Here is a 57,671-nt window from a genome sequence, read left to right as displayed (position 1 = left end):
CAGACAGCAGCCAAGTCACCCGCCCCGGCAAAGGCCGGTTGCGATGACTCCGATACCATCCTCCGAACTGCAGCTTGTTGCGGTACAACATAAACACGATCAGTAGGTTGGCGAAGATTACGGTGCTTACGCTCCCTTCGTTCCATTTGGCGCCAAACAGCGAAAGAAGCAGCAGCTCCGCGCTATGGAGTAACGGCAAACCTATGATGAGGATGAGCAGTATACGGAGCCACTCCGCCACCATCGAGCTGATTCCTTTCATTCGCCTTCACTCCTGTTACAGTATCGCCAACCGAGAAAACAGGCATCATGTTGCCGGACGATCAAATGTATGCACTTTGACCCAGTGGCGGCCGCCGTCGGAAGTGGTATATATAACGGGCGGCTGCTCATGATCGTTGCTGATCAGCCATCCATGCTCGGCATCGCTGATCGCAAGCAGTGCGCCGCCGTAGCCCGGCAGCTGTTCCTTGCCGTTGTTCCACGTTTTTCCGCCGTCCGTTGTCCATCCGACCGTGTTTGGATTATCGCAGGCCGGGCAATAGCCTCCCATGAAAGCAACCTTCGGACTAACGACATATAGCGCCCCCGGTTTTGAACCATCGTTCTTGTGCCCGCTGTTTTCGTTTAACGAGAAGCCTGGCGCCGGTCCGGCGCCCGCCGTAGAATTCGCGATGACCGTCGTCCAATTCGCCCCGCCGTCCGACGTATGGAATAACGAATAGGACGTTTGCGACATTCCCGATCCGCCGATCCATTCCACCCACGCGTCATCTTGGCCAGCGGAGCGAATAACCGCTCCGGTGAGCGAGTCCGCCGATTCTCTCGACATCACCGTTTTCCACGTCGTACCGCCATCGACAGTACGCTGTACCGCGATTTTATTGTTGTCCCCGGTCACGACCCAGCCGTTTTTGCGATCATGAAAATATGCGTCGCCCACCATGTGGTCCGGCACCATTAACGTAATCCAGCTTTTTCCTCCGTCGGACGAGTACGCATTCGCGGCAAACGCCTCTTGCGACGAAACAAAATGAAGAAATCCGCCACCCGGCACCGTTCCGGCATCAGACCACTGCGTTCCGCCATCCTTGGTATGGAGCAGGCGGCGTTCCTTCGCATCAGTTGAAACCGGTCCCAGCACCGCCCAAGCCTCTTGTCCGTTCAAAGCAAACAACTGCTCCACCGTCTGCTTACCTTCATATTGCACTTTCCATTGTTTCCCGCCGTCATCCGTTCGTGCGATCCATCCGCTTCCGCCAATCCAGCCGGACTTCGGATCGATGAGACGGACCGAAGCAATATTGCTCATGACAACCTTATGATCGGACGGATTCGATGGATTCGTTGAACCGCTCGGGCCGTTTTCTTTCGGCGGCACATTATTATTGGCACTGCCCGACGGGACGGGAGCTTCGACCTGTGAACCGGACGATCCTGGACTCGCACCTGCGTTGGGACCCGTGATCCCCGCATTGTCCGGGGCAGAATTACTTCCGCAGCCCGCCGCCGCGGCTAAGGCCAACGTAAGGAGCACAACCCCGGTAATCTTCTTCAGCTTCTTCATCCGCTCTCACTCCTCTAGTTGTTATATATACGAAGACGATGCAGCGAAACAATAAGTTGCAGAAGAACGTCTGATTGTACCCCGTAGCAATTAAATAAGCGGCTGCCGGCGCCCCGCACTTGAGGCAAGAACCAACGCTGCTTATGCATCTCCTGGAGGCTACGTGAATTCAACGGACAGGCGCCGGCTCTGCTGCGTTAGCGATTACCCGCATTTCCCTGTCCTAGAAGAACTCCTCGCTTGTGAACTGTCTAACGCTCCGTTGCGTTACCCGGATACCGGCGGGAGAGCGATTTCGGGATGCTTTTGCAGCAATGCGTTAAGCATTCGAAGCTGCGGGAAAGGCTCCAGCCGAAGATGCCTCGGGATGTCTTCTTTGATGACGGCCTGTCCGCCGGACTCCATAAACTGCTCTAGCGTCGGCGGGCTCCCAACCATTGCCGCAATATCGCCCGGGCTCAACAGCAGCAGCGCTTTGGCTTCCGTGGAAGGGACGGGCTTATCTTCCGAACAGGCCAAGTAAATGGGAGTCAACTGGCGGCTTGTCTGGCGCATACCGACCAGAATCGGTACAACGTCGTCAGACGGCCAGTCCCCTAACGTTAGTTCGGGCTCGGAGGATGCCTCGTACCAATAAGTGGCTGGCGGTTTGATCGGGAACACCCGGACAGCCGCTTCCTCGAACGCTTCGCGCGCGGCGCACTGCCATCCGGTTTCGCCATGCTCTCTGTGTCCTCCGATGCGGACAACGCCAAGCGTCGTCCCTGCTTTCGTCGGACCGACCTGAAACGGAAACAGACCGCGGCATTGAATGAACACACCCGCGGTTACAATCGAATCGCTTGAAATCATGACACCGTCCCCTTTCATTGTTCGACAGCCGTCGAGCGCCGAAACAGCGCAAACAATCAAGCACTCATTTTTTTGCCGGAACCGAAACGATCGGCTTTCATACTGATGATGACGATGCATACGGAGCAAACGATCGCAATCCATCCATTGTAATAAAATACACTGCGCATGCCGAACGCCTCGCTGGCGAATCCGCCGACAAAGCTGCCGATGATCCGCGCAATCCCCAAGCTAAGCAGGCCGTTCAGCGTTTGACCGCTGGCCTTCAGCTCCTTCGGAACTTCCCGGTTAATATACATCGCCATGGTGACGGAGAGCACAATGAAGATCAGCCCGTGAAGCGCTTGAGCAGGAAGCACCCATGCCGGTTGATCGGTAAGAGAGAAAAGGAACCAGCGGAGCGCGGAGGCGATGCTGGATACAAGCAAAATATGCGTCATCCGAAATCGCCGGAAAATCCGGTTTGCAAAAAGCAAAAAAGGAATTTCGCTCAGAGAGGAGATAACCATGGACCAGCCGAGCAGTACGTTGTCTCCCCCTATTTCGCGAAAGTAAACGGGAAAGAACGAGTAGTAATAGCCGAGCGTAATTTGCAAGATCAAATTGATGCCCATATACGTCATCAGCTTGCGGTTTTTAAATAAAACCGACAATTGCATTTTACTGCCCCCGGACTGGTAACCGGAAATCGCCGGAAAACGGGTAAGCAGCAGCAGCGAGACAAACATCACCGCCGCGTAGACGGGAAACAAGTAATGGATGTTATATTTGGCGATAAAACCGAAGGTTACGGACATCGCTGCGAATCCGAACGTTCCGCCCATACGAATCGGGCCGAACGACCATTTCTTATGCTTCTCCAGTTCTTCCAGCGTGATGGCATCGCTAATGGCGAATACCGACGTCTGGAAGAAGGTAAACAAGCAAACCATGAGCAGCAAGTAGTAAAACATATGGGAGAGAGGGAACAACAAGATGGCCGCTCCGCTTCCGATAAGCAGCAACGCCAGTATGGAGTTTTTGGTCTTCGCCCGGTCTGAGACAGCCCCCCATACCGGCTGCGCCAGCACCGCGACCAGCGGCCCCAAGCTCAGCAGCGTCCCGATTTGTGCGGGCGAAGCGCCGATCGATTGGAAATAGACGGGAATATAGGTGCCATAAACGGCGTTTCCCATATAAACGACTGCATAGAACAACAGAAAATACATCATAGCCGGTATCCGCTCTTTCGTTTTAGTATCGTCCGTCCGAATACGAAGCCTATTATCTCACCAGCCCCCTTGAAAGACAACAAGTTTCCAATCGTCGCCAAAAAAAAACAAACCGGCTGCCATGGGCAGCCGGCTTGTTCATGGCGATTCGCGTCATTCGCCGGGATCGCTTGGTTCATTCGGTTCGTCCAGATCGCCGGTCGAAGCCGGGACCGAGAAGCGGACATTGTATCTGACCGAATTGGACGGATTTTTCTTCTCGCGAATAATGATTATCGATGTTCCGTAGACAGTGGACGCATCGACCACCTCCGCGTCATGCCTCATATCGTGCGGTCTCACGGACGGTACGCTCGTAGCACCGGCCGGCAATTGTACATTGTAATCAAACACTTCCGGCGTGAAACCATCCAGCTCTTTGTTGTTTATTTTGATTCCTTTGAGCAACGGAAGGTTTTTCGGCAGCATCGGTACATTCAACATCCCACCGCCCACCGGAGTTTGTGCGATGTTTTGCAGTGCCTGCGGTCCAAGCCGATCCTGCAGCTGCTGCAAATAGAGACTTCTTGGACCTACATGGCTGCCAAGATGCTCCCAATACGCGTCGTTCCGCGGCCGTTTGTCGTCCGCATTCGGCAAATACGGCTTTTTCTTGGCGCCTACATGACCGATCGCATAGTTCTGCGCCGTGATCGGCTGCTGGGAGACCAAATCCCCTTCCGTATTCCAGGTGACGTAGTTGGCGCCCGACCAACCGTGGCCGCTGCCGAGCAGTCCGCGGTCTTGAATGGCGATATCGGCCGATACATTATCGTACAATCCGCCGACGGACCAGCGGTGATGCGGCTCGCTCGTTGCGAATTCGTTCACCGATTGACTGTCGAGGAACACGTTCGGCCCTTGCACGCGGCTGTCTACGACAAACGCATGTCTCGCCGTTTCGGCATAGTTCCGCTGCATCAGCGTGAGCTCGCCGCTCATCTTGTACGGGTACCGGTTGCCACCCGTAATGACGCTGACCATATCGAGCGATTTGTTATCCTGCACCGTGACCCATTTGGAGCCGCGGCTGACATGCGCCAGAGCATGATTCAAATGCAGCCCGGTTATTTCGCGCATCCATGCGTTCTTCACGTTGGTGAAAATAGCGAAGCTGACGGCATGATTTTCGTCGGAGTAATATGTTTTCCCGGCATTCGTAGCCGTTACGCTCGGATCGAACGCAGAGTCGACGCGAAGATTTTCCACTCCGATCTGTTCAATGCGATCCGGGTCCTCGTATTGGATCACTTCGCCTCCGCCCCACCGGCGTTCTATCGAGTTCGCCAGCGGCGCATCGATGGTGATTTGGTTCCTGTTCTGGTCTACCGCTGTAATGACGCGGTCGAAGTCCAGATTGAACGGTGTCCATTGTACAGTACCGTCTCTTTCAAAAATCGTATCCATATGAATTTCATGAATCCATCTGGAATTGCCGTAACGGCGCACTTTCACTTTGTCGCCTGCCTTGAATTTACTTGCATCGTCCACATTGAACGATTTCGCGCCGGATGGAACGAACAAATCCGCAATCTTCGTTGCATTGTCCGTCAGCAGCCTAGGTGCTTTTCCCTGAATCTCGAGAATATTTCGTTTCGCTGTGCCAGTCGCGTACAAGATCGTACCGTCTTCGCCCTGGCCTTCGCCGCGAAGCACGACGCCGCTGGCACGGATATATAACGTTCCGGCCACGCGATATGTCCCTTTTTTCAATAACACGGCGCCTCGAAATCCTTCAGCCGACAGAGGCATCTGCGACACTTGATCGATTGCCGCTTGAATGCGTGCCGTATCATCGGCTTCTCCCGCCATAGGCTCGAGTGCGATTCTCGCTTGCACATCGGGAAGCTTCACGCCGCCGCCCATATACCCTACATTAGAAAAATCGATAATGCGATTGCCCCGGTAATCCGGGACGTACATCATTTTCCCGTCCGGTCCGGTATACGCGATTTTGCTTTCGTCCGGGCCGACGTCAGCCGGATTTTGCGCAGTGAAATACAGCGTATCGTACACCGGCTTTTTGCCCGCGAACTGGAACTGCAAACGAATTTCATACGATCCGTACTTTTGTACGGTTCCGGAGAACGCAAGCGTCTTATTCGTCCCTGCAAGCAGCGGAGATGCAGGCAGCGACTGAATCACTTGCCCGTCCGAAGCCGATACGAGAGAAGCGGTCGCCGTACCGTCGGCATAAGGCTGGAGACGAACTGACGGATACACTTCCCCAATATTCAGCAGCGCCGGCTGGCCGATATCTCTTGCCATCAAAGCATGATCCAGCCCAACATCGACGAGCAGCGTGCCCGGATCATACACGTCCACCCAGACGCTCGATTCTTTCGTCACTTTATCCATCGTCGCCTTGCCGGTGATTTTAACGGCACCCTCACTGACGGCGGTTACATTTCCGCCGGCATCAACGGCGGCGACATCCGCTTTCGCGCTTGCCCAGCTTACGTTTGCGGCGGACAAGTCCGCAGCCTTACCGTCCGTCATCGTTCCGCCGATGGTAAACCGGTAAGACGTTCCTTTGCTCAAAGTCGTCGTGTCGTATTCGCCCAGCTTGCGCCCCTGCACATCCGTTATGTAAACGCTGTCAAGAACGGCCGGAGGCGGGGTCCAATTCGTGCTGTATATCCCGATTTCATTTAATTGAAAATTCACATTGGCCAGTGTCACGAGCAATCTGACATAGCGGGTGTCCACGGCCGGGAAGTTTACCTTCTCCACTTTACCGGAGATCGATCCGGTCACATTTTTCACTATTGCATCGTGCCAAACCGTTTGGTCGGTTGAAGTTTGAATCGCATAGCTGCTGACGCTTCCCGTTCGGAAGTCAAGCTTCACCTCATCGACGGCGTAGGAAGCGCCCAAGTCTACGGCAATCCACACGGTGCCGTCTGCCCTGTCTGCGGCCAGCGGCTGCCAGAAGGTCGCCGTATTGCCGTCGACGGCTTCCGCTGCTCGTCCGCAGGAGCAATCGGAGCTTTTCGTTACTTTCTGGTTCAATGCCAGGTTCGCCAGTTCATCCGCCGCATGTACGGGCAGAACGCCTCCCGGCATCGCCGGCAGCAGTACGGACAGAAGCAGCATGGAAGCCATCCAGCGGCTGATCGTTTTTTTCAATGAAAACAAACCGTTCTCCACCTTTCGGTATCATTGGTTTACATCGTGCTTAAACGCCTTCCCCCTTCCATACGTAGTCGAAGCGAGTACCATTTTAGTATATAATTTCCACAGCTTGTCTTACATAGCGGATTCTCGCACGAATTTGCCGAAAAGTCATCTGCATCTAAAAAAACAGCAGGGGCTTGGCATTACCGGAAGCCCCCGCTCGGATCCATTACCCGGGTTATGGGCACCGGAAACGGAAAATATCGATAATGATTCCTATCGGGATACGGATCGTAATAAAGGTGCGGCCGATTCCGCTGAAAATCCGCAGACGAACCGTATTCGGTCCGACACTAAGCAAACATCCCGTAAAAGTACCAAACAATGTGCGAACGATAACAACCTTGCCTACTAACATTCTGGCCAATCTTCTTATCCTTCGTTGCGTATTCGCGTGCACTCTTCTTGTAGTTGTCATGCCCAGTTCTTTAGACATATTCCAGCTCCTCGTCAGGTTTTGGTTCAAAGCTCGCACTTGAGCATCTACCCACAACAATGTATGGATCACATCCGTCCGAGAAAACGGCTGGTGCCTACTTTCGCAAACAATAACGCCAAAAAAGATACGGCATCGTCCCTTTTAACTGTATTTAATTCAGTGACAGTACTCATATGGAAAAAGGCGACCCGCCGGACAAATTTACGGAAAACGATCGCCTCAGCATATTTTTTTCTATCCGTATGTCAAAAAAAGAACCAACCGCTTAACCTCAAGCGATTGGTTCCGTATGGATTACAGTTTATTAAACGTGTCGGTCAAAACAGGCACAATTTGCGACTTGCGCGAAACGACGCCCTTCAGAACGGCCGTGTTGTTCTCCAGCTTCACGTTGTACGCCTTCTCGACGGCATGAGCCGAGCGGCCAAGGGCCAATCCGACGGAGTCATTGTTCAAAATATCCGTTACAACGAAAAGGAATAAGTCCAGACCTTTTTCCGAAATGATGGCGTTCAGCGCATCTTCCAATTCCGCTTGACGCGCAAGCACGTCATTCGTATCCACCGCGTTGACCTGCGCGATTTCCACTTTGGCGCTACCCATCTGGAATTCTTTGGCGTCGAGGCTGATCAGCTCTTTGATCGTCTTGTCGCTCAAGTCGGCGCCGGCTTTCAGCATTTCAAGACCGTAAGATTCGGCGTTCACCCCGGCGATTTCCGCCAATTCGCGTGCCGCAGCCACATCTTCACTCGTGCATGTAGGCGATTTGAACAGCAGCGTATCGGAAATAATCGCGGATAACATTAAGCCGGCGATTTGTTTGGGGACGGCCACGCCGTTTTCCTTGTACAGCTTGTTCAAGATCGTCGCTGTGCAGCCTACGGGCTCGGCACGGTAATACAGCGGTCCGCTCGTTTCGAAGTTCGCGATACGGTGATGGTCGATCACTTCCGCTACACGTACTTGATCGATGTCGGATACGCTTTGCTGGCGTTCGTTGTGGTCAACCAGAATGACGCTCTTAACTTCGCCTGCGACCGATTCAACAAGACGCGGCGCTTCAGCCTGGAACTGGTTGAGCGCAAATTGCGTTTCTCCGTTAACGCCGCCCAGACGCACCGGCTCAGCATTTACGCCTATGCTTGTCTTCAAGTGAGCGTAAGCAATGGCAGAACAAATCGTATCCGTGTCCGGATTTTTGTGTCCAAAAATAAGTACTTTTTCCATCATCATGCTCCTATTCGTCTTTTGTGAGAAAATTATAACCTAGTCCTTATATACAATCAAGATTATACCTCAAAATAAGAATTATTCCTATGCATTTAATAGGAATAATTGTGAATCGTTTTAAAACTTTTTATTTTGCCTTATTTCCTGCATCATATAATCGACGAAATCCAGCAGATCATGACGGGTTACAACGCAATGATCTTTTTGCCCGTTGTACTCATCCAGACATGACTTAATGATCGGTTTGAACCGCTCCGACAGTTCGCTCAGTCCCCACTCCCCGCCTTCCCGCTTGGAAGATACGACCTCTTTTTTCATAAAATAAAGGACTCTGCAAAGGTTCAAAGCGATGTATACAGGCTCCACATATGACGGCGGATCGTGCAGGATGCTTTGCACGAACCCTTCCACATCGTGAAGAATGGAAGCGGCATACACGCGCTTATCGATTGGGCCGTAAAGCTCGCTTAACGGCTGCCCATACAGCGTCAGTCCCCTCTCATAGGCGACAACGAGATGCGAAGCCAAATCGGCATCCTCGAACCCTCCGCAAATATAATTTTCGTCTGCCCTGTACTTTTCCCTGTGATACTCCGAGTAATGATATTCAAAAGGGGTCGGATACACAAACGGCTCCAGCTGCTTTTCCAGAATGATACTGAATTCAAGTCCGCGGGCAGCGGGCAGTTGTTCTTCAAGCTTCAATGTCATTTTGGTAATTTGCCTCATGGTCTGCGGAGACAGCTTTTCTTTTACCACGACCAACAAATCGATATCGCTTTTGCCCGGATTAAAGCATCCCATCGCCAGTGACCCGTGTACATAGATCCCCAGCACATTGCCCTTGAGCGCTTCTTTAAACGTTGCCGCGATATGGTCCAAAGCATGTGAGATGTTCAAGAAAATCCTCCCTTCGCAAGAAGTATCGTCGTTGGCAGCAGCTCTGCGCTTATTGATTGTTCAGGTGGTTGATCGGTCTTTTACGCCTCTTTTACATATTTTAATGATTCCTTGCCCGAAAAAGACGAATCCGATGACGACCAATATGATTGAAATGAATTGTGGTACGACCATCATTATTCCACTCCCTTGATCCGGTCCTCCGCTATCGTTTAAAAGATGATTCCACCACATATATCCATAAACTCCAAGCGATATGCATACCATCCCGACCAAAATACGTAAAAATGCTAACTTCTTTACCATAATAAACCTCACGTAAATTTTTTTTATAAACGGACTACTCGTTCTTGCTGCACGCAACGCAAGGAGTTCCCTAAGCGGTTTGCTCCGCGTTCGACTCGCTCTCTCCCGCATCCTTGCTTACTTGAACGAACAGCATGCTGTTGTCCTGAAAATACGTTTCTGCGAAACGCATCACATCGTCTGCCTCTACTTCAAGAACTCGATCCGCAAATTCAACGGGGTCAAACGACACGCCGAATATATGCTCGGATGCCAGCCGCGCGTTCAGCGACTCCCGCTGGTCCTCCGCTATGAGGTGCCTGCCGGTTATCGACTTTTTCGCCCGAAACAGCTCATCCTCGGGTACGCTCTCGGTTTTTAACCGGATGAATTCGGCGACAATAATCCGTTTGACCTCATCGATCCTGTCGAGGGCGGCCGCCGCATACCCGGTAATCGCTCCTTCGCTGAACATGGTGTTCATCTCGGCCGTTACCGCATAGGCGAGTCCCCGTTCCGTACGAATTTCTTTGGTCAATCGGGATTGGAGCAGCCGCACCGCGACGTACCCGGCATACCGGTCCGGCGACTCCCTGTCAGGCCCGTACATCCCCCAGTGCAGCTGCGCCTGACGAATGTCGCGTTCGATATATACCGTCCGACCGTCTAGCTTGCTTCGCTTCAGCTTCTCCAGTTTCGGCGGCGCATTATAACCTTCTGCCGGAGGAACGATCGATTCCAAATATGCGACAAGCTTCCCGTGATCGATATGGCCCGTGACAACGAGGACGATATTATGAGGCTGATAATATTCGCGGTTAAAACGGATCAGATCGTCCCGTGTTATGGAAGTAACGGAAGACTCGGTGCCAAGATTGCCGGCACGTTCGGGATGCATCCCGCGAAGCATCCGCAGCAGCAGCCTGCTGCCATACATTTGCGGATTATCCTCGGCTCGTTTGATCTCTTCGATCACGACCGACTTCTCGATGGCGATTTCCTGCTCCGGAAAGATCGAGCCGAAGATGAGATCCGTGAGAAACTCCGTACCGTGCTGCCATTCGTCGTATGGGGTATATATGAAATAACGCGTCCACTCCGGGGAGGTCGATGCATTCAGACGGCCGCCGATTTCCGAAACTTCTTCCATAATTCGTTCTTTCGAGCGCGACGCCGTTCCCTTGAACCTCATGTGTTCGAGGAAATGAGCAATGCCGAACGGATAATTCAATTCATGGTGCCCTCCGGCTTTAACCCAGTAACAAATGAGCGTGGACACCGCTTTTTCCTGATGCTCGGTAATGACCGTTAACCCGTTGCTTAACACCGTTTTGTTCAATTTCAGTCCCCCATTCGAATGGTTTCGAATCTATACAACAACTTTACCATTTTATGTATATTGGGAGAAATGTTTTTTTAGTGCAGCAAAATAGAAACCACTCCGAATGCACGGAGTGGCCGATCGCTATGCTTTTAACGAACAATATGCTCGAATATAAAGTCGGTAATGCGTTTGGAATATTCATCCCATACATAATCCTTGTTCTCAATGATCAGTTTCGGAATGTCCCACGAATCGACAATCGCCCTGACAAACGCCTGGCTTCCGCTCCACAACGTGCCGGCCTCTCTAAAATCATCATCCGTATGCAAAGAAACCGGACCCCATACGTTACCGCGAACGCTGCATATGAACCTCCACTGGCCCTCCACATGAACTTGGTAAAAATAAATCAGTACCGGCTGGAGCGGCGCTACGATACGCTGTAATGTCGACGCAAACTGTAAAAGCTTCGCACGGTTCATCCCCATATGATGTGCGCAATTGATGACGTCTTGAAAAAGCACGCTTTCAATAATCGTCACATTTTGCCCGCTTTGGAGCCGGTCTTGAACGAAGGCTTCAAATCTGATTTGCAGCTGTTGTATGAACACGTCCGCTTGGCCGTCATCTGCCAAGCTAGTGAATTTGTATTCGGGAATCATCAGAGGATGATGTTTTTCTTGCTCCAAGATGCACCGATGCGGTACTTCCCAGGAAGTTAATTTATGTGAAATCATCGTGGCATAGGTCGTTTTTCCGGAACCCGGCATTCCTTCGATAATTACAAGTCTTTTGTTGGACATGGCAAAGCCTCCGTTTCATTGTAGGTCGGGTGAAAGACAACGCAAATAAACCTTTACAGGCGGATCAATTGCGCGTATTACCTCAACTTGTCGATACGGAAGCCTGGTGACATACATAATCCTCTTCTCATAGTAAAATAAATACAAGGAAATATTATCCAACGGAAAATGAACTGTCAATACCTTTTTGTCTTTGCGACGACTAAGACTGGAACACGAGGACGGGTCCATTCCAACGGTCATTGCGAACGATTTCATCCCGGAACGGTTCATCGCCTTTATATTTTTCAATCAGGCGCCTCCAGAACTGGTAAGCATCATGGTTGGATAACGTTTGCCGGATTTCCCAAGTACCCCGGTATTGATCGAATAACCGGAAAGCAGCCTCCCTGCCCAATCCTTTGTGCCTGTACTTCCGCATGATAAAGAAATCACTGATTACATTGGTGCTTGCCGCTGAGCTGAGCTTCATATATTGTGACGGAACGTCGAGCATGACCAGAGCAAATCCCGCATTGTTCCCTTCTGTTACAGAACCGCCTTATCTTCGTATGGGATTAAAGATAGTTAAATGTCCATGCAGCTGCTCTCCTCCCGCAGCGGGTCTACTATAACACCTCGAATTCCACCGGCCAGATGACGGAACCGGGTGCCAGCGAACCGGCTTCTACTTCATTACAATAACTTGCAATGGCTTGATGATCGGATAATATTTTTATCATGCTGGCTTTGCCTGCACGGAATTCAGATTCGTATGGGATCGTGACCAGCTCTTTTACGGCTCTCGAATACGGGTATAAGGGAAGCAGCAGCTCCTGCTTCTCCGGCATTAATCGGGTCTTCATCTCATTTAATATTGCAACAGCGGTATCATGACGATCAGCAAGAAATACAATGATCTTTTGCGGGTCTTTTAGAACATATCGAATATATCCGGAGAGCTTCCCGTCAACTGTAACCGCAGACGCTCTTACGCCGCTCCCGTAACTGATCCAGTCCATAATCGAATCTCCGGGCATGAATGCCAGACTGCCGTCACCATACATTTGCTCCCACATGGAGCATAGCGCAGCTACATCGCCTCTTTCTACTCTCCGCTCGGTAACGGAAAGTGAGGAAGCAGGGAGATCTTCAACTTGAATTCGGATATGCGACTCTCCAAACATACGGGTTCGATAGCCGAACCGCGGGTAATAGGAGGGATGCCCGAGCAGCATCGATAAATGAAATCCCCGCTGCATGGCTCGTTGGTGGCCTTCTTCCATCAGCATTGAACCGACGCCAAGTTTTTGAAAGTCCGGATGTACGGCAATGGGGGCCAGGATCACCGCTTGTAAAGTATCGCCTTTCACGCGCACGGATTGAGGCGTAAAAAGTGCGTGACCGATCACCTCTCCACGGTATTCGGCGACCAATGACAAATCCGGATCGAATGTCGTTCGGTTCCTGAGCACATTAATTAACGGTACTTCTCCCATGCCAAAACTGTAGTCGAACGTTATGGCGTTAACCATGGCGATGGCATGGTAATCGTCAAGCCGTTCCGATCGAATGATTACATTGTCCAAATATAAGTCCCCTTCCTTCCAAAGGTTAGTCGCAACTCGTCGTGCGAGTGCCGGGGTACTGAATCTTTATCAAACTAAGACGAAAAAATCTTAACATAATGAATCCTGTTATATTGTTGCCGAAAACCGTATTTGCCATATAGCGACTTTGCCGCATCGTTGCAGCGTATACAGCGGATTCCCGGCTTATACTTTTGCCGCATCCGTCCAGGCCGAACAAAATTCAGCAACCGTCGCATACCGATCGTTCTTATTGGACTGCACGGCGCGAGCGGCCACTTCGTACAGCTGGCTCCCTGCTTCCCACTTGGCCAAGGAACGGTCACGCTCTCCGCCGACAAGGGCGAATGCGGTCGCCCCCATGGTAAATACATTCGTCCTCGCATCGATCGCCGCGCCCAGTCCGAATTCTTCCGGCGACATAAACCGCGACGAGCCCCACAGCTGGCCCATCGAGTTGACGAACGGCTTAGGCTGGTAGAAATCGATATCGCATATTCGCGTGATGTGCGTTGTAAAATCATATAAGATGCTGCCGTCGTAAAAATCTACAGCGACCATATCCTGCGATTCAACATGCGCATGGAATGAGAATATGGCTTGCAGCGAAGCCAGACGACGCTCCACCGTCAGCTGCCTGTATCGGTAAAAAGGCGAGTCCGGATGCGTATGCTTGGCCGGAGGCGGAAAAGACCAGTGCGCGTGCAAGCATTCTCCGTCAAACCATTCGAAGACGGCGGCATACCCTTGCTCCGTTGCGAAATGATCCGTTAACCGCACGAGGTGTTCATGCCGCAACCGCTCATAGAGAGGAACAGCCTGCTTTAACCGAACGACGGCGTCGGCCGGTTCACCTGAATAATGCGCCGTTTGCGCGCCCGCATACTTTATAAAAGCTTTCCTCCCATTCCGTTCAACGCCGAAACCGATGTTGCCGGAATCTTGCTGGTCGAAGACGCAAAATACGTTTCCGAACGGACGAAGCCATTCAAAGTCGTGGTATTGCCGCAATTGGAAAGACACATTATCATTCCACTTCATCGTAATTACGGGTTTCTCCATCGGCAACCTCCTTCATCATTGCGGTGATTTGAACGCCGCACGCCCTGCGCCCGTCACGCCTTCCTGTTCCGAGCCGCGGTACCATTCGGCTTGCGTGCGGAACATGGCCGCGTACGCGCCGTCCGCCGCCAGCAGCGTCTCGTGCGTGCCTTCCTCGGCGATCCGGCCGTCCTGCAGCACGACGATCCGGTCGGCGAAGCGCGCCCAGCCGAGCCGGTGCGAGACGAACAGCACCGCTTTGCCCTGCGCGAGCGTGCGGAACGACCGGTACAGCTCCGTCTCGTGCTGCGGGTCAAGCGCCGCCGTCGGCTCATCCAGCACGAGCAGCCGCGCATCGCGGAGCGCCGCCCTTGCAATCGCGAGCCGCTGCCATTGTCCGCCGCTCAGCTCGCGGCCTCCTTCCGAGACAAGCCCTAACCGGGCATCGAGCCCGCCGGCGGCCGCCTCCATCCCGGCTGCGCCGCTTCTCACCAGCGCGAGGCGTATCGCATCGTCCGTATGGCTTGCCTCCGGCCGGCCGAAGGCGACATTGTCGCGCATCGTCGTCTCGTACCGGACGAAATCCTGGAATGCCGCCGACATGTTTCCGCGGAGCAGATCCGGGTCGAGGTCATTATAATCGACGCCGTCCCATGTGATCCGCCCGGCCGACGGCCGGTACAAGCCGAGCAATATTTTGACGAGCGTCGATTTCCCGGCTCCGTTCTCGCCAACCAGCGCCACCGTCTCGCCGGGTCTGAGCGTGAGCCGGATATCGCGAAGCACCGGTACGTTCGTGCCGTAATAGGCGTACGCAACGTCTTCAAGCTCGATGCGGCCGGTGTTTCTCGGCTGTTGCCGCTTGCGGCCGGAAGAAGACACAACAGCGCCAACAGGCATACCGGACATACCCGCTTCAGCTCGCTCCGGCGCTTCCTGTAAAAATTCGACCAAATCGTGGATCTTAGCGCTTTGAATATACATTTTGCCGACGGGCCATGCCATCCGGCCCGATATCCCGTGAGCTTGACGCATCGCTTGAAACACGACCACAAACGTACCGGCCGTAATGCCGCCGGACTTCAACTGCAGCGTCATCCACAAGATCGCACCGAGCAGCCCTGCGATTTGCACCGTCGATACGATCATGCCGTGCCGAATTTCCCTGCGGTTCGCATTCATCCTCAGCGATAGCGAGTGCCCCATCACTTCGCTCCATTTGCCGATCAAATAACCGGTCGAACCGGAGAGCCGCATATCCCTTACCGTCCTCGGCTCCATGACCGTATCGCGCAAATAATCGGATTGACGTCCCGACGTTGTCAAATCCCGGTTGAGCCGTCGTTTTACCAGATCGGATTCGAGCCGTATGGCAAACGATACCGTAAATACGACGGCCAATATTGCCCCTACCGCCGGGTGAGCAACGGCGGCAACGGTCATAAGACCGCCCAGCTCGCACAGCATCCGCACGCAGGCGATCGCATTTTGCAGCACGCCGAGCAGCTCTTGCCCGGCCACGCTCTCAGCCCGCTGCAGCCGGTCGTAGTACGCCGGGTCATCCATTCTTGCCAATGGAACGCTGACCGCTCGTTCGTGTACCTCGGATTGGATGTGCATCGACGCCCGGTCACGAAGTTTCGTATCCAGCATATTCTGCCATGCGGCAAGCGCTGCGCGCAGCAGGGCGACACCCGTAAATACGGCAAGCGCCGGGAAAGCCATGCCGAACATCTCCGCCCATTCCCGGTTCGCCGTTCCTTTCACGAATAAGTCGACCAACTGCTTTTGAGCGCCGTAAGCCGGGACGACGAGCGCCCCGAGCAGCAGCGGAACGCCCAGCCAGCCGGTTGTCAGCAGCGGCATGGTGAGCCATACCCGGAAGATCAACCGAGCGACATGCTTTAATTTGATTAAGGAATGATTGCCCATCCTTCACCTCGATCCAAGAATAACAATCTCACGAGAAGCAACGCTCGCTTCATCCACGTCTATACATACCATGATGCCTGCATTTGGAACATCCGGCTGTATTCGCCGCCGCTGTTCATCAGCTCCTGGTGCGTTCCCTGCTCCGCGAGACGACCCTGCTTTAACACAAAAATAACGTCCGCCAGTTTGGCCGCCCCGAGCCGGTGCGTTACGAGCAGCGCCGAACGGCCTTCCGTCACCCGCAGGAACATCTCAAAGGCGTCTTTCTCCGCTTGAGGGTCGAGGGCCGCCGTCGGCTCGTCGAAGAAAACAAACCCCGCATCGCGAAGCAGCGTTCTCGCCGTCACGATCTTCTGCCACTCGCCGCCCGACGGCTCGACGCCTCCGAACGGGGCACCGAGCTGCATTTCCAAATCCCGGAGTCGGCTTCCCGACGCCTGCAGTCTTTGTTGCAGAATCGCATCTTCCTCCCGCAGCGTCATGTTGCCGAGCGCTACGTTTTCCCTTAACGTCAAGTACAGCCGGGTAAAATCCTGAAACACCGCAGAAAGCTTCGCCTGAGCCATATCCGTGGATAGCGGGATTCCATCGCCATCTCCCCATTCGACCGCGCCGTTCGTCGGCTTATACAATCCGGTGAGCAGTTTGACGAGCGTCGATTTCCCGGATCCGTTCTCTCCGACCAGGGCGGCCCGGCAGCCCGGGGGAATGGTCAGATGAAGTCCGTGAAGCGTGTCGTGAGCCACGCCAGGATAGCGATAGCTCAGATCTCGCACTTGCAGACGCAAGCTGTGGAAATTTCCGGCTATAGCGTCGCCATCTTCCGCTTCAGGTAAAAGATTGCTTTCGGAAATCGTACCGCTGCCGTAAGGCGCCGACAAACGGGCCGGTACAGGCGCGGCTTGGGAACCGGCGGCGCTTTCCTTACAGGCGGCCGCAAGCTCCGGGAGCCGCTCGCGATTCGCATCTTCCTCGAGCGTCATATAGGCTCGAAAATCTTCCCAGCGCATATACTGCCGCCGCATGGTTACTGCGTGACCGATCCAGCCGGTTAACTGCGACAACAGCATCGTGAGCGTCATAAACAGCAAGGTGAAGTCCCCTGCGGACAATGCATTCGCTCCGGGCAGCAGTATGAGCAGCGCAAGGAGCAAGCCGCCCAGCAGCGCGAACAGCAGCTCCGGACCGATCTTGCGCAGCTCGGCGGCGCGGACCGCCTCCGCCGTTTCGTGCGCTTGCCGCGCGGACAAAGCACTCCACCGCTCCGACAACAAGCGGCCGAGTCCGAACAAGCGAATCTCTTTGGCGGCGTCCCGCTTCGTCATCAGATCGGCGTAATGCCGCAGCAGCCGGCGATTCGGCACCTGCTTCCGCGACAGCTTCTCCAGCTTATCTTCGGATTTGCCCGATACGAACGTCAGCAGCAGTGCGGACGCGAAAACGGCGATTAGCGGAATCCACTGGCCGTACATAAGCAGTACCAGGCTTAATGCCACAAGCATGAAGCTCGACTGCAGAAGATGTACTCCAGTGCTATAAATGCCGTAAAGCGATACACGCAACGCTCGTTCACGCACGTCTTTGATGCTTGGCGCTTCGACGTCCTTCAGCGGAAGCCGTGTCGTCTTGCGCATGACGAGCCGCTGCTCCTCCAGCGTGCCGATCTCGATCAGCCGCGTCTGCGCCATCGGAATCGGCACCCCGAAGGCGATATTGTTCATCGCCATAAGCAGCGCCAGCCTAACGGCTCCTTCGACAATCGGCCCTATCGGCAGCGGCGGAGTCCATGCCTGAATGCGGTCGACCAGCGTCTTGACAAGCCAAAGCTCCACCGGGGTGAACGGGACGGACAACAGCATGAAGCACGCCATGATAATGACCGGCCTCCGCTCCAACCGATACAGGATACCCATGGCATCCCGGAAACACCGGATATAATTCGTTATGCTCTATCATTCCTCCATAAACAGCGAATCGGGTTTCTTATTATAGCGTTGACGGACGGCGGCAGCTACGGAAAGAACCTTTATAAACCGATCTTTCCGACGGCTATGCTTTGTGCTTGTATTTTTCCCGATTCAGCGCTTCTTTTAGATGCATGCACGTCTGCAGGTCAACGTCGTACACGTTGGCCAGCGCCGCAACATAGTAGAGCACGTCGTAAAGTTCTTCTTCGATCGTTCCTTTAATGGCATCTCCCTGCATCCTGCTGTCTTTGCGGAGCGTTTCGGACAGCTCGCCGACTTCTTCGATCAGCTTTTGAAAATACACATGTTTCAGCTCCGGCTTATAATCATTCGCTTTGATATACTGCTGCAACCCTCTAAGTGTAACGTTATTTTCCATAAGAAAGCTCCCCTTCGAAATCGTGCATGAATCCGTTCAGCTCATATCGCGGTTGCCTGCGTTAGCACAGAACAAAAATGGCATGTCAAATTGATGATCAATTTGCACGCCATTTGATTTGCATATATACGGCTATCGCCTTCTAACCGTGAACCACAGTTAACGTTAAGTCCGCGTCTTCTCCGAGCGCCCCGTCTTTCGGCTTGAAATGCTTCATGTTTTGCCCGATATGGGCGGCAAGCTCGAGAAGCCGTTGATCCTGAATATGTACCGTTTCGACGGATACTTTGCCTCCCTTGATCTCGATCATACGAAATGCCGGAATATCGAGGCAAGCGGCCGTTTGCACGAGATGCCATTGATCTTTTTGCACGATGGAATTCATATGATTATGGCCGCAGAAGTAATATCCGCGCCCGTTTTTCTTCTCCATTAACGGCCAGATGTCATATTCCGGATGAATGTGAAGCATCGGCTTGTCGGAAAGCTTCGTTGTGTTAGGAATCGGATGATGGCCGAATACAAAAACCGGCTTGTCCGACGATTGCTGCAGCACGCTGTCCAGCCATGCGGTTTGCTCCGGGTCTACTTCGCCGCCATAATCTTTCCGGTTCATTTCTTTCGTGGTATCGAGAAAAACAAGAACCACTTCATCGGTCTCGATTTTATGGTAGCGCTGCTGCCCCGAGATGGCCAAAATATCCGACTTCGGGATCGAGTAAGCATCATGATTGCCGAGCACGTGAATGAAATTCCGCTCCGCCCCATAGCTTTTGATGCGATCGAATACGTACTCCAATTCCTCGGTTACGCCCTCATTCGTAAAGTCCCCCAAAGAAACGTGATAATCCGCATCGATTTCCAAAAACGCTTTCAACATCCCGCTGAAAAAATGCTCTCTCGCTTCGCGCAGCTCTTCCGGCCCATCCGCCATTCTCGGATAATGAAAATCCCCCATTACGACCAACTTCATGTTTTTCCCCTCCCAGGTTCCTCTCCCAAATCAAAAGCGACATGCTCCAAAGTCGTCCTTAATGTACCGTCATGATGTGAACATATGCTCGCGTCAGGACATAAATCGAGATGATTATAACATAGGATTTGGCAATTGACGAACAAACTGTCCGCTTGCTTCAGCGACTCATAATGCGATTTTCTTCCGTTTCCTTCGAAACGCGCCCGTTTCCCTTGCCTTCGATTGACGCCGGTCAATCGGCCCGATTCCATTGCTTCAGCGGACACATATACACTTCTTTGTGCGAGATCCATTCAAATCCGACCTTTTCATACAAGGAACGTGCCGGCAAGTTATCGGTATCGGTCTCCAGCTGCAATCGGTGGGCTCCACGCTCTCGGGCAACAGCGATGACATGTTGCAGCATAGCTTCGGCTACCCCGGCCCTTCTGTGATCTGGCGAGGTGTACACATCTTGAATTCGCAGGATGGGTAGTCCTTTGGTCGTGGAGAATCCCCAACAGTACGATAAGAATCCGGCGCACGCTCCTTGCCGCCTTACCATAATACAGGACATATAGCCGCTCTCCAGCAACCGCTGCAAGGCGGCTTTGCACTGTTCTCGCTGCTCGTCTTTCCAGCCGTCAGGATACTGGTAGCTTGCCAAGAGCCGGCTTGCTTCCTGGATAAAGGAAGCGTCGAGCTCCACAATTTCCATATCTGCCATCATCGTCATTTTCGCCTCCATTTCGGTTGTTTGCCCATCATCGCACATCATTTGCAATAATTGTAGACTTATATTTCCGCCAAAGTTATGATGTTGTATTAGGTACGTCCGCACTATGCGCAAAAGCGATTACACGAAAAAAGTAGGAGATCCCATTGAATTTTACCCGCATCATGCGCCGTTATTTGGCTCCCCTGAAGCTGCTGTGCGCTTTGTATGCAACGAGCGTCGTAGTAGAAATCGGCTATGCCGTAGCATTTCCGTTAAGCTTGAAGTATTTGGTCGATACCGCATTCATTCCGAAGGACGTTCAAGCGTTTATCTTCATTCTCGCCCTGCTCCTTATCGGCGGTTTGCTCAATATCGCCGCAGGCGCCGGAGGCGATTACACGCTTGCCAAGCTGAGCGGCCGAATGCTCCAAACGCTTCGCACGGAATTGTTCACGCATGTTCAGAAGCAGTCGATCGACTTTTATTCCCGGTACCGTGTAGGCGATATCACCACTCGATTTAACTCCGATTTGCTGTCGATCGAACAGGTCGTCGGGGCCACGTTTCCGCTTGGGCTCAAGCAAGGCTTTACGGCCGTGGCAGGATTGTGTCTGCTGTTCACGCTGGAGTGGAGACTCGCGCTCGCCTTGCTGCTCGGATCCAGTCTGCTGTTCATCGGCCCCAAGCTGCTGCAGAAACGGGCGGAAACCGCTAACCGCTCAGTAAAAGAAGCGGAGGGCGATTTCGCAAGCACAATCGACGAGTCGCTCAAAGGGCATAAGACGATCAGAGGGCTGCATTTGCAAGAGGTAATGCTGGAACGGGCTCGCAGACAAATCCTTTCGCTGTATACGTTCGGGCTTCGCAGAAGCTTTATGAACTCACTGCTGGAACGCATTCCGATGACATCCCTTATGGCACTGAACGCGATCATGATCGGCTTTGGAGGCTATCTGATTTTTCAAGACAAGCTCAGCATCGGTGGATATATCGCTTTCTTTACACTGTTTATGAGCGTCAGTCAGGCGGTATTTCATCTGTCTTTTCTCATTCCGTATTTCATTGCGTCCGGCGTCAGCTTCGAACGGGTCCATCAAATGATGGAAGATGCGCCCACTGTGGTTGAAGCGGACCTGACGGTGAATATGCCGCCACTCGCCCATGCAATCGCTATGGACCATGTGACGTTCGGCTATACGGATGTGCAGAACATTCTAAAAGACGTGTCGCTGACCATTCCAGCCGGCAGCTTCGCGGCGTTCGTCGGACCGAGCGGTTCCGGTAAAAGCACCGCATTGCAGCTGCTGTTGCGGTTTTACGATCCCGGCGAAGGACGGGTAGCCTACGACGGCCTCGATGTAAAACAAATGAGCGAGCGCAGTTTGCGCGAGCAGGTCGGCATCGTGTTTCAGGATACGTTCCTCTTCAACGCAACGGTCAAGGATAATTTGCTGTTAGGCAGCCCCGATGCGACGGAAAACGAAATGATTGCCGCATCAAAGGCAGCCGATATGCACGAGACGATCATGAGCTGGCCGGAAGGATACGACACGCCGATCGTTCAAGAAGGCGCAAGCCTGTCCGGAGGACAGCGCCAGCGGTTATCGATTGCCAGGACGCTGCTTCGCAAGCCGAGCGTGCTGCTTCTGGACGAAGTGACATCCGCGCTGGACTTTGCTACCGAGGCGGAAATTAACCGGACGATCGCACAGTTGAAGGGGCGCTCGACCATCATCTCCGTCACGCACCGGTTAGCTTCCATCATCCATGCCGACCTGATTTTTGTTTTTCGGAATGGGGAAATCGTCGAATCCGGCTCGCATGAGGAGCTGCTCGGCCGAAAAGGGCTGTATAGCGACATGTGGGAGAAACAAGCCGGATTCCGGTCATCTCGGGGCGAGCTGCAGCTGCACGCAAGAGAGGTCTCGTACTGAAGCAGCCTGCATACGGCTGCCAATAGAAATATTGGAGCAGCGTACGCCGCACGCCGCTCGAACAAAAGAACGGATACATAAGAATCAAAAATATGGGGGGGGATGGCAGGATGACCCTGCATTTTAAGAAATGTACCAGCGACGACGATTACGCCCAAGTAAGCATCTTCTTTCTGAAGCACCGGCTCGAGCTCCGGCTTGATTTTGAGACGATCGATACGGTCTCGACGCTGTATGGATACTTGACCAAGGGACATTTGGGCCGCGTTACGGATTCGGAAGGAGAAACGACCGCGATTGTCGGTTATTATTACGGAACGCCTGAAGGCGAATATGAAGATACCCATACGGTTCTGGTCGATTTGGCCATTCTTGCCCGGGCAAAACGTAACACATTCGCCTTTGTTCGCGGTCTGCAGCAGTTGGTTCGCACCATACGCGAAGAGAAACCGGAGGTGCGCCAATTTCAGTTTTTGGCCCAAGCAGAGAACCAATACTTGCGCAAACTGTACCCCAAAATTGCCGATCTTGTCGCTGTGGAGGAAGATAAGCTTAGATATAGGACAGATATCGACAAACTGCAGGCCTATCTGAATCGATTTTCCTAGACTCCGTAATTCTTTTTGATCATAAAATCATTGTTCAGCCAAATATTGTATGATATATTAATACCATTAACAAAAAAAGGAGGAATAGAACAATGGTACCAATGCCACCAAACATCTTCAAAAAAGATGGAAAAAGCCACATCTCGATAAACTCCGCCATCAAAGCAATCGACACCTTGAGAGTTCAGCCGCAGCAATAAGATGTCTTTGCAATTTTCCGTCTGCAATTATCGAGCCATGTTCGATCACTACCTAACGTTACTGTTAGAGCATCACGGCGAGCTGAATTTGCCTTACGATTTTGCTACGAAGCTTTGCTTAATCGCAAGTCCGCTCATGCACGGCAAAGTCATCGTCTGTGTTGACGAAGAGGAGCATCGGTTGGAAGGCGCAATCGGCTGCGTGTACGGGACCGGAGCCAATGACTTTACGGATCAGGACGTATGCCAGATCGAGGTCGCCTTCTTGCGCGAGCCTTTTCGGAGCACACCGCTCTTTATGCGGGGATTGAAATTTTTGACCGCATTCGTCTCGGAAGACAATGCAGCGGTTCGGCAAATCCAGTTTTGGGGGCCGGGCGGCCATAGCGGGCTGAGGCGGTTGTTTTCGAAAATTCCCGATATGCAGCGTACGGAGGTAGGCAAGCTTGATTTTTACAAAATTGAGCTTACTGCATTGAAACAGTATTGCAGCCGTTTTTGAAAACGGCAAGAAGGTACAAGGATAACAGTCGAATCGAGTTCGGCTGTTTTTTTAATAGGAGTACGTTTCTGATCATGGCATTTTTTTAATGAAAAAAAAAGAGCTTGCCGCCGCAAGCCCATCTTCCTCCAATATGAATCTCGCATTTCGGAACTATCCCTTCTCCCCGCGGGTTCCCGCCCGAAAAGAAAGCCAAAAGACGAACGCCAGCAAAACCATGCTTCCGCCTACTGCGCATACCCCGTCCCAAGCCCATCGGCTCCAGGCATAACTTCCCATCGAAGAACCGACGGCGCCGCCGACAAAGCAGCTGACCATGAACACCGTGTTGATTCTGCTTCGTGCTTCGGGCTGCAGCCGGTAAATGCGGGCCTGATTCGTAATTTGTACCCCTTGCACGCCCAAATCGAGTAAAATGACGCCGATGATCATCCCCCATAGTACCGAACCGACCAGCCAAAACGATGCATAGGACAAAAGCGCTATAATAACCGCAATGCCTGCAATGAGCCTGGGGCTCCATCGATCCGTCAGCCGCCCGATCACGGACGCGGCCGCCGCACCTGCGACGCCGACGAGACCGAATAATCCGGCAACTTCGCTCCCGTATCCGTAATGCGGCCCCTCCAGATAAAACGTCAGCGCCGTCCAGAACACGCTGAACGCGCCGAACATCATCGCGCCGATCATGGCCGCCTCACGCAAGGTGCGCTCCCCTGCAATGAGGCTTCCCATAGATCGGACCAACTGTCCGTACGAAAGCTGCATCTCCGGATAGCTCGCAGGCAATTTCCGGCGCAGTGTATACGCCAGAGCAAACATTAACACCGCCGCAATGACGTACATCGACCGCCATCCGAACATCCCGCCGATCAAGCCGGATACCGTACGAGCCAGCAAAATCCCGATCAGCAATCCGCTCATCACGTTGCCGATCACTTTCCCCCGCTCTTCCGGGGCCGCAAGATGTGCGGCGAGAGGTACGATCATCTGCGGAGCTACAGTGGTGATGCCGACCGCCATGCTGGCCGCATACATCCATATGAGATTTTGTGCGGCGGCCACGCCGACCAAAGCGACACCGACGGCCAGCAGTAAAAGAACGATCATTCCGCGTCTCTCTTTGATATCTCCCAAAGGAATAAACAAAAACATCCCGACCGCGTAACCGATCTGAGTCAGCATCGAAATCATGCCCGTCATTTGGTCGCTCGCTTGAAACGTCCTGCCGATTTCAGCCAGCAGCGGCTGATTGTAATACAAATTCGCCACGGCCAGCCCACACGATACCGCCATTAAAAAAACGAGACCTTTGGTGAGCGATGCGCCCTGTCGCTGTTGTTCCCTTGCCATGTTGTCATCTCCACATTGTTCTTAACCGGATGTAACTCACAAAAACAAGCTGCAAATCTGACGTCCTAGTAGCTCATCGTACGACGTACAGTCATTTGGACAAAACGAAATCAAGCCTCATCGGGCCCCGCAGCCGGTATCCCGATAAAGCTTGATCGCTGTAGCTTCCGTTTCCAGTTGCGATCCGGTTCATCAAATCTTTGTCTACGAAATCATATCGCGTTTTGATGTCATTGACAAGCTTTTTTGGTTTATCGTCGCCCGTTCATTTCATTGAAAGCCGGATCGTCTTAATTTCGAAAGGACGGAACGTGAGCGGAATCACGCGTTCGGATGCAGCGTGTACCGGGCGCAAAACTTCCTCCAGCATATTCGTTTCTATCGCTTGCTTGACCGGGAACAATCGCGACATGTTACATGCTTGAATATTGCTTTGCAATCCGCTATACTTCTTACAAAATAACAAAGCGACAACATGCCAGTGAAGAGCATCCAACTCGGAGGCGTTCTCGTCAAGGGATTCCCTGTTTCCCCTAAGTCAACCGGACCCGCCCGTTATCGCGGAATGAAAGCGGATTGGACAGTGCCTTGCTGTCCGGTCAATTTGGGTGGCACCGCGAGATAAGCGCTCCTCGTCCCATACGGATGAGGGCGCTTTTTGTATTTTTATCGAAAAAGGAGCGCGGTGACATGCTGGACATCAAGTTTATTAGACAACATCGGGAAATGCTACAAACGGTTGCGGACGGAAAAGGGATTACGCTTTCGATCGACGAACTGCTGCGTTGGGATGAGCGAAGAAGGAAGCTGCTTCAAGAGGCGGAGGCGCTGCGTCAGGAAAGAAACGTTCATTCCCGGGACATCGGCCGATTGATCGGTGAAGGAAACCGGGAGGCGGCGGAGCAAGTAAGACAAGACGTGCAGGAGACGATTCGCCGATTAAGCCAAGTGGAGGCGGAGCTGGCCGAAGCGGAGCGGCAGTTCACGCTGCTGGCGATGCGCGTGCCGAATCCAGTCTCGCCAGATACGCCGGCGGGACGGTCGGATCAAGATAACGTAGAAGTGAAACGGTTCGGGGAGCCCCCGGTGTTTGATTTTGCGGCAAAAGATCATGTAGCGCTCGGCGAGCTTCACGATCTGATCGATATTCCGCGCGGGGTGAAAACCGCCGGAACCCGCAACTATTATCTCAAAGGAGCCGGCGCCCTGCTCCACCGTGCCGTGCAGCAGCTTGCGCTTGACCTGCTTATCGGCAAAGGGTTTACGCTGCTTGAGGTACCGCTGCTTGTGCGCACCGAAGCTTTGACCCATACCGGATTTTTTCCGTTCGGAGAGGAGCAGACATTTCGGATCGCGGAGGAGAACAAGTGGCTGGTCGGTACGTCGGAAGTACCGCTCGTTTCGTATCACGCGGATGAGGTGATCGAATTGAGCGAGCCGCGCAAATACGCAGCCGTCTCGCAGTGTTTCCGCAATGAGATCGGCTCGGCGGGAAGAGATGTACACGGCTTGTACCGCGTTCACCAGTTCGCCAAGGTCGAGCAAGTGATCTTATGCGAAGCGAGCCTCGAACAGTCGGATCGGATGCTCCATGAAATCACCGGCCATGCGGAGGAGCTGCTGCAGCTGCTAGAGCTGCCGTACCGCGTCATGTCGGTCTGTATCGGCGATATGTCGCAGAAGACCTACAAGCAGTTCGACATCGAGACATGGATGCCGAGCCGCCAGGCGTACGGCGAGACGCATTCGTCGTCGGCACTGCTCGACTTTCAGGCGCGGCGCTCGAACATACGTTACCGGGATGCGGAAGGTAAACTAACTTATTGCCATACGCTGAACAATACGGCCGTCGCCTCGCCGCGAATATTGATTCCGCTGCTCGAAACCCATCAGGAGGAGGACGGCTCCATCCGCATTCCGCACGCGCTGCGACCTTATATAAACGGGCTTGAACGGCTTGTAGCCCAACAATAATGATTGAAGGAGCCGACACCGGCTCCTTCTTTTTAAAAGCAACAAACCTATAGACTCGAACGAGGCGAGTGCAGCTCCATTTTATCCGTATCTATACCATAATGCTATGAGGTGACGATGTTGAAAGACACATTGGCTTTTGGCGAGAAAGACAGCCGTCTTGAATATACGAAAAGAGAAGGATGTTATGCCGTTATAATCGATGTGAATCGTCACCATGTTGCGGCGATCCTGACGACTCGAGGTCATTATTTTTTGCCTGGCGGCGGGATGGAAGCCGGGGAATCGCCTGAAGAATGCCTGCGACGCGAATTATTAGAGGAAACAGGGTATGAGGTAAGCGTAGGTTCTTACATCGGTAAGGCTCAAAGATATTTTATCACTCCACGAAACGAACCTTTATTGCAAGTCGGAAATTTCTTTATGGCACGGTTTGTTAAAAAAGTACAAAAGCCGATTAACGGCGATCATGACTTAAAATGGATCGTTTCGGATGAAGTGGACGAGTTGCTCTTTCATGAACATCACGCATGGGCTGTAAAAAAGGCCGTCGCCCTGTTAAGGAATCACAGATAAAATAATAACCGCCTACGTGGACGGTTTTGCTTTTGTTTGGAAATAAGTCTATACTTTTTCCAAAATAATCCTTATGATTACAGGTGCATCCCACTTATAAAGCAAACGAGGAGGCACAAAATGGAAGATCTCTCGATCCACAAGATTATTAACCGGGCTTACGACTTCGTGGAAGAACAGCAAAAATTACTCGATGACGGAGCCATCACCGAAGAACAATGGTTTGAGACGCACAACCGCTTTTGTACCGCCCATTATTTAGCCGCGGATAACCCAAGAGGGCAATCCGGTCACAGCGGGGATGAGCGCCATTATTTCCAAACCCATGCGATGCTGCTGCAAGCGATCCATAAAAACGGCACATTCATAGACGTCGGCTGTGCTAATGGCTATTTACTGGAATCGCTGGACCGCTGGACCAAAAGCTTGGGATTTTACGAGCTTGAATGGTATGGGCTCGATATATCCAAAGGTTTGATCGAGCTGGCGAAACAAAGGCTTCCGGAATGGACAGGTCGCTTCTTTGTCGGCAACGCCTTTACTTGGGTTCCTGACGTCCCAAAATTTGACTTCGTCTGCGTGAAAGAATTGAGTTATGTGCCGAAGAAGCGCAGAAGAGCCTTTCTGGAGCATGTATTGCAGCACTATGTCGCTCCGGGCGGAAGACTCATCTTGGGACCGAACAGCGAACGACAGGAAGCCCGCGAGCTTGAAAACGAACTATCCGCATGGGGATACGAACCGTCTGGTAACGCCGAAAGAACGCACCCCAAGCATAAGATGTTGACCAGAAGGCTGCTCTGGTTCGATAAACCGTAATCCATTCTCTCCCTCTCCATTTTACACCTTCGCATCATGACCGACGTGACTGACACAAAACTAGCGCGTCGTCGGACGGCAACAAATTACAAAATGATCCAACTCATTGTCAACTCGACCGTTTCCTGATATAGTTTACTTTTTAAGCGAACCAAATGAACCATAGCGAGGCTTCTTTAAATGAATTACACCTTGACTGACATGCTCTTGTTCTTTTTGTTTTCTTTTGCCGAATTTCTTGCCATTTTCATAATGATGATGTGGTTGTTTCGGTTTAAGTTCAAAAATTATCAATACAGCATCTATTTTTTGACCGCAATTTTAACGGTCATCTCGTGGGTTGTCCGAAATGTTTTCGGAGAAGCGGCCTACGCGCCAATCCTCCTTATTTCTGTGTTGATTTTGCTGTTTTATGTTTTATCGAGCATTTCGTTGATCTGGTGCGCATTCATGGGGGTATTGGCTTATGTCGGATACGGCCTCGTTCAAGCGATCATTATTTTCGTCCCCGATTGGCTTGGATGGTATTCCTTCCGTGAAATGTCCAATACGAGCGTAACCGCCTACTGCATTCAGACCGTGAGCGCTGCTGCGTATATCGGTCTGGCTTACTTGTTAAAGCACAACCGGCTCGGACTTACGTTCGTCTCCCCAGCCCGCGCGACAAAAGTAAGAATGAATGGAATGAATATAACGATATTAATCGTATTGATTGTATCGTTTCTCATGATGGCATTATGGTATCAGATCCGCTATCTCCCCTACATTATCTTCATTTTCATCGCCGATTTATCTCTTCTGCTGTATGCAGCCTTTTGGAAAGAGAACCAGAAATAATAATCGCATGCACATGAAAAAAGCCTGCCCTCTTGTCGGAGGACAGGCTTGGATTGTTTGCGGCAATCGAACAGCTCCTTATTTGAAGCCTTTTGCCACCTGGTTGATCATCTCGCCGGACGAGACAAGCCCGCCGCCGGAAAGATACCAGTAATTCGCATCCAGATAAACGATATTGCCGTTTGCAAAAGCTTTCGTTTTCTTTACAAGCTCGTTTTCAACGAGCGATTTGGCGCCGGTTTTTGCCGCATCGCCTACAGCAGCTCCCCGGTCGATGACGAACAAGTAATCCGGGTTTTTTTGTGCGATGAATTCGAAAGAAATGCTTTGCCCGTGTGTGGACACTTCCAAATTTTTATCGACCGGTGCAATGCCCAGCACATCATGGACAAGTCCGAAACGGGAACCCGGTCCGAATGCGCTGATCGTTCCTTCGTTAGCGAGAATGACCAGTGCGTTTTTGCCGCTGGACGTAGCTTTTGCTTTCACGTCTTTGACGGTTTGCTCGATTTTGGCAAGCTCCGCATCGACGGCCGATTCTTTGCCGAAAATTTGTCCGAGGCGCTTCATGTTTTCTTTGAAGGAATCCATATATTTACTGTTGTCAACACCGACATACAGCGTAGGCGCAAGCTTGCTCAGTTCCGGATAAGCGGTTTGCTGGCGGCCGGAGATGAGGATCAGATCCGGGTTGATTGAGGCGATTTTCTCATAATCCGGCTCTTGAAGCGTTCCGATATTTTGATATTTGCTCTCTTTGTACTTGGAGAGGTAAGGCGGCAGGTTCTTTTGCGCTACGCCCGTCACTTCCACGCCAAGCTTATCCAGCGTGTCGAGCGCGCCGAAGTCGAATACGATCACTTTCTTCGGATTTTTCTTTACTTTCGTCTCGCCGAGCTGATGCTTGAACGTCAATTCCTGTGCAGGCTCGGACGCCGGTGTGCCGCCGCCGCCGGAAGCGGGTGCCGCACCGTTCGACGGAGTCGTGCCGCTCGTGCCGCAAGCCGAGGCAAAAACGGCGAAGCATAAAACTAGAAGTAACGTGGATACTATCTTTTTCATGTTGGACCACCTTTTCCTATTTTTTTGAATCAAACAGCTCATTTATTTGAAATAAATGCAAATCTTGTTTCCATTGATCGTCTCGAGCGGAATGTCCATGTCGTAGACGCTGCGGAGCACCGCCGAATCGATAATCTCATCGGTGGAGCCTTCCTTGATGACTTTGCCGTCCTTGAGTGCGACGATGTAGTCGGAGTAGCAGGAAGCGAAGTTGATGTCATGAATGACGATAACGACCGTCTTGCCCAGCTCGTCGACCAGGCGGCGCAGCACTTTCATAATTTGCACGGAATGTCTCATGTCCAAATTGTTCAGCGGCTCGTCAAGCAAAATGTATTCGGTGTTCTGCGCAATGACCATGGCGATATAGGCCCGTTGGTTTTGGCCGCCGCTTAACTGGTCCAAATATTTGTGCTGCATTTCCTGCAGCTCCATATAGGCGATCGCTTCATCGACGTGTTTCCAGTCCTCTGCCGTCAGCTTGCCTTGCGAATACGGGAACCGCCCGAAGGACACCAATTCCCTCACCGTCAGCCGCACATTGATATAGTTCGTCTGCTTCAGGATCGATATTTGCTTTGCGAGATCCGAACTTTTGCAGCTGCCGATTTCTTTGCCGTCGATCAGCACTTCTCCGGTATCTTTCGTCGTCAGCCGGCTGATCATGGAGAGCAGCGTGCTCTTACCCGCTCCGTTCGGCCCGATGAACGACGTAATTTTGCCTTTGTCGATCCGGACCGATACGTTCTCGACCACATGCTTGCCGCCGTATTGTTTGGATACTTGCCTTACCTCGATCATGATTTGTTGCTCCTCAGCAGTAAATATAGGAAGTATACGCCGCCGACCAGATTCACAATGACGCTTAACGTCGTCGTAAACGTAAATACTCTCTCCACAATCAATTGTCCGCCGACCAGTGCAACGATGCTCATCAGGATCGACGCCGGAATCAAGTAAGCATGTCGGTACGTCTTCATAAACTGGTACGTCACATTCGCGACGAGCAGCCCGAGGAACGTAATCGGACCGACCAGAGCGGTAGACACGGAGATGAGCGCCGCGATAATGATCAGCAGCCGTTTGACGACGTAATTGTAATCGACGCCGAGATTGACGGCCTGCCCTTTCCCGAGCGACAAAACGTCCATATATTTGGCGAACCGCGAGTAGTAAGCGGCGATCAGGATAACGACGATCGTGCAGATGACGGTTAGCTGCCCTTGCACTTTGTTGTAGCTGGCGAACATGCGGCCTTGCAGCACGAGAAACTCGTTCGGATCGATCAACACTTGCATGAATGTGGTCAAGCTGCCCAGCAGCGTGCCCATAATAATGCCGATCAACAGCAAGTAATAAACGTTGTTGCCTTCGCCGCGAAACATAATCTTGTACAGCAAGCCTGCAAACAGCACCATCAAGCAAAGAGTCAGGGCAAAATTCAAATTGTTGTCGACCAGCAGCTTGGTGGACGAGCCGAATACGTAGACGACGCCGGTCTGTGCCAGCATATACATCGAATCGAGTCCGATGATGTTCGGCGTTAAAATCCGGTTGTTCGTAATCGTCTGAAAGATGACCGTCGAGAATGCAATACAAGCTCCGGTCAGCACCATCGCCGCGACTTTCCAACCTCTTCTCGAAAGCACGTAGCTCCAGTTGTCGCCAATATCGATAAACAGGAAGACGGCAATGACGATGAGCGCGAGTATGGACAGGGTACCGATCTTTGCCTTATGCGTCATATGCCTTTCTCCTCATCAACAAGTAAAGAAAAATTCCGCTTCCTATTACCCCGACGGTCAGGCCGATCGGAATTTCAAACGGGTAAATGATGACCCGCCCCAGTATGTCGCAAAACAAGACGAATACGGCTCCCAGCATAGCGGTGTGCGGAAGGTTCCGCTTTAAATTATCGCCGTGATACAAGGTGACGATGTTCGGAATGATGAGCCCGAGAAACGGGATCGTCCCGACCGTAAGCATCACGACGGAAGATACCAGGGCGATGATGACAAGGCCGATATTGACGACCTGCCTGTAATTCAGCCCGAGATTGACCGAGAACTCTTCTCCCATCCCGGCAATCGTGAACCGGTTGGCGTACAGGTAAGCGATGACGACAACCGGAATACTGATATACAGCAGCTCGTAGCGTCCTTTCATCGTCAAAGCGAAGTTCCCTTGCTGCCAAGAGGAAAGACTTTGAATCAGGTCGTACTTATAAGCGAAAAAGGTCGAAAACGAAGTCACGATATTCCCGAACATCAAGCCGACCAGCGGAATGAAGATGGCGTCCTTGTATTTCACTTTGTCCAGTATTTTCATGAAAACGAATGTGCCGGCCAAGGCAAATACGAAAGCGACCAGCATCTTTTGCATCGGCGTTGCGGAAGTGAACAACGTCAAGGAGACGAGGATGCCCAATCTGGCGGAGTCGTCGGTCCCTCCCGTAGTCGGCGAGACGAACTTGTTGCGGCTGAGCTGCTGCATAATGAGCCCGACTACGCCCATGCTGACGCCTGCGATAATAATGCTGATCAGTCGCGGAAACCTGCTGATGATCAGTACCTCCAGCTGGTCTTGGCTCAGCTTGAATATATCCCAAGGCTTAATATCTTTGACCCCGATAAAAATCGAGGCCACGGACAAAATGATTAGTAAAACGGCCAAATATTTAAGCTTCATTCCGTTAATCCCACCTAAGCACTGTCAATCACGGTCATCATTTGATCGGCCGGTATGCGCGGCTGCGCTGCCGGTATTTTGCTCGGATAGCCTACATGCAGGCTGCCGACGATTTTCTCCCCCGGGCCGACGCCGAGCGCTTCGCGAAATTCCGGCGAATGCAGCAGCGGGTACGTTTCCCAGACAAGTCCGATGCCTTGCTCCCATGCAAGAAGACTAAAATTATGAATGATGCAGCTGGTCGATGCGTAATCTTCTTCCCATGTGACCGGATGCGTGTTTTCCTTCATGACGACCGCCACGAACAACGGGACGGACATGAACCGGTCGTAAAACCTTTGGCCGAACTCCTGACGCTTCTCCGGATCTTTCTCTCTCTTCTCCGCACCTGCGCGGCTGATCTCGGCCAGTCTTCGGCGTCCTTCGCCGTGAACAAGAACGAATCGCCATGGCTGCGTCAGCTTATGGTTCGGCACCCATACCGCTGTATCCAGCAGCTCCTTGACCAATTCGATCGGCACGGGGCGGTCTTCGAATTGATGCACGGAACGTCTTTCTTTTATGACTCGGGCTAGTTCCATTCGAATTGCTCCCTCTTTATGTATTTTTCTTCTTTCGTGCAAACGAAATTGATAATCATTATCATTACCACTCATTATTTTACACAAATTAAGAGGCTCTGGAATAGACATTCCTGTAAACGATATGGACATTTCTTAATTTCCGTAAATGAGCAATGTATTAACGAATTGATCGATTAAACCCTCGTAAAAAGACGCGTTGTATAATAGCGGCTCTTCGTGCCGAATGATGATGCAGTGCTTTCTGGGCCGATGCCGCTTAAGCCGAAGCCACTCTTCCTCCAGTTTGATGCAGGCGTCGTCGGTAATCGATGCAGGCACCAGCAACAAAATCCCGTCGCAGTCCAGCTCCGCCACTTCTTCGAACGAAGGGGTGTCGAGGAAGCTGATTTGCTGTGCCGACACCGGCGGCATAATATGCAGCTCCCCGTAGAACAAGTCGCTCATTTTGATCCGCTGCGTGCCGTATACGCGGTAAAAAGGCTCGAACACGCTCACGACCAGATACGGGTTACTGTCCAGATGACGGCGAATGTGATAACGCGCATAGTCGAGCTTCATTTCGAAATAGGACAGCCATCGCTCCACCACGGTCGGCATGTGGAGAACCCCGCCGATTTCGCGCAAACGTGCTTTCCACGGATACCCTTTCCAAGTAATCATGACGACCGGGCACAGTTGAGACAATGTGGCATACAATTCGTCCGGCACCGGCGCCGTAAATATCAGCTCAGGCCGGCAGTATTCGATCTGCTTTACGAATTTGTCTTTATCGGGAGCGTCGTACCATTCACGCGGCAGCTCGAGCACCGGTGTGATGCCGAGTACGGCCAAATCCCCCCGGAAGACAGGGCATAGATTGGCTACCCGCTTTTTGGCTAAGACCGCGTAGTCGGTAGGCGTGAGGCCCATATGCTTCTTGAACAGCCGGCTGAAATAGAGCGGGTCCGGATAACCGACCGCTTGGGCTGCCTCCGTAACGGACAACGTCGAGCTCGCGAGCAGCCGAAGCGACTCGTTCAATTTGGCCATCGTGATAAACTGCAGCGGACTGAGTCCGGTATGCTGTTTGAATACTTGATAAAATCTAGCGGGACTTGCCCCCGACAAACGGGCGATCTCTTCGATATCCATCGGCGCATCGCTATGTTCCAGCATGTGCTGCTTAATTTGGAGCACGTAGTCGGTCAAGTCGACGTCTTTATCCTTCGATTTGGTCAGGTGCGCCATGAACTCCGCCGCGATCACGTACAAATAGGAGTGCACTAGATAATAAAAGGACGGGTCCTCTCCGGACCGGTTACTCAACAAATCCTGCGCCCAACTGCGGACCCGAGGCATTCGAAAGCGGTGAAGCCGCAGCTCGTCCGTACGGCCAAGCAAAGCGGACATTTCCAAGGACGAAGATTCGGATGGCTCTCTCCCCGAGAAATAAAAGCGGATCATCATGACATGGCATGTTTGCTTGTCGCTGCTTTGCATCGTACATCGGCAATGCGGAGGAACGTAGAATACTTCGCCGTACGCTGCTTTTCCGGTGCGTCCCCTGCTTTCCGCTTCCAAAGTTACTTTAACGGAGCCTTTCATGACGAATCCGAAGGCGCCATACGGCTCATTCGCTATCACTACGCCGTATCGGCTATCCATCTTATATTCCTGCGTGTCCGAATATTGCAAGGCCAGCCCTCCGGAAAGTTCGAGCGAACCCATACCGTTTCACACCCTTGATTGTTAAATTCCAATAAGGGCATTTTAAATGATAATGATTCTCATTGTCAATATATATATTTTCCGTCTCTAGTCAGCGCATCTCGGACTCGAGGTGGAGAATGCCCTTTCAAACGTGGGGCTATGTCCTGGCAGAGAGTACCTTCTTAGGCTTGCTTGTAAGTACGGCGCAGGAAAACAAATCCCCCTTATCAATCAAGTAAGCGTAGACGGTGGAATGGCACGCCCCCCGCTTAGTCCATGGCGATTTTGACGATGATCATATTTTCGCGCATCATGGGACATACACGGGGATCATTGACTTTGGCGAGATCCAGGGAAGCAGTCCGCTGTATGATTTGGGGCATTTCAAGCTGCATGACGGCCAGTATCATCACGATCGTCTGGGCTTCCGCTCCCTAGCCGCGGGATACAACGAAGTGAGGGAACTATCGTACGAAGATCAAGTAGAAATTGACCTATGGGCATTATGGATCGGCACCAGAAGGTTAGCGCGGCGATACAAATACAACCGTCGGGACAGCCAGGGGAATTGGGGCCGTTACCATGACCATTTGCGGAAAACGGTACAGATCGAAATCCAGTTGCTCGTCCACAAAATATAGCCCTATCAAAGTATGGGGCAATCCCCAAGAGGACTGACATCGACTATGCGCCGTCGAAACACGTGCCTCGTTCTATGTCAGTCTAGTAGGGACAGCCCCTGTTAAACGCATCGCTTATGCCAGCATGAAGTACGTAATTACTGACAATAGCATTGATGTAATGCACATCGCTATCAGCGGACGCAGCGCTCTCGTGTACAAATCGCGCAAGCTTACATTGAGCCCGAGTCCCGTCATTGCCATCGTGAGAAGAAATGTCGTCGCGTCGGAAACATGATTCATCACGCTGGACGGCATTGCGATATAGCGGCCGAACACGTAGCTTCCAAGCAAACTCATAAGCAAAAACCCACCCAGAAACCATGGGAATTCCACTTTCGCACCTGAAGCCTCCACATCCTTGCGTTTCATCCAGTACATGAGAATGAAACATAGCGGGACTAACAGAAACACGCGCCCGAGCTTGGCGAGAAGCCCCATCGCCAGAGCGTCCTCCCCGGCCGGCGCCGCGGCCAGCGCCACATGCGCGATTTCGTGAAGGCTGGTGCCCGACCATACGCCGTATGGCACTGGCGCCATCGGCAGCAGCGGTAACAGTATCGTGTAACCAATGGCAAATAACGTTCCGACGAGCGCAATGATCCCGACACCGATCGCCGTATCCTCTTCCTTCGCTTTGACGATCGGCGATACCGCCGCGATCGCGGCTGCGCCGCAGATGCCGGTTCCGATGCCGAGCAGCAGCGATACCGACTTTTCCGCCTTCAACCATTTCGCCAGCAGCATGGTTAACGTGATAGAGAACACGATGACTCCCGCATCGCGGAGCAGTAAGCCCAAGCCCTGCTGGAACACGACGGTCATATTTAATTTCAATCCATATAAAATGATGGCGTATCGCAGCAGTTTTTTGGAAGCGAATTGAATACCGGTACGGATTGCATCGGGATATCCGAACAACTGCCTGTAGGCAACGGCAATCAGAATCGCGCAAGCAAGCTGCCCGACGTGATCGGGACCGGGCAAGCGGGATAAGCCGTAACCGATCCAGGCGATAACGAAAGTAAAGGCGATTCCGCCTGCCCAGGGCCATACGGAGGAAGCGCGGTGAATCCCGTCTCCTTCCCACCGTTTCTTCTCTGTCAGCTGCATTGTTTTTCCTGTGGCCAATATGTTCATCCCCCTCATTTGCTTCTCCTACAGCATAGTCGTCATATTGAAATAAGGGAAATAAATCATTATGATGATGATCATAAGTAATTTCATATACACGAGCTGCAAAAAGGAGTTTTGATATGGCGGATCAGCATCTGCATGTCTTCGTCACCGTGGCCGAAATGGAAAATTTCTCGCGTGCCGCCGAGCAGCTTCATATGACGCAGCCCGCGGTCAGCCAATACATCCGCTTGCTGGAGCAAACCGTCGGAGCCAGACTGCTTGACCGGAGTAATAAGTATGTCCGGCTGACGAAGGCCGGTGAAATCGTTTACCACCACGCCAAAGAAATCATTGGCCTGCATACCCGGATGCAGAACCTGGTGGACGACTTGTCGAATAAAGCCAGCGGCAACCTTGCGATCGGCGCAAGCTATACGTTCGGAGAATATGTGCTTCCTCATATTATTGCAGAGCTGAAGCGAAAGTATCCGGAAATCCATCCGATGATTACCATAGGAAATACGAAAGAAATCGCGGAAAAAGTCAGCGGCCGCTTGCTCGATGTAGGCATTGTCGAAGGCGAAGTTCGCCAGCCTCAGCTTCGCTTGGAGCCGTTCGCGGATGATGCGATGTTCATCATCTCCTCCACCCGGGGCCGATGGGCACAGCAGGGCGAAGTGACGGTGCAAGATTTGCAGAGCAAGACGTGGATTGTACGTGAAGCCGGTTCCGGGACAAGAGAAGCCGCGGACAACTTGTTCGCGGCCTTTCAAATGGTTCCGATGCATGTGCTCGAGTTCGGAAGCACGCAAATCATCAAGGAAGCAGTGGAAGCGGGCCTTGGCGTCACCTTGCTGTCCAAATGGACGATACGCAAAGAGCTTGCGCTAGGCTCGTTATGCACCGTTAAAGTACGGGGAACTCCGTATATTCGGAAATTTTCATTGATCCGGCAGGAAACGCCGTTCTATACGAAAGCGATGGAACTTTTCTGCGAGCTGACCGTGCAGCATATGGCTTCGCTAGATCAGCAAGGAGGTAACGGCAGCGGTCATTCTGATGAGGATATATAGGGGAGGAACCGGATCGGTGCTAAAAAAAGAGCAGGCAACCCATCATGCTGATCGGTTTGCCTGCTGCTTCTGTATACACTTGCTAACAACCTGTAAGCGAGGATGGATAGATCGGCATCATTTACCCGAAACAAGCTGATCTTAATTTGTCCGAGTCGTCTTCACCAGCTGCTGGCTCGATTTGCCGTCTTTATTGACCGCCTTGACTTCGATCATATTTTCGCCTTGCTTCAATGCAACGGACTTGCTGACGCTGCCTTGACCGGCGAGCTCGCCGTTAATGTATATTTTCGGCTGCGGGTCGTTGCGGTCCGTAGCGCTTGCTTTCACGGCAACGGACGCGGCTTTCACAGACTCGGGAATTTCCGTTACGGTTAATGCGGGAGCCGGAATCGTATATTCCACATTTTTGCGGATCGGCTCCGATGCTTTCCCACTGCGGTTCACGGCATACAGCTCGACGACGTTGGCGCCTTCGCGCAGCGGCACTTCCGTGTCGATCTTTCCGTCGCCGGCGGGATGACCGTTCAAGTAAATTTTGACGTCCGGGTTGCCGTTCTTGGCGCTGGCCGATACATGCACCGATGCCGAATCGGAAATTTCCGGAATCGCCGTCACTTGCAGCGTCGGTGCCGGGCCGAAGCTTAATATCCATAGCGAAATCGGCGTGCGGAACGCGAATAAGACGATCAGCAGCGGGATCAACACGCCGCCGGCCAGCATCAGCTTCTTGCGGTTCCGGTAATAAAACCGGGTCAATAGTCCGGACTGCCGTAATTTAACCGAGAGCATGAGTGCGTTAAAAGCTTCGTTTTCCGTATGAAGCAGCATTTTCATGACCGGTTTGTTTTTGACCGCTTGCTTGTCCAGCCGGTCAAAATAACGGTCTACCGCCGCGCGGTAATTCGGATTGAGCTGCCCTTTGTTTTCCACGAAACGCGAATCGCCCAAAGACCATAGCAGAAAATCGTAGACGGCTTCCTTGGAATGCGCCGCGACGAAAGACAGCATGCGGGAATAATCGTATTCGGCGTCGTATTTGGAGGCAACGCTGAATTGCGGCACATAGAATAAATGGGGAACGACCCGGAAATATTCCGGTTCGAGCCGTTCCGTAAATAATCGTTTGGCGGCATCCTGCATTCGGTCGAGCTCCACAGGGCCCAGCTCTTGCAGCAGCTGGCGCGCCTGAGCCGCATTTCCGCTGCCAAGCTCCAGCACCTTGTACAAGGCCGTCCATTCATCCAGCAGCTGCCTAGCCCCGCTGCCCAGCCCGCTTCTCCACTCTACATCGACAGGGTCAAGCATAAACCCGAGCGTGGCAAGCTCCTTTATGCCGGACAATTCCATCAAACGGAATTGCTCCAGCAAATCCGTTTGAAGCTCCATGCCGATAGAAAGGCATAGCCGCGCTACCGGATCGGAGCTTTCTCGCCCTGCAATACGCTGCAAATCATGATGCAATATCGCGGCCGCTTCCAATCGACCTGCCCGGTTCGTCTTGAGCAGCCGCCCGAGTTTATTCGTGATATGCTTGGCGAATGGATCCGATTCCAGCATGTACTCGCCATGCTTCCGCCAAAATCCGATTTCTTCCACCGCCGTCTTGATCGAGTCCGCTTTGCCGATTCGGTAGGCCGCATACGATTCCGCTTCGTCCGCCTTTGCCTTAAACACCTCGCGGATCACTTGAGCAAAAACGGCGTCATCGGTCAGCAAAGTATCGTAGATCCAGGCTGCCTGCCCGAAGTCTTCCCCCGAAGCGGCCGTTACCCGATGCACGAAGCCGGCAAGACAACGCAGCAGCTGCGGTTTCATATCGTCGCCCGCCACCTTCTCATACTGCATCAGCGCGAGCACCAACTCGGGCGTTGGCAGACTGCGGGCCGGGGCCGCGGATTCCTTCTGCATAAGCCGGATGAACAGCTCGTTCAGCCGGCTTTGCTGCTTTACGGTTCCCGCCGATAAAAACGACAGAATCATCGCGAGACGCCCCGCTGGGTCGCTTTCGTACAGCGAGCGGTTGCCCTGCTCGATTTCAAACAGGACGGCGAGCTGCTCGTAGATGGAAGGTTTCAAGCGCTCTTTCGCATCCGTACCGAGCAGCGCCTCGTCGCAAAACTCAAACAGATCGGTTAGCCGTTCCGGATCGTTACGGTTTTCCCATACAAAGTCGAGGTACACTTGCCCTGTCCCGGACAAGTCCGTATTGACGAAACGGTTGCCGGCAAAATCAAACGAAGGATTGCGGTCCTGCGCCCGGAAGCTTCCTTTCTCCACAAACGTCACGTGAATTTTTTGCTTCCCTTCAGACTCGCCGTTAAACGTCATGAAGCCGAGCTGCCGCCGAATCGCGTACGGCAAGGAGCAATAGATCAGCTCCATTAACCGGCGTGCCTCCAGGGCGTACTCCGATACGTCGCAATTCAGCGCAACATATACTTGCCGCTTGCCGCCAACGGACGACATTGCCGCTTGCACGAGCTGCTGGAACCGGGTTTGGTCCACACCAAGCCCCGAGAGCTGCACATCCCGCTCTCCTGCGGCGAACGGCCGGTCATAGGGTACATCTTGCAGCTCGGGCAGCTCTTTGCCTTGGCTAATGTCATAGCTGCTTTGAAAGCCGCTCACTCGCAGAAGCCGTTCCGGCTCGCGAATATACGTTTCTTTGCCGGCCTCGGGGATGACATACTGATGTGTGAAAAACGCGCTGCGCTGCCCCGTAAAATCCGCCGGGACATATACGCTCCGGCCAATCACCAGCTCGCCGCCGTCGGCGTGGAACACGGCCAAAGAGTCGGGATACCGCGACGCGTCCGCTTCACCGCGCTCCGACAGCTCCTTCGGAGGCTTGTAGGCACAATAAGGATGCAGTGTGCTTTTAATAAATGCAGGCTCCAGCCCGTTGGACTTGGCAACGGTGTCGAAGCCTTCATTGGAACGAAAGAGGCCTTCCCGCTCCCTTGTAAAATAATGCTGCTGAACGGTCGTCCGGGTCATTTACGCATCTCTCCCCGGAACATAGTCCAGCTTATGCAGCAGCCAAATGAACGGCTCGTCCACGCGGATCGGCTCGATCACGCCCTCCAGCTGTTGATTGACCGGGTTCGCCCCAAGCGCCGATACGGCAAAATAAGCGGTATCGGTGAAATATACATCCATTGCATCCTTGAATGGCCTGTCCACGGTCTCGATAAAGCGGCTGATTTCGCCGTTAATATTTTCAAATTCGGTACGGTTCCAGTAGCCCTTGTGCGTCACGTTGCGGAATACGTTGCTGTTCGGCCGGATGTAGTCGCCGTCTTCCTCTTTCAAAACCTGCAGCATGTCGCTTTTAGTGAGAACGACAGCCGTTGGGATGTCGGTTTTGCTGCCGTGCTGATGCGCGATAAAATTTTCGAACAAGCTGATGACTACTTCGCGCGGCTCGTCGTACCGGTTGGCGAACTCGCCTTGCTCGTCGCCGAGCTTGATGCGAATCCGGTCGCGGATACTGCGAATTTGCAGCGGGTCCACAAGAAACAGAATGCCGGACGAGTTTTTGATATGCGCCGCATAAATGTCAAGATAATTACGCTCGACCATGCCTTCTCCCGCCACATCGAAAAATACGAGGTTGAGCGTCGCCTCGCTGTTATCTTTGAATACGAACTGAAAAATATAAGGCTCTTGCAGCTCGTTCGGGTTCGTCGACTGGAGCATGCTGCCCCGTTCGAATATCGGCTCGTGGTAGTTTTGCCGGAACCTGCGGCTGATCTCCGCGCTCAGCGGCATGCAAGCTGCGTTGAAATGAGAGGCGGTCTTATGCTGCAGCGTATGAATGAGCGAGGTCATATACACGGATTTCCCGACTTGCGAAGCGCCGACGATCGATATAATGTTGCTTGGCACCTTGCCCGCGGAAATCGGAAGCTCGTTATGGCAGTTCGGGCAAAGCCTGCGCTTCGAGGTTACCCCATACCGGTCGGTGACGGCGACAACAATGTTGCTGGCGTATGTCCGGTTTTCCTCCGGAATCGTATGAAGCTCGATGACCGCCTCCATGTCCGCCTCCGCCAGACGGAATTTGCGCCGCCATTCATTCAGCTTCGCATCTTCCTGAAGCATGAAATCATCGTCGTCCTCCCGCACATGTGCGGCGCGGAACACCACCTCGTCCGGCTCGAACTTGCTGAAGCAGTGCGGGCAAACGATGCTGTAATAGTCCGGCTTTTCTTTTTCTTGCGGCTGTTTATCGAACATCTGCTTCAAAAAACGGAGCATTTGCTTTCCTCCCCCTTACTCGGTTATCAGTTCAAATAAATCCCCGTACGTTCGCCCGTCGGAAAGAAACAAGCGAATATAACTGTTTCGTCCGATCTCCGCCTCCGGCAATACCGTTCTTCCGGCGGCAAAATCGTGCAGGAACGGGTAGACGATTCCGTCTTCCTTATGTGCGGGGTATCCCCCTTCTTTCTTCACATAACATAACGCTTCCTTCGGCACAGGGACTTCGCAGTACAATTCCATTCGAACCGACTTGTACTTGCCGAACCAGCGGTTTCCGTAACGGACCGTGCAGCGGATTTTGGCCCGCCCCGCACGGACGAACACGAGGTTATCCTCGTCCAACTGCCTTAGGGCCGTTCTTCGCCCATCCTGCGGCAGGCAGGGAAACACGCGGTACCCCCATCGCCCGAACCGGTCCAGCCGGACCCGGTAGCCGGAATGAGCTTTGTACTCTTCTCTCGTGAACAGCTTCATCCGTTCCGGCTCCGGCAAGTGATTCGGTGTCAGTCCTATTTCTTCCCCGTTAAAGCCGTAGATGTATACGGAATCGACGCCTTTCGGCCACTGCCAAGTCAGCAAGCAATCCGTATCCTGCAGCTGGAAGGTGAGCTTTCGAATCCGATACGGTTCCTGAACATCGCCCCACTGCACATAAAGTCCTCCGATCTATCGCGTTAGCGGAATTGTTTGCCGATTTTCGCGCGCCTGCCGTTCTTCACCGTTCGCCCATCCCCCAGGCCCCTGCGGGCTAACCATCCGGATGACTGCGTATGTCCGGCCGCCGAATCGCCTACGGCCACCAGCAGCGTAGAGAATGACAGCACAAGCGCAAGGAGAAGATCGGCTTCCGCCCGGTACCATGCATGCGCCATCCCTCTTTGCAATCCCGCCTCGAGAATAAGGCCTGCCGCGAGTCCCGCGACGATGCCGCCAATCATGAAGCTTTTGGCCAAAAAGCGGTTATCGAAAATGATGCCGAGCGCAAGCCCCATCAACGAGCCGATGATCGCCAGCATGCCTATGCGCATCCATCCGCGGTATATGTCGCCGGCCGCTTCGCCAGAACGTTCGCCGGCCAAGTGCCATGCGCGGTCGCCCGTATAGATCGCTCCGAACGCCTCCACGATGCGGTCCGCCCGTTCTACGTTATGGAACGACCCGCCGGTGGCGGAAGCGATCTGCAGCAGCAGCCGATTGCCTTCTTCATCGGCCGGATTGAAGCCGACCGTGTCGACCGCGATGCCTCTCTGGACGAACGGGGACAGCGCCTGATCCAAATTGACCTCGCTATACCCGTCGGAAATGAGAATAACGGCCGCTTTGCGCCCGCCGCCGTTGTCGATTTGTTCGCGGGCGAGCGACAGCGCTTTGCCGATATCGGTCTGCCCATCAGGGGCGGGCATCGAGGCGATGCGGGCTGCGGCTTGGTCTTTGCTCGCCGGATCCTTCAAACCGACAAACGGCTGCACGACATTCGCTTGTTCGTTAAAAGCGATAACAGCCACCCGCTTCTGCTTGTCCATTCGTTTAATCAGCGATTGCGCAGCCGCGATGCTTTGCAGCTTCGGATCGGTCTGATTCATGCTCCCCGACCGGTCCATGACAAGAACATAATCTTGCACCGGCTTTCGGCCGTCCCAATAAAAAGCATATATAAACTGCAGCAGCGTTCCAGCCGCAAACAGGACGACAACGGTTGCCGGAACGAGGAACTTCCATCCGTCCCGGGCATAGCGCAGCCTCCACTCTTGCCCGTTCAGTCTTGGAGCGATGATTTCCGCCAGAAGGCAGCCAAGCCCTACCCAGAAGGCAAGCTGGCCGAAATATACGCCCATCAATACTGTTTCATGCCATTCGCCCCCCCATCGGGCCAATACCAACTCGCCTGTGAGAAAGCCGGCGAACCCGCCGACCAGGCTGAAGACGGTCAGGAGGGCATTCCATTTACGCTGTTTCACCGTTACCCAGCTGCCTTTCCAGCACAGCATTCGGATCGATGCTGTGAAATTGAAATCCGTTTTCTACATATGAATCGTAATACCGTTTGCCGTGGCGGAAATACATCAGATCTTCTCCGCGGAAGCCGCCCATCAAATGAATCTTTTCTACGCTGCTCGTCCGTTCCTCATGGATGCATCCGAGCTTGCAGGAGCCGTTCGTCTGCTGGGCGTTCACCGCATACCCGATAAATTCGCTCTGCACATAGCCGGCGTAATATTGCTCCTCATAGCGGTGCCGGTGCGTCGAATGGTATACATCCGCGCGAATCGCCGATTCGCTATCCAGCGTTCGGGAAATATCGCGGAACAGGTCTTCTTTGGTCAAGACAAGCGGATTATCATACGACGTGGTCACATTCGCCCGGGCCAAAAGCTCCGCCTCGAACGATTGATGGAACAACGCATGGGAGAACAAGTCTTTGCGCACCGTATCCGTCAGCCGAAGCAGCCACACTTCTTCCTGCTCCGCGAATAAGACGGAAGCATTGCCGAGACGCGCATGTTCGAAATAAAACAACCGGTGCATCCGGTTTTCCAGTTCATTCAAAATACGCTCGACGACGTGTCCGTAATATTCGTCGATATTGCGGCCCGCTTGTCCGCCGAAAGCGGCGGCTTCGCTGCGGCTGAGCTTGAGCCACTCCTGTTCCAGTCCGATGAAGCGCTCGACAAGCGGCTTCACCTTGCGATGCAGCTCGCTTAGCTTATCGCGGTATTGAACGAGCAGTTTCCTGTGCAGCTCAAGCAAAGCCATTTCCCACTGCAGACTGTAGATGTTGTCTAACAGGCGGCGGATCACTTCCTTCACGGAAGGCTTTCCGCTAAACCATGCGAGAGGAGAACTTTTGACCGGTACGATATATTCGACCTTCTCGTCCCGCGCCATCTCCAGATCGACACGGCATTGCGCGATGCGGCCGGCCATCTGGCGGATGCGCTCGTCGAGCTGTTCCGACAAGCTTCCGGCTTCCCCGGGCATTGTCCAGCGGTACACGCCGAACAGCCCGAGAGCCGGCTCCTGTATGACCTTCTGGTCTATCAGCCGCTCCAGCCTTCGCGCCGGATCGCTCTGCTCCAGAGCAGCCTCGGCCGCCGCGGCGATGTTCTTCTCGAAAAATAATCGGGCGTTATCCCCGAACAGCGCAAGTTCCGCCTGCCGAAGCGTCATCGGCCTCAAGTCCGCGAAGGACATGTCCGCGTGCATCAAGCCGCGCATGCCTTCCATCGCCGCTTCCGGTTCAGGCATCAAGCCTCGTACCTCGCGCTCGGTATCGTGCGGGTCGAGCTGCAGCAGCGGCATCGCATGGCTGAGCCCGGCCTGCGCATTGTCCCGCAGCCGGAGCAGCACCCGCTTCTGGTAATGATACAGCACCGATAAAGCGATCGCCGCATTGGGACGAGTCACTTGTGCGCAGCCCGCGGACGCGTAAACGGCCCCTCGCGCGTCAGCCGGCGTAATGCTTTGCTTGAACAGCTGATGATTGTACGATTCAAACGCCGGACCGGATGGCGAACCGGGATCACCTGCCGGTCTGGCATTTTTTAGGAGGCTCAAGCGGCAGACGAGCTCCGCGCCGCTGCGCATGCCGCCGTCGACGAATATCCCTCGTTCATCCTTGTTGCTCAGCCAATACACGGTGTCGAACAGCGGCGACGGCGGATGTACGGCAGGCAGCCGCACGCCTTCCCCTGTCACCTGAAGCCGCTGTTCGTAACGGTACTCCCGGTTTTGATATATATCCAGTTCTCTTAGCAAACTGACGCCGATGGCGCTGCGGTAGGCGAAGTCTTCGCTCTCCTGACTCTCGTCCGCCAAAACGTACAGGTCTGAGATTACGGAGCGGGAGCTTTCGCCGAAGACGGTTTTCATCAATACCGTCAAGTCGGGCAGCAAGACATGGAACGGATCGTCCAGCCGGGTGACAACCGCAATATTCAAGCGCTGCAAGTTATCGTAGCTCCGGCCCATGGCGCGGATTTTGTTCACCATCTTGCGGAGCGTCACGTTCAGCTCCAGCAGCTTCCCGTCATCCTCGTAAAACCGGCGGCGAATATCAGGACGCTCAGAAAGCGAGCCCGTTTCCGCAACCGGAAGCTGCCAGCCGTATACAGGCTCTTCCGAGGCAGGTACCGACATGCCTGCGTGCAGGCAAATCGCTCCGGCCCCGTTATGCCATCTGCGCTGCAGCCAGTCGGTGGCATGCCGCACGTCTTCCGCCGTCCGGTCGCCGAGAAACAGGAATACGACCGGGTGGTAAATGGTGGAAAGCGCATCTTCGCCGCTGCTCCGATGCTCCAGTTCGGCGGCGTAATCACCCGCGAACGCCGTCAATTTTTCACGCAGGCTCATCCGCATTCCCCTTTCTCTTCAGCGCTAATGCATGCATTCGTGTGCTATGCCAATTTTTTGACGATGTCGCCCACTTTGACGGAAACTTGCTTATAAAACTGGTACATCGCTTCGCCGTTGGCGATTTCGGAACGTTCGTAGTCAAGCGCCGACTTCGCTTCCTGGAATGCGGTGCTCATCTCCTTCAGCTTCGCCACCAGCGCGCTGATGTCTTCGGAAGAGACCAGTTGCTGGCTGCGCTTCGCGGCTTTGCGCTGCAGCAGCCCCATCTTCTTCGGTTCCAATGCGCTCAGCTTCGTGAAGATTTCAAACTCCACAAATTTGTTAACCTGCATCAAATTGACGAAAGCGTCCCACGGATCTTCGTCCGCGTCGTGGTCATAAACGTACAGAGCCCCTTTCTTCGCAATCGACGAAGTGTACATCGCTTCGATAAACAAGGCGAGCAGCTTCTCTTCGTCCTGCAGACGGCTGAGTACTTGCTCCAGCTCGGCAATCTTAAGCTTAATCAGCTCGTATTTGTCCAGTTCCTCCCGGATCCGCTTTTGCAGCTCGGGGTAACGAATGAGATTTTCTTTGGCCAGCTCTTCGTTTACGCTGCCGAATATATCTTTGCCGCCGGCCGGTTCGAGTCCGCCCGCTAGGAGCGCCTTCAAATCGTTCACGCAGCGGCTTACTTCGCCTAGATTCGGCTTCTGTGCGGTCAATTGCAGATTGTACGCGGCAAGAAAGCGGCCGAGATCCAGCGGCTTCGTGAACGTGCAGGCGTAACGGTTGATCGTCCCGCTGTCGGATCCCTTTTCCCGAATGATACCCTGGCTTAGCGCCTTGTCGAACAGCTCCCTGATTTCCGCGTTGAACGTACGCACGCGCCCGTTTTCATACGTATCGCCCCAAGATTTTTCGGGAATCGGCGACGGCAGGTAAGTCCAGTTGACCTTGTCGGTCTGCACGAGATGGCGGCCGATGCCCTCCGGCTCCAGAATCGTACGCTCATAGCTTGTCTCATACACTTTCATCGGCGTGTATAAGAACAGCGGGATGCCGTTCTGCGTATTGAGCCAGAAAATCCGGTTTTTCACCTGGCTTTCCTTGATCGTAAACCGCGTGTTGGCGATGGCGTTGTCCTGAAAATTGCGGATGCCCTTGAAAATATTCGGCGCCTTCACAGGAACGGAGACGAATCCCCACGACGGGAAGTTGAAATTGCCGGAGCTGTTGCTGAGATGGAACACCGGTTTCGCCTCTTCGTGAAGACGGCTGGCGATCCGCTGCTCGACGAGCTTCTCCATCGAATCTTCCTGGCCGTATTTAATGACCAGGTACTCCTCCATCGATTTCGTAATGAGATCGCTGAAATGCTGCGTCAGGAAGTCGGAGATCGAGCCGATCACATCCACTTCCTGCTCCTTCGTCCATTGGTTCGACTTGCTGAGCAGCTCCTGCGTGAAATCCCGGATGAGATCGTTCACGTTCTTCTCGTCCATGACCTGGCCGATCAGCTTCGCCATATCCGGTACGCTTACGACGTTCCAGTAATACGTACGATTTCCTTTATGGTCGACTTCCTCCTGCCCGCTGGTCAAAATGTTGCCGTTCTTCTCGAAGATCCGGTTCAGCTCGCTCAAAAGCTCGGTAAATACTTGATACAAGCGCGAATTCTCCGCATTGATCAAATTGTACAAATCCTCGTAAAACTCGACCATCTGCTCCATCCGCTCGCGGTCGGCGTGAAGCAGGTATTCTCCGATTTTCGCCTCGATGTACGCATCCTTTTTGCGGTCCTTGGAAATGAACGCGCTGCGGGCTTCACTCATTTTTTGCTGCGACTGCTCTTCCGCATATTCGATATCCCGCGGAATCCGGTAAATGCTTTCCTTGAGCGATTCGATGTACGAGGAGATCAGCTTCAGCAGGCAGAAGCCTTTATCCTGCAAAATCATCCGCGAGGCGTAAAACGGCCCCTGCTCCGGATGAATGAACACTTTGGTGATCTGCTCGGTGAACACCTCTTTGATTTGGCCCGGCAGCTGCCTGCGGCTTTTGATGTATTCCTCGCGCGCCCTCGACAAGTAATGCTGCTCCAGCTCCGTGTCAATATTTACGTTCTGCTGCTTGATGACGTTGGCGTAGCTTAACCGCTCGCTGTTCTGATAGCCCGGAAGCGGCTCCGGCACCTGCTTGTTGAATTCACGGTGAACGGAATCCGGATCGAGATTCAGCTTGCGCGCCAGCTTCTCCACATCTTCCTGGGAAGGTCCGGCTGTGAACATTTTTTCCATACGCTGAAATACTTTGTACGCCAAGTACGTCGTCATCTCTTCGATCGGCAGCACCGCAGAGGAAGCGCCTAATATGTTGTATTGGTAATTAGCCGCGTACGCCTTCGGCATCTGGTTGATGTTGGTGCGGATGTTGCTGATGTAATCGTGGATCGCGAACTCTTCGCCGGAGCCTTTGTCTTCGCTGGCCATAAAGTTCGTGATGTTCTCCGCCGTCACGTTCATGCAGTAATCGTAGGCGTTCTCGAGCAGCTTGCCTTCCAGGTTGGTCGCCGAGATCAGATGCGCCAGATTGAACGGCGGCATCGGCGAATCGACGGTCAAGATGCTGGCATATTGCTGCTTGAACCGCTCGCCCCGCTCGTCCGCGTTCATCCAGTAATCCAGCTCTTTCAGCGCCGCATAGCCGTTTTTCTTGATGTATTCGCGCGAATGCTCGGTCAAGCTCTTATTGGCGAGGTTCACGTCGGGCGCGAACAAATAGCCGAGCAGGTTCACTTTATCGACGCCGGCCGAGCCGTAGTCGCGCTCCATGATGCCTCTGACGATATAGGCGATGTCGAGGAAGCAGCCGCTCCCGGTGCCGCCCGACAGCCCCGTCAGCACGAATACCATCAGCTTCTTGTTCGTGCCGATGGACAGCGTCTTGATTTTACGCTCGATCGTCTGCACGACGTGGACGATTTTCGTAAACATGAGCAGACGCCCGGCTTGTCTGACGCCGGAAGCGCCGTTGATCCCGTCGGTGATCGTCAGCTCCGGGGACAGCCATTCCTTTATGTACGGCTCCAGCACGCTGCGGTTTTGCAGCACGCTGCCGATTTCCGGGTTGGACAGCAGCACGAACTCGGTCATCGGGTCGAGCCCGACGCCCTTATAGCGTTTGTTGCGGTCATGCTCGTTCGTCTCGATGGCGAGAAACTCGACGTTGTTCGGCTTATCCTTCTTCTTCTTCGTCATCGTATCTTCCGGCAGCTTGAACCGGCGGTTGATCTGGTATTTCAGGCGCAGCAGCGCGTCGATCCCCGTTCCCCCGAGCCCGATGACGAGCATCGGGTTGTCGATCGTGTCGACCCGTATTTTCTCGCTGATGATGCCCCCGCCCAAAGAGACGTCGAGCTGCTGTATATGTTCTTTGACTACGGCTTTCATAGGTCCATGTCCCCCTGTTTATTTCAAATATTCCAAGGTTATTACTTTATTGACGTTTTTGAGCGTGATTTTGATGCAATCTCGGGCAAAAATTTCTTTGCCGCCTTCCGCTTCGAACGCACGGCCCCCTTTTTCCATGACGCAGCCGGACTTATTGACTACGTTCAGCGTATCTCCGCGTCCCGGCCGGAATACGATGTCGGCCGTTTCGGCATAGTCGGGCGCAAGCTGCAGCAGCTGATGGAGGTTGAATTTGCCTTTGAATATGTGCAGCTTCTTGTATTGGGGCGAAGTTCGCTCGCCGGTGTCCTCGTCCCGAATCTCGACGACGAGCTGCCCGACGAAGCCTCGGTTCGCCTTTTTCCAGTAAGCCAAAGCGGCCAAAGCCGCCGCAATGACGACAAGCAGTGCGCCTCCCCAAGCGGATAACTTGAGCCAGCGTCCCTCGTTTTCCTGAGACGTCTCCGCCGGAGCAGACTGCGAAGCCGGCTTTTTGGCCGAAATGGCAACCGGTTCCGATTCGCGCAAGAAATTGGCGTCTTCCACTTTCACTTTCAGCTCGTAATCATGCGCCTCCGGCACCTTGATACTTCCTTCGATTCCGTCCGGATTCGAGGTAAGCGGCGACTCCGTCGTCTTCTTCGTATCGAGGTCCGTCAGCACAAGCGAAGCTTTTGCGTTTTTATATAGACCGGGATCGTTCACCTTCTGCCCGTTCGACATCAAATAAGCTTTCACGGGAACCGAGTCGCCGGGGCTATAGGATATAGACGACAAAGGAACCATCGACACCTTCAATTCGTAGTTATAAATTAAATTAATGTCGATTTTGTCTTTGGACACGCCCTTGATTTTCAAGTTCCAATCGCCTTGGGCCGGGTTTAAAATCTTGATAAGCGAGTATGCCTTGGACTTGGAATAGACGATGCGGTCCGAAGGAATCGGCTGCTCCTTGCCAGCCGGATCGCTCAGCTTCACTTCCACCGGATTCGGCGACATGATCGATATGTTCGCTTCCGCCACGCTCGCGGTCGGTATGTTCACGACAACGTTCTGAAAATCGCCGTTCGCCGTCAAGCCGGGGAGCGGCACGACCTTCAGCTTCAGATGGCTGGCATAAATTTCGCTCAAAATTTCCGGGAGCTTGTCCGCCGTGCTCGTCACGAACATTTTGCCGCCCGTCTCCTTGGAGATGCGGTCTAGCTCGTCCTTGTTGAGCTGCCCGTCCGCGTTCAGGCCGATCGTATAGATCGGGATGCCTTTACCCTTCGCTTTCTGAACCGCCTGGTTCAGTATTTCCTGGGACTTCTCCTGCGTCTGCCCGGCTCTGAGTGAATTGTTGCCGTCGGTCAGCAGCACGATGAGCGGGACATGTCCCGGCTCGGCGCCGCTGTCCAGCACCTTTACCGCTTCGTCGACGCCGACGGCCAGATCGGTATAAGGTCCCAAAGCGAGCTGGTCGATAAACTTTTTCAGCTCGTCTTTATCTTTCGCTCCCCCGATCTTAAGCAGCGCCTTCTCGCGCATCACTTGGTCGGTATAAGCGACGACGCCGATCCGGTCCCCTTGGACGGAAGCCATGTCGATGAACATCTTCATCGCTTCATAGCTGACTTTATTGACGTCGGATTCATTCATGGAATTGCTCACATCCACCGATAGCACGGCATCGATTCTCGTATCGGATGCCGCCGGAGCGGCGTAGGTCTGCGGTATCGTTATGGATAGAGCGATCAACAGGGCTGCGGCCCACTGCAGCAGGCTCTTTCGTTTCATCACGCGATGCTTTCCTCCTCTATTGAGCCCTGATGTAGTAATTTGTAAAAGGTGGTAGTAAAATAGGACTCGTTGTCGTTATTTAATCATATTAACGTTTGGTTTTTCAAATTGCTAGGTTTCAATTCTTATAACATTCTTAAGATTTTGAGGTTCAATATCACACGGAAAGGAAGAAGTCAAGATGCTCATGTCGATGTTTACTTATGTGCTCCTTGCCGCCGGAGCGGCTTTCGCCGTTTTCCGTACCGTCCGGTTTGTGAAGTGGAAACGCAGTGGATTGACGCCGGAGCAAATCGACCGCGAACTGCTGCAACTTTTGAACCAGGAGGTTCGTCATGAATAAAAAGGCCGTTCAATTCCCACAACTTGTACATACCCGCCATGCCTACGAGCGGCTGAAGCAGTGCGTCCGCTGCGGCGCTTATTCCTCTCTCGGGCTGGAAACATGCCTCAACTGTGAGGCGGAACACAGCGGGCGTCCAGTCGCCGACATCGCCCGAACTGTGCTTCGGCACGGTAAGCTGCGGGATGCGCTGCTGCTGGGTGCGTCGGGCCTCGCCGGTTTCGTGTTTGCACGCAATGCCCTGCAAATGTCCGTCTCGCTTGCCGTCGGCCTGCTGCTCGTCGCCGTTTACTTCTGGCTGTGCAAACGGTACGCCGTGGAACGGGAACGGCACACGCTGCTGCATTTGCTCAAGCAGGAAAGCGCGCAAGTGCGGGACGGCATGCTGCTGGACGCGGAAAATGCCGCGGGCGATTTGAAATCGGAGGACGAGCTGTCCGCTTACTTGAAGCTGCGGGAGATCGGACATTTTCTCAAAGGCGATCAAATCAAGATGCTCAAAATTTATTGCTTGAACCGATTTATTTTGCGGCGCGACATGGATCTGGAGCTCGGCACGCTCATTCCCGAAGCGTTCGACCCCGATTTCGTGCGGTATGTGAACGAAATTTGCAAAGTAAAACCCGAGCTCATCCGCCGGGACATGCTTGATTATGCAAGGCGTTACCGCCCCGAAATCGAAGCGCTTGCGATCGGACCGCAAACCATGGCTCAATTGGCCGGAGCCGCATTGCGCGTCAAAGAATACGTCGTGCAGTATCCGGATTTGATCGCGGATCACGTCGGCGCGCTTTCCAGAGACCGGCTGCTCCGGCTGTGCCGCCTGCTTCAAGACATACCGGCCTCAAGGCGCAACGCAAGGCTGTTTGATAAGGCGATGGACGAGGCTGAACGAATGTACGGCAATGACGCCGAATTCGAACCCATTTTAGGCAAGGATGCGAACTTCCAATGAATTTCACTTTCAAGCGCTCCCGGCGGTATCGTAACGCCGCCTTTGTCTTTTTTGTCATTCTGCTCGTCCTGTCGGGATGGAAATTAGTTTACGGGTGGTCGAAAATGAAGACTTATGCGCATGCCGTCGAGCTGCAAGCTCAAGGCCGTCTGCTCGAGGCGGAGGATGCGTTTGTGCGCGTACAGTCGATGCGCGCAATCGACTATAAAGAACGCGAGACGGCGGCCGCCTTGTCGGCGCTGCGCCCTGTCACGGATATGCACCGCACGGAGGCGCGGCTCTCGGCGGATATCGAGGCCGCACGGAACGTGAGCGATGTGCCGACGCTGGCTACAGCAGCGGAACAATGGTCGCAGATGAAACAAACCGTTGCCGCTCAAGACGAGAAAACACGTTCCTCGTTTGCGCAAATCGAAGCCGAATACGGGCTGGAGCAGCGCTTGTCCGACGCTTTCGCCCAGGTGAAGAAAAATTTGACGGCGGGACTGGAAAGCTGGTCGGCGAATAAAAACGCGGGTGACGGCGAGCGGCTGCTTGCTTTCTTGGCGCAAATTCCTGCGGCGTATTATCCGGATGAGAAGACAAAACATGCGGAACTGAACCGGCTGGCGCTAAAATACGGCCAAGCCCGGCTGAACGGCGCGCTCAAAGGAACGGCTTTGACGGAAGCATTGAGCGAGAGCGACAAGCTGCTCCAGCTGTATACGGGCTATCGGCTCGACGGCTCGTGGATTGCAGGCAAAGTGGAGCCGTTTATTCAAAACGTGTTATCCAGCCAGCTGGATAAAAACGATGTAAAAGGCTTTTTGGGGAACGTCCGCCTCCTCCAGGAGCATCCGGCAGTCGTGAAGCCGGGCTCCAAAACGGATGCGTATGTCCGCTCCTCCGTCCAGAAGCTGCTGGCCCGCGCCCGCCAGCTTGCCGACTCGAGAAAATTTCAGGACGCCGTCGATCTGTACACGCTGCTCGGCAGCTACCAGAATACGGATAAAGAGATTCAAGAGACCGAGCAGCGCTGGATGGAAACGGAACCCGCCCGGTTATTGGGCAAAGCGGCCGGCGAGGACCGGGATTTCTCGTACATGGTTCATGTCAAAGGAAAATGGGGTGCCAAAGCGGTCGCTGCGGGACTGGCCGAGAACAAAACGCTGATCCTGGCACGCCTGATGCAAGACGGCACGGTGAGCAAGACGGAAATCGGGGTCGGTAAAGGGGTTACCGTCACTTCGATTCAGCTGACGGATTCGATCAGCTCCGGTGCTTCTCCGATGCTGCTGCTGGAAGCGGCATCCAAGAGCCGCAAAGCCCGTTATATCCTCTATGAGGCGGAGCCGCAGGAGCTGCGGATGCTATTGGATATCGAGGCGGACGGATATACGGCCATCCGCAAAGGAGCCGTGCAGTTCGATAGCCCCGCCGGGGAAGGGCCGGGCAGCAAGGCTTTGTATGAATACCGCGACGGCGGGCTGCGAAAAGTGCAGCAAACTCAGCAGCCGCAGCAGCAGACAGCATATAAACTAGTTACCGTATCCGACTTGCCGGATGTCAAAGCGGAGAATGTACGCTTCGAATGCGATATCGTCACGGTTGACGGTTCGAATGCGCTCGGTGAAAGCGATAACCGGTATGTGCACCTGGTCGGCAGCGGGAAGACGAATTGGAAGCGCGGGTCCGCCCTGATTACGGGTATGTACGCAGGAACGGAGGAAATGAAAATCGGCAGCCAAACGGTAAACGTGTACAGGGTTCAAGTGCTGGAAGCAAATTATCCTTGAATATGAAAGATCATAACTGAAATTTACTTCCGCTCATAATAAATGAGAATCATTGGCATCCTAACCTCATTATGTATGCAAGGGGTTGGATCATGCGAAATATTACTTTTATGGCAGCGTGCCTATGCTGCTTCATCCTTCTTAACGGATGCGCCTCCGCGAAGATTCGGCAGCAATCCGTTCAAGAAGAAAAGCTTCCGGCCGACGAACTCGAAACGGACGGGAAAATGTCGGAGCTATCCGTCATCGAACATGACGAAGCGTTGAAGGTTGGGGATTTGGGAGTCGAACGCATCTTATTCCCCAGCCATATGCGGAGTTTGGAGAACGAACCTGTCAGGAAGACGCCATTGCTTGATCCGAACGGTTTCCCGCTGATCAAAGTGTTCCCGAATCCGAGCATCGAACCGATCCGGGGTAATTATGCCGACAATGTAATCGAAATGGCCAAGTCTTATCTGCACACCCCTTACGAATACGGCTCCGATCGGCTGGAACCTTCCACCTTCGACTGCTCGGACTTTACGCGATGGGTATATCTGAGTGCGCTCGGCATGGACTTACCGTGGGATTCCAGAAGCCAATCGGCTTATGTCAAGGCATTTGCGGGAAGACAGTACACCGACTTAAGCCAAGCCCGCCGCGGAGACTTATTGTTCTTTACACGCTTCCTCGGGCCGCATGCTTCGGATTACGAAGGGCTGAAGCCTGAAGATAAACCGATTAGCCACATGGGCATTTATTTGGGGAACGGCAAGCTTATCCATTGCGCTTCCAAGGAAACGGGAGGCGTGCGGATCGATGTCATCCGGTGGAAACATCTCGAGTATCGTTTTTTGTTCGGCGGCGGGGTGCTCGACTGACCGATGAAGCGAAAAAATCCGAAGTGCCGCGGCAAAAGTGAGCCGGCTCTTCGGATTTTTTTATAAGGGCATGTGGATTGTGCGGCGGTTGTGGTCATGAATTATACGATAAACTGTTCTTCCTCGGACTTTCCCTCCCGTCTTCGCTTGATGAACAGCGTCATCAAGGCGGACACGGCCAGTCCGCCGACGAAGCCGCCGGCATGTGCGTAAAGATCGACATTCGGGATAATAATCGACGAGATGAACCCTACGATGACAATGGTCCGTACCGTTTGTTTCGTTTGGTAGTCGATCAAGTCTTTGCGGAATACCGACATATACAAGTAAGCGGCATATACGCCGTAGATCGCACCCGATGCCCCCGCGCCGATATAATGGTCGGAGTGCAGCCAGGCGCTGGCCACGTTTCCGATCACGCCGCATGCCAAATAATACAGCGCATACCGCCACGATCCGATCATTCCTTCCAGCGGAGCTGCAAACACATATAGCGCGAAGCTGTTAAACAACAAATGCTCGAAACCGATGTGAATGAAAATGGACGTGACGAGACGCCAAGGTTCCGGCTCGATTCCGGGCAGATCGAACATCGCTCCGAATCGGAGCAAGGTGACGCTGTCCTTCGACGAACCGTACCATTCCATCGCGGCCATGACGAGGAGATGAATGACGATAATGGTTGCCGTCACCGGGTACAACCGGATGTACTGCTTCAAGCTTTCTCTGCGTAAAAACACGCTGCTCCCCCTTAAACAAGTTTCTTATGTATACTCCTATTATAGCTTTATATGCGTCTGCGCACACGTGACGATGAGGACGCGATCTGCGACTGCACTTCCCATGCCGTTGAAAGTTTTATCGCAGGGTGAGCAGCATGGATGGAAAGCGTAGCTGCCGATCAATAATCCTTTAAGCTGCGAAAAGCTTTTGCAACCATCTCATTCACCAGGCGCAACGTGATCAACGTTTACACGAAAGAAGCCGCATGGAGCATGCGTCCACGCGGCCTTCACTATTTTATGGAGCATCGGGGCCTGTCTCCGATTTCGTTAGCGGCTTTCTCCCCGACGGAAACGACGGTAACGGCTCATCGCCGCCGATCGAGCGGTTTCCTTGGACAATCGTATTCGTTCCGGCTTTTTCGGTGACACTAGGCCCGTTGCCGTCTATGAAGATGTTGTCCGTCACCTTGACGCCTACCGGCTCGTACGTCTTGATCCCCCCGACGACGATTCCCGGTCCTCCCGAGATTACGTTTCGGCTTACTTCCGAGCGATAATTTCGCCAATGCGCCGTCAATACCTCTTTCGTGTACACGTCGCCTTCCGGTCCGCCGTCATAGCCTCCGCTGTCTACATTGACCGCCCAGTCGGTCAAATGTTCCAACACGTTCTCGTAAATCCGATGATCGTTTCCGTAAATGCGAAATCCGCCCATCCCTTTGCGCTTTCCGTCTCCGATAAAAATGTTGCCGTAGAAGCTGTTATGGTGGCCGTGACGCGAAGTCAGATGCCCTTCGCAATTCAAGAATGTATTGTATCTTACTTCGTTACGGCAGCTTTTGACCGAAATAATTTCCGGATTGGCGTCGCAGTGTTCGAACAAGTTGTATTGGATGAGATTATAGCCGTCCGACATCGACACGCCCGACAAGCCGATCCGCATCGCCTTGATCTCGCCTTCGCTGCGCGGAAACGACGGTCCCGAGCCATGAAAATAATTGTACTCGTATACGTCGTACTGCGACATTTGGCCGTTCCCGCCGTTGGAGGACACATACATTCCTTTGTCGCGTCTCGGACCGAAATCGTTATG

General features: G+C 53.2%; 48 protein-coding genes (2 of these 48 running past the window's edge). 13 read left to right on the top strand and 35 right to left on the bottom strand.

The genetic code is table 11. From position 1 onward, the window contains the following. The 17 genes from ACFQI7_RS09665 to ACFQI7_RS09585 all read right to left on the bottom strand — a co-directional run. A protein-coding gene (locus ACFQI7_RS09665; protein ID WP_218099558.1) for a hypothetical protein crosses the window boundary here: on the bottom strand, positions 1-262 show its 5' portion. It extends 38 nt beyond the left edge of the window; the window shows 262 of its 300 coding nt (coding positions 1-262); its start codon is at positions 260-262; the stop codon falls past the left edge of the window. A gap of 45 nt (positions 263-307) precedes the next feature. Further along, complete coding sequence (locus tag ACFQI7_RS09660; protein WP_230415017.1) at positions 308-1,567, bottom strand: WD40/YVTN/BNR-like repeat-containing protein; 1,260 nt, start codon at positions 1,565-1,567, stop codon at positions 308-310. Positions 1,568-1,834: 267 nt separating this feature from the next. Then, the gene (locus ACFQI7_RS09655; RefSeq protein ID WP_218099557.1) at positions 1,835-2,419 is read right to left on the bottom strand and encodes an NUDIX domain-containing protein; all 585 of its coding nucleotides are present in this window, start codon (positions 2,417-2,419) and stop codon (positions 1,835-1,837) included. Between the two features lie 56 nt (positions 2,420-2,475). Further along, complete coding sequence (locus ACFQI7_RS09650) at positions 2,476-3,630, bottom strand: MFS transporter (RefSeq protein ID WP_218099556.1); 1,155 nt, start codon at positions 3,628-3,630, stop codon at positions 2,476-2,478. Between the two features lie 153 nt (positions 3,631-3,783). Continuing rightward, entirely contained in the window at positions 3,784-6,807 is a 3,024-nt protein-coding gene (locus ACFQI7_RS09645; RefSeq protein ID WP_218099555.1) for a discoidin domain-containing protein, read from the bottom strand. Between the two features lie 772 nt (positions 6,808-7,579). Beyond that, positions 7,580-8,512, bottom strand: coding sequence for a manganese-dependent inorganic pyrophosphatase (locus ACFQI7_RS09640; protein ID WP_218099554.1), 933 nt, complete (start codon positions 8,510-8,512; stop codon positions 7,580-7,582). 120 nt (positions 8,513-8,632) lie between these two features. After that, positions 8,633-9,415, bottom strand: coding sequence for an aminoglycoside adenylyltransferase domain-containing protein (locus ACFQI7_RS09635; RefSeq protein ID WP_218099553.1), 783 nt, complete (start codon positions 9,413-9,415; stop codon positions 8,633-8,635). Positions 9,416-9,791: 376 nt separating this feature from the next. Then, positions 9,792-11,039: a M16 family metallopeptidase gene (locus tag ACFQI7_RS09630; RefSeq protein ID WP_218099552.1), complete on the bottom strand. Its 1,248-nt coding sequence runs from the start codon at positions 11,037-11,039 to the stop codon at positions 9,792-9,794. Positions 11,040-11,173: 134 nt separating this feature from the next. Continuing rightward, positions 11,174-11,827, bottom strand: a complete 654-nt coding sequence (locus tag ACFQI7_RS09625) for a P-loop NTPase family protein (protein WP_218099551.1) — start codon at positions 11,825-11,827, stop codon at positions 11,174-11,176. Between the two features lie 202 nt (positions 11,828-12,029). Next, positions 12,030-12,323 carry a hypothetical protein gene (locus tag ACFQI7_RS09620; protein ID WP_218099550.1) on the bottom strand — a complete coding sequence of 98 codons (294 nt, stop codon included), beginning with the start codon at positions 12,321-12,323 and terminating at the stop codon, positions 12,030-12,032. A 112-nt stretch (positions 12,324-12,435) separates the two neighbouring features. Beyond that, the gene (locus ACFQI7_RS09615; RefSeq protein ID WP_218099549.1) at positions 12,436-13,395 is read right to left on the bottom strand and encodes a GNAT family N-acetyltransferase; all 960 of its coding nucleotides are present in this window, start codon (positions 13,393-13,395) and stop codon (positions 12,436-12,438) included. A gap of 186 nt (positions 13,396-13,581) precedes the next feature. Then, positions 13,582-14,457, bottom strand: coding sequence for a serine/threonine-protein kinase (locus tag ACFQI7_RS09610; RefSeq protein WP_218099548.1), 876 nt, complete (start codon positions 14,455-14,457; stop codon positions 13,582-13,584). A 15-nt stretch (positions 14,458-14,472) separates the two neighbouring features. Next, entirely contained in the window at positions 14,473-16,368 is a 1,896-nt protein-coding gene (locus ACFQI7_RS09605) for an ABC transporter ATP-binding protein (RefSeq protein ID WP_218099547.1), read from the bottom strand. Positions 16,369-16,427: 59 nt separating this feature from the next. After that, a complete protein-coding gene (locus tag ACFQI7_RS09600; protein WP_230415015.1) occupies positions 16,428-18,239 on the bottom strand; it encodes an ATP-binding cassette domain-containing protein in 1,812 nt (603 codons plus the stop codon). Between the two features lie 178 nt (positions 18,240-18,417). After that, a complete protein-coding gene (locus ACFQI7_RS09595) occupies positions 18,418-18,714 on the bottom strand; it encodes a MazG nucleotide pyrophosphohydrolase domain-containing protein (RefSeq protein ID WP_218099545.1) in 297 nt (98 codons plus the stop codon). Positions 18,715-18,856: 142 nt separating this feature from the next. Then, positions 18,857-19,687 carry a metallophosphoesterase family protein gene (locus tag ACFQI7_RS09590; protein ID WP_218099544.1) on the bottom strand — a complete coding sequence of 277 codons (831 nt, stop codon included), beginning with the start codon at positions 19,685-19,687 and terminating at the stop codon, positions 18,857-18,859. A 235-nt stretch (positions 19,688-19,922) separates the two neighbouring features. Next, a complete protein-coding gene (locus ACFQI7_RS09585; RefSeq protein ID WP_218099543.1) occupies positions 19,923-20,405 on the bottom strand; it encodes a GNAT family N-acetyltransferase in 483 nt (160 codons plus the stop codon). 146 nt (positions 20,406-20,551) lie between these two features. Between ACFQI7_RS09585 and ACFQI7_RS09580 the strand changes: the two genes are divergently transcribed. The 3 genes from ACFQI7_RS09580 to ACFQI7_RS09570 all read left to right on the top strand — a co-directional run bounded on the left by ACFQI7_RS09580 (position 20,552) and on the right by ACFQI7_RS09570 (position 23,631). After that, complete coding sequence (locus ACFQI7_RS09580; RefSeq protein ID WP_218099542.1) at positions 20,552-22,321, top strand: ABC transporter ATP-binding protein; 1,770 nt, start codon at positions 20,552-20,554, stop codon at positions 22,319-22,321. Positions 22,322-22,431: 110 nt separating this feature from the next. After that, the gene (locus ACFQI7_RS09575) at positions 22,432-22,929 is read left to right on the top strand and encodes a hypothetical protein (protein ID WP_218099541.1); all 498 of its coding nucleotides are present in this window, start codon (positions 22,432-22,434) and stop codon (positions 22,927-22,929) included. Positions 22,930-23,130: 201 nt separating this feature from the next. Continuing rightward, on the top strand, positions 23,131-23,631 hold the full coding sequence (locus ACFQI7_RS09570) for a hypothetical protein (RefSeq protein ID WP_218099540.1): 501 nt from the start codon (positions 23,131-23,133) through the stop codon (positions 23,629-23,631). Between the two features lie 153 nt (positions 23,632-23,784). Here the strand turns inward: ACFQI7_RS09570 and ACFQI7_RS09565 are convergent, their stop codons facing one another. Then, positions 23,785-24,984, bottom strand: coding sequence for an MFS transporter (locus tag ACFQI7_RS09565; RefSeq protein ID WP_218099539.1), 1,200 nt, complete (start codon positions 24,982-24,984; stop codon positions 23,785-23,787). Between the two features lie 265 nt (positions 24,985-25,249). Then, positions 25,250-25,423, bottom strand: coding sequence for a glycosyl hydrolase-related protein (locus ACFQI7_RS09560; protein ID WP_218099538.1), 174 nt, complete (start codon positions 25,421-25,423; stop codon positions 25,250-25,252). Between the two features lie 251 nt (positions 25,424-25,674). Between ACFQI7_RS09560 and serS the strand changes: the two genes are divergently transcribed. The 4 genes from serS (at position 25,675) to ACFQI7_RS09540 (ending at position 29,190) form a co-directional block, all read left to right on the top strand. Further along, on the top strand, positions 25,675-26,958 hold the full coding sequence (gene serS, locus ACFQI7_RS09555; RefSeq protein WP_218099537.1) for a serine--tRNA ligase: 1,284 nt from the start codon (positions 25,675-25,677) through the stop codon (positions 26,956-26,958). 117 nt (positions 26,959-27,075) lie between these two features. Then, positions 27,076-27,534, top strand: coding sequence for an NUDIX hydrolase (locus ACFQI7_RS09550; protein ID WP_218099536.1), 459 nt, complete (start codon positions 27,076-27,078; stop codon positions 27,532-27,534). A gap of 120 nt (positions 27,535-27,654) precedes the next feature. Next, positions 27,655-28,353 carry a class I SAM-dependent methyltransferase gene (locus ACFQI7_RS09545; protein ID WP_218099535.1) on the top strand — a complete coding sequence of 233 codons (699 nt, stop codon included), beginning with the start codon at positions 27,655-27,657 and terminating at the stop codon, positions 28,351-28,353. Positions 28,354-28,533: 180 nt separating this feature from the next. Then, positions 28,534-29,190 carry a hypothetical protein gene (locus ACFQI7_RS09540; RefSeq protein WP_218099534.1) on the top strand — a complete coding sequence of 219 codons (657 nt, stop codon included), beginning with the start codon at positions 28,534-28,536 and terminating at the stop codon, positions 29,188-29,190. Positions 29,191-29,268: 78 nt separating this feature from the next. On the opposite strand, the gene ACFQI7_RS09535 is transcribed toward ACFQI7_RS09540, so the two are convergent. The 6 genes from ACFQI7_RS09535 to ACFQI7_RS09510 all read right to left on the bottom strand — a co-directional run bounded on the left by ACFQI7_RS09535 (position 29,269) and on the right by ACFQI7_RS09510 (position 35,231). After that, positions 29,269-30,252 carry a siderophore ABC transporter substrate-binding protein gene (locus tag ACFQI7_RS09535; protein WP_218099533.1) on the bottom strand — a complete coding sequence of 328 codons (984 nt, stop codon included), beginning with the start codon at positions 30,250-30,252 and terminating at the stop codon, positions 29,269-29,271. Between the two features lie 42 nt (positions 30,253-30,294). Next, positions 30,295-31,053, bottom strand: coding sequence for an iron ABC transporter ATP-binding protein (locus tag ACFQI7_RS09530; RefSeq protein WP_218099532.1), 759 nt, complete (start codon positions 31,051-31,053; stop codon positions 30,295-30,297). After that, positions 31,050-31,997: an iron chelate uptake ABC transporter family permease subunit gene (locus ACFQI7_RS09525; protein ID WP_218099531.1), complete on the bottom strand. Its 948-nt coding sequence runs from the start codon at positions 31,995-31,997 to the stop codon at positions 31,050-31,052. Before ACFQI7_RS09525 ends, ACFQI7_RS09530 begins: the two co-directional genes overlap by 4 nt. Beyond that, entirely contained in the window at positions 31,987-32,940 is a 954-nt protein-coding gene (locus tag ACFQI7_RS09520) for an ABC transporter permease (protein WP_218099530.1), read from the bottom strand. Before ACFQI7_RS09520 ends, ACFQI7_RS09525 begins: the two co-directional genes overlap by 11 nt. 14 nt (positions 32,941-32,954) lie before the next feature. After that, a complete protein-coding gene (locus ACFQI7_RS09515; RefSeq protein WP_218099529.1) occupies positions 32,955-33,521 on the bottom strand; it encodes a nitroreductase family protein in 567 nt (188 codons plus the stop codon). A 135-nt stretch (positions 33,522-33,656) separates the two neighbouring features. After that, positions 33,657-35,231 carry a helix-turn-helix domain-containing protein gene (locus ACFQI7_RS09510; RefSeq protein ID WP_218099528.1) on the bottom strand — a complete coding sequence of 525 codons (1,575 nt, stop codon included), beginning with the start codon at positions 35,229-35,231 and terminating at the stop codon, positions 33,657-33,659. A gap of 230 nt (positions 35,232-35,461) precedes the next feature. On the opposite strand from ACFQI7_RS09510, the gene ACFQI7_RS09505 reads away from it, so the two are divergent. Further along, complete coding sequence (locus tag ACFQI7_RS09505) at positions 35,462-35,854, top strand: phosphotransferase (RefSeq protein WP_218099527.1); 393 nt, start codon at positions 35,462-35,464, stop codon at positions 35,852-35,854. A 114-nt stretch (positions 35,855-35,968) separates the two neighbouring features. Here the strand turns inward: ACFQI7_RS09505 and ACFQI7_RS09500 are convergent, their stop codons facing one another. After that, positions 35,969-37,006: a YeiH family protein gene (locus ACFQI7_RS09500; protein WP_218099652.1), complete on the bottom strand. Its 1,038-nt coding sequence runs from the start codon at positions 37,004-37,006 to the stop codon at positions 35,969-35,971. 143 nt (positions 37,007-37,149) lie between these two features. Between ACFQI7_RS09500 and ACFQI7_RS09495 the strand changes: the two genes are divergently transcribed. After that, entirely contained in the window at positions 37,150-38,085 is a 936-nt protein-coding gene (locus ACFQI7_RS09495) for a LysR family transcriptional regulator (protein ID WP_218099526.1), read from the top strand. 141 nt (positions 38,086-38,226) lie between these two features. Here ACFQI7_RS09495 and ACFQI7_RS09490 read toward each other — a convergent pair whose 3' ends face one another. From ACFQI7_RS09490 to ACFQI7_RS09460, 7 genes are read right to left on the bottom strand one after another with little or no spacing between them, the layout of a single operon-like run. Next, a complete protein-coding gene (locus ACFQI7_RS09490) occupies positions 38,227-41,085 on the bottom strand; it encodes a GAP1-N2 domain-containing protein (RefSeq protein WP_218099525.1) in 2,859 nt (952 codons plus the stop codon). After that, positions 41,086-42,348 (bottom strand): TRAFAC clade GTPase domain-containing protein, encoded by a 1,263-nt coding sequence (locus tag ACFQI7_RS09485; RefSeq protein ID WP_218099524.1) that lies wholly within the window; start codon positions 42,346-42,348, stop codon positions 41,086-41,088. Between the two features lie 15 nt (positions 42,349-42,363). Next, positions 42,364-43,005, bottom strand: a complete 642-nt coding sequence (locus ACFQI7_RS09480; RefSeq protein WP_218099523.1) for a hypothetical protein — start codon at positions 43,003-43,005, stop codon at positions 42,364-42,366. A gap of 23 nt (positions 43,006-43,028) precedes the next feature. Beyond that, positions 43,029-44,312: a vWA domain-containing protein gene (locus tag ACFQI7_RS09475; protein WP_218099522.1), complete on the bottom strand. Its 1,284-nt coding sequence runs from the start codon at positions 44,310-44,312 to the stop codon at positions 43,029-43,031. Next, on the bottom strand, positions 44,299-46,704 hold the full coding sequence (locus ACFQI7_RS09470) for a hypothetical protein (RefSeq protein WP_218099521.1): 2,406 nt from the start codon (positions 46,702-46,704) through the stop codon (positions 44,299-44,301). Before ACFQI7_RS09470 ends, ACFQI7_RS09475 begins: the two co-directional genes overlap by 14 nt. Before the next feature lie 44 nt (positions 46,705-46,748). Further along, entirely contained in the window at positions 46,749-50,138 is a 3,390-nt protein-coding gene (locus ACFQI7_RS09465) for a tubulin-like doman-containing protein (protein ID WP_218099520.1), read from the bottom strand. A gap of 18 nt (positions 50,139-50,156) precedes the next feature. Beyond that, a complete protein-coding gene (locus ACFQI7_RS09460) occupies positions 50,157-51,914 on the bottom strand; it encodes a vWA domain-containing protein (RefSeq protein WP_218099651.1) in 1,758 nt (585 codons plus the stop codon). A 184-nt stretch (positions 51,915-52,098) separates the two neighbouring features. Here ACFQI7_RS09460 and ACFQI7_RS09455 point away from each other — a divergent pair, with 184 nt between their 5' ends. The 4 genes from ACFQI7_RS09455 (at position 52,099) to ACFQI7_RS09440 (ending at position 55,853) form a co-directional block, all read left to right on the top strand. Continuing rightward, entirely contained in the window at positions 52,099-52,260 is a 162-nt protein-coding gene (locus ACFQI7_RS09455) for a hypothetical protein (protein WP_218099519.1), read from the top strand. Further along, positions 52,253-53,215 (top strand): hypothetical protein, encoded by a 963-nt coding sequence (locus tag ACFQI7_RS09450; protein ID WP_218099518.1) that lies wholly within the window; start codon positions 52,253-52,255, stop codon positions 53,213-53,215. Before ACFQI7_RS09455 ends, ACFQI7_RS09450 begins: the two co-directional genes overlap by 8 nt. 104 nt (positions 53,216-53,319) lie before the next feature. Next, complete coding sequence (locus ACFQI7_RS09445) at positions 53,320-54,990, top strand: hypothetical protein (protein WP_218099517.1); 1,671 nt, start codon at positions 53,320-53,322, stop codon at positions 54,988-54,990. 92 nt (positions 54,991-55,082) lie between these two features. Then, positions 55,083-55,853 carry a C40 family peptidase gene (locus ACFQI7_RS09440; RefSeq protein ID WP_218099516.1) on the top strand — a complete coding sequence of 257 codons (771 nt, stop codon included), beginning with the start codon at positions 55,083-55,085 and terminating at the stop codon, positions 55,851-55,853. Positions 55,854-55,954: 101 nt separating this feature from the next. On the opposite strand, the gene ACFQI7_RS09435 is transcribed toward ACFQI7_RS09440, so the two are convergent. Beyond that, a complete protein-coding gene (locus ACFQI7_RS09435; protein ID WP_218099515.1) occupies positions 55,955-56,593 on the bottom strand; it encodes a rhomboid family intramembrane serine protease in 639 nt (212 codons plus the stop codon). Positions 56,594-56,873: 280 nt separating this feature from the next. Next, on the bottom strand, positions 56,874-57,671 hold the 3' portion of the coding sequence (locus ACFQI7_RS09430; protein ID WP_218099514.1) for a polysaccharide lyase 6 family protein. It continues 432 nt past the right edge of the window; only the last 798 of its 1,230 coding nucleotides appear in the window; the start codon falls outside the window, past its right edge; its stop codon occupies positions 56,874-56,876.

The sequence above is a fragment of the Paenibacillus allorhizosphaerae genome, from assembly GCF_042659105.1.
Lineage (GTDB): Bacteria > Bacillota > Bacilli > Paenibacillales > NBRC-103111 > Paenibacillus_G > Paenibacillus_G allorhizosphaerae.
Note: the sequence above shows the minus strand (reverse complement) of the source record. Positions and strands in the feature narration are given on the sequence as shown.

Excerpts from the sequence above, each read along its gene's own strand:
- ACFQI7_RS09660 (WP_230415017.1), bottom strand. The coding sequence starts at position 1,567 with ATGAAGAAGCTGAAGAAGATTACCGGGGTTGTGCTCCTTACGTTGGCC.
- ACFQI7_RS09655 (WP_218099557.1), bottom strand. The coding sequence starts at position 2,419 with ATGATTTCAAGCGATTCGATTGTAACCGCGGGTGTGTTCATTCAATGC.
- ACFQI7_RS09650 (WP_218099556.1), bottom strand. The coding sequence starts at position 3,630 with ATGATGTATTTTCTGTTGTTCTATGCAGTCGTTTATATGGGAAACGCC.
- ACFQI7_RS09640 (WP_218099554.1), bottom strand. The coding sequence starts at position 8,512 with ATGGAAAAAGTACTTATTTTTGGACACAAAAATCCGGACACGGATACG.
- ACFQI7_RS09625 (WP_218099551.1), bottom strand. The coding sequence starts at position 11,827 with ATGTCCAACAAAAGACTTGTAATTATCGAAGGAATGCCGGGTTCCGGA.
- ACFQI7_RS09620 (WP_218099550.1), bottom strand. The coding sequence starts at position 12,323 with ATGCTCGACGTTCCGTCACAATATATGAAGCTCAGCTCAGCGGCAAGC.
- ACFQI7_RS09610 (WP_218099548.1), bottom strand. The coding sequence starts at position 14,457 with ATGGAGAAACCCGTAATTACGATGAAGTGGAATGATAATGTGTCTTTC.
- ACFQI7_RS09605 (WP_218099547.1), bottom strand. The coding sequence starts at position 16,368 with ATGGGCAATCATTCCTTAATCAAATTAAAGCATGTCGCTCGGTTGATC.
- ACFQI7_RS09600 (WP_230415015.1), bottom strand. The coding sequence starts at position 18,239 with ATGGCGTGCTTCATGCTGTTGTCCGTCCCGTTCACCCCGGTGGAGCTT.
- ACFQI7_RS09595 (WP_218099545.1), bottom strand. The coding sequence starts at position 18,714 with ATGGAAAATAACGTTACACTTAGAGGGTTGCAGCAGTATATCAAAGCG.
- ACFQI7_RS09590 (WP_218099544.1), bottom strand. The coding sequence starts at position 19,687 with ATGAAGTTGGTCGTAATGGGGGATTTTCATTATCCGAGAATGGCGGAT.
- ACFQI7_RS09585 (WP_218099543.1), bottom strand. The coding sequence starts at position 20,405 with ATGACGATGATGGCAGATATGGAAATTGTGGAGCTCGACGCTTCCTTT.
- ACFQI7_RS09575 (WP_218099541.1), top strand. The coding sequence starts at position 22,432 with ATGACCCTGCATTTTAAGAAATGTACCAGCGACGACGATTACGCCCAA.
- ACFQI7_RS09570 (WP_218099540.1), top strand. The coding sequence starts at position 23,131 with ATGTCTTTGCAATTTTCCGTCTGCAATTATCGAGCCATGTTCGATCAC.
- ACFQI7_RS09565 (WP_218099539.1), bottom strand. The coding sequence starts at position 24,984 with ATGGCAAGGGAACAACAGCGACAGGGCGCATCGCTCACCAAAGGTCTC.
- serS (WP_218099537.1), top strand. The coding sequence starts at position 25,675 with ATGCTGGACATCAAGTTTATTAGACAACATCGGGAAATGCTACAAACG.
- ACFQI7_RS09550 (WP_218099536.1), top strand. The coding sequence starts at position 27,076 with ATGTTGAAAGACACATTGGCTTTTGGCGAGAAAGACAGCCGTCTTGAA.
- ACFQI7_RS09545 (WP_218099535.1), top strand. The coding sequence starts at position 27,655 with ATGGAAGATCTCTCGATCCACAAGATTATTAACCGGGCTTACGACTTC.
- ACFQI7_RS09540 (WP_218099534.1), top strand. The coding sequence starts at position 28,534 with ATGAATTACACCTTGACTGACATGCTCTTGTTCTTTTTGTTTTCTTTT.
- ACFQI7_RS09535 (WP_218099533.1), bottom strand. The coding sequence starts at position 30,252 with ATGAAAAAGATAGTATCCACGTTACTTCTAGTTTTATGCTTCGCCGTT.
- ACFQI7_RS09530 (WP_218099532.1), bottom strand. The coding sequence starts at position 31,053 with ATGATCGAGGTAAGGCAAGTATCCAAACAATACGGCGGCAAGCATGTG.
- ACFQI7_RS09525 (WP_218099531.1), bottom strand. The coding sequence starts at position 31,997 with ATGACGCATAAGGCAAAGATCGGTACCCTGTCCATACTCGCGCTCATC.
- ACFQI7_RS09520 (WP_218099530.1), bottom strand. The coding sequence starts at position 32,940 with ATGAAGCTTAAATATTTGGCCGTTTTACTAATCATTTTGTCCGTGGCC.
- ACFQI7_RS09515 (WP_218099529.1), bottom strand. The coding sequence starts at position 33,521 with ATGGAACTAGCCCGAGTCATAAAAGAAAGACGTTCCGTGCATCAATTC.
- ACFQI7_RS09510 (WP_218099528.1), bottom strand. The coding sequence starts at position 35,231 with ATGGGTTCGCTCGAACTTTCCGGAGGGCTGGCCTTGCAATATTCGGAC.
- ACFQI7_RS09500 (WP_218099652.1), bottom strand. The coding sequence starts at position 37,006 with ATGCAGCTGACAGAGAAGAAACGGTGGGAAGGAGACGGGATTCACCGC.
- ACFQI7_RS09495 (WP_218099526.1), top strand. The coding sequence starts at position 37,150 with ATGGCGGATCAGCATCTGCATGTCTTCGTCACCGTGGCCGAAATGGAA.
- ACFQI7_RS09490 (WP_218099525.1), bottom strand. The coding sequence starts at position 41,085 with ATGACCCGGACGACCGTTCAGCAGCATTATTTTACAAGGGAGCGGGAA.
- ACFQI7_RS09485 (WP_218099524.1), bottom strand. The coding sequence starts at position 42,348 with ATGCTCCGTTTTTTGAAGCAGATGTTCGATAAACAGCCGCAAGAAAAA.
- ACFQI7_RS09470 (WP_218099521.1), bottom strand. The coding sequence starts at position 46,704 with ATGAGCCTGCGTGAAAAATTGACGGCGTTCGCGGGTGATTACGCCGCC.
- ACFQI7_RS09465 (WP_218099520.1), bottom strand. The coding sequence starts at position 50,138 with ATGAAAGCCGTAGTCAAAGAACATATACAGCAGCTCGACGTCTCTTTG.
- ACFQI7_RS09460 (WP_218099651.1), bottom strand. The coding sequence starts at position 51,914 with ATGAAACGAAAGAGCCTGCTGCAGTGGGCCGCAGCCCTGTTGATCGCT.
- ACFQI7_RS09455 (WP_218099519.1), top strand. The coding sequence starts at position 52,099 with ATGCTCATGTCGATGTTTACTTATGTGCTCCTTGCCGCCGGAGCGGCT.
- ACFQI7_RS09450 (WP_218099518.1), top strand. The coding sequence starts at position 52,253 with ATGAATAAAAAGGCCGTTCAATTCCCACAACTTGTACATACCCGCCAT.
- ACFQI7_RS09445 (WP_218099517.1), top strand. The coding sequence starts at position 53,320 with ATGAAGACTTATGCGCATGCCGTCGAGCTGCAAGCTCAAGGCCGTCTG.
- ACFQI7_RS09440 (WP_218099516.1), top strand. The coding sequence starts at position 55,083 with ATGCGAAATATTACTTTTATGGCAGCGTGCCTATGCTGCTTCATCCTT.